Annotated in this window: 53 protein-coding genes (1 of these 53 running past the window's edge); 21 read left to right on the top strand and 32 right to left on the bottom strand. The window is 69.3% G+C overall.

Annotated elements, in window-relative coordinates; genetic code table 11:
* On the top strand, positions 1-886 hold an 886-nt coding region (locus tag F7Q96_RS19710), incomplete at its 5' end, for a TRAP transporter large permease subunit (protein WP_151023159.1).
* 15 nt (positions 887-901) lie between these two features.
* Here the strand turns inward: F7Q96_RS19710 and F7Q96_RS19715 are convergent.
* Genes F7Q96_RS19715 through F7Q96_RS19730 form a run of 4 tightly spaced genes read right to left on the bottom strand, consistent with a single transcriptional unit; the run spans position 902 to position 5,160 of the window.
* A complete protein-coding gene (locus F7Q96_RS19715) occupies positions 902-1,858 on the bottom strand; it encodes a CobW family GTP-binding protein (protein ID WP_053823659.1) in 957 nt (318 codons plus the stop codon).
* Entirely contained in the window at positions 1,855-3,510 is a 1,656-nt protein-coding gene (locus F7Q96_RS19720) for an amidohydrolase (protein WP_053823658.1), read from the bottom strand. The genes F7Q96_RS19715 and F7Q96_RS19720 overlap by 4 nt, the downstream gene beginning before the upstream one ends.
* A gap of 38 nt (positions 3,511-3,548) precedes the next feature.
* Positions 3,549-4,931, bottom strand: coding sequence for a sodium:solute symporter family protein (locus tag F7Q96_RS19725; protein ID WP_151023161.1), 1,383 nt, complete (start codon positions 4,929-4,931; stop codon positions 3,549-3,551).
* 10 nt (positions 4,932-4,941) lie between these two features.
* Positions 4,942-5,160 carry a DUF3311 domain-containing protein gene (locus F7Q96_RS19730; RefSeq protein ID WP_053823657.1) on the bottom strand — a complete coding sequence of 73 codons (219 nt, stop codon included), beginning with the start codon at positions 5,158-5,160 and terminating at the stop codon, positions 4,942-4,944.
* A gap of 144 nt (positions 5,161-5,304) precedes the next feature.
* Here F7Q96_RS19730 and F7Q96_RS19735 point away from each other — a divergent pair, with 144 nt between their 5' ends.
* Positions 5,305-6,234, top strand: a complete 930-nt coding sequence (locus tag F7Q96_RS19735; RefSeq protein WP_151023163.1) for a LysR family transcriptional regulator — start codon at positions 5,305-5,307, stop codon at positions 6,232-6,234.
* 150 nt (positions 6,235-6,384) lie between these two features.
* Positions 6,385-7,404 carry an aldo/keto reductase gene (locus F7Q96_RS19740; RefSeq protein ID WP_390885726.1) on the top strand — a complete coding sequence of 340 codons (1,020 nt, stop codon included), beginning with the start codon at positions 6,385-6,387 and terminating at the stop codon, positions 7,402-7,404.
* Between the two features lie 10 nt (positions 7,405-7,414).
* Here F7Q96_RS19740 and F7Q96_RS19745 read toward each other — a convergent pair whose 3' ends face one another.
* The 4 genes from F7Q96_RS19745 to F7Q96_RS19760 form a co-directional block, all read right to left on the bottom strand.
* Positions 7,415-8,029: a hypothetical protein gene (locus tag F7Q96_RS19745; protein ID WP_151023165.1), complete on the bottom strand. Its 615-nt coding sequence runs from the start codon at positions 8,027-8,029 to the stop codon at positions 7,415-7,417.
* Positions 8,030-8,211: 182 nt separating this feature from the next.
* A complete protein-coding gene (locus F7Q96_RS19750) occupies positions 8,212-8,874 on the bottom strand; it encodes a TetR/AcrR family transcriptional regulator (RefSeq protein ID WP_053823654.1) in 663 nt (220 codons plus the stop codon).
* Entirely contained in the window at positions 8,874-10,376 is a 1,503-nt protein-coding gene (locus tag F7Q96_RS19755; protein ID WP_053823653.1) for an MFS transporter, read from the bottom strand. The genes F7Q96_RS19750 and F7Q96_RS19755 overlap by 1 nt, the downstream gene beginning before the upstream one ends.
* Before the next feature lie 203 nt (positions 10,377-10,579).
* A complete protein-coding gene (locus tag F7Q96_RS19760; protein ID WP_082371707.1) occupies positions 10,580-11,575 on the bottom strand; it encodes a LysR family transcriptional regulator in 996 nt (331 codons plus the stop codon).
* Between the two features lie 296 nt (positions 11,576-11,871).
* On the opposite strand from F7Q96_RS19760, the gene F7Q96_RS19765 reads away from it, so the two are divergent.
* Positions 11,872-13,206, top strand: a complete 1,335-nt coding sequence (locus tag F7Q96_RS19765; RefSeq protein WP_082371706.1) for an MFS transporter — start codon at positions 11,872-11,874, stop codon at positions 13,204-13,206.
* Between the two features lie 97 nt (positions 13,207-13,303).
* Entirely contained in the window at positions 13,304-14,848 is a 1,545-nt protein-coding gene (locus tag F7Q96_RS19770; protein WP_053823651.1) for a M81 family metallopeptidase, read from the top strand.
* Positions 14,849-14,969: 121 nt separating this feature from the next.
* Here F7Q96_RS19770 and F7Q96_RS19775 read toward each other — a convergent pair whose 3' ends face one another.
* From F7Q96_RS19775 to F7Q96_RS19795, 5 genes are all read right to left on the bottom strand, one after another.
* Entirely contained in the window at positions 14,970-18,497 is a 3,528-nt protein-coding gene (locus F7Q96_RS19775; protein WP_053824570.1) for an error-prone DNA polymerase, read from the bottom strand.
* Between the two features lie 190 nt (positions 18,498-18,687).
* A complete protein-coding gene (locus F7Q96_RS19780; RefSeq protein ID WP_082371705.1) occupies positions 18,688-19,338 on the bottom strand; it encodes a DUF3800 domain-containing protein in 651 nt (216 codons plus the stop codon).
* A gap of 193 nt (positions 19,339-19,531) precedes the next feature.
* Positions 19,532-21,136: a Y-family DNA polymerase gene (locus tag F7Q96_RS19785; RefSeq protein WP_053823649.1), complete on the bottom strand. Its 1,605-nt coding sequence runs from the start codon at positions 21,134-21,136 to the stop codon at positions 19,532-19,534.
* Positions 21,069-22,037, bottom strand: a complete 969-nt coding sequence (locus tag F7Q96_RS19790) for a damage-inducible protein (RefSeq protein WP_151023167.1) — start codon at positions 22,035-22,037, stop codon at positions 21,069-21,071. The genes F7Q96_RS19785 and F7Q96_RS19790 overlap by 68 nt, the downstream gene beginning before the upstream one ends.
* Before the next feature lie 164 nt (positions 22,038-22,201).
* Positions 22,202-23,116: a LysR substrate-binding domain-containing protein gene (locus tag F7Q96_RS19795; protein WP_053823648.1), complete on the bottom strand. Its 915-nt coding sequence runs from the start codon at positions 23,114-23,116 to the stop codon at positions 22,202-22,204.
* Positions 23,117-23,248: 132 nt separating this feature from the next.
* Between F7Q96_RS19795 and F7Q96_RS19800 the strand changes: the two genes are divergently transcribed.
* From F7Q96_RS19800 to serA, 3 genes are all read left to right on the top strand, one after another.
* Entirely contained in the window at positions 23,249-24,562 is a 1,314-nt protein-coding gene (locus F7Q96_RS19800; protein ID WP_053823647.1) for an MFS transporter, read from the top strand.
* A 121-nt stretch (positions 24,563-24,683) separates the two neighbouring features.
* A complete protein-coding gene (locus tag F7Q96_RS19805; protein WP_053823646.1) occupies positions 24,684-25,364 on the top strand; it encodes a hypothetical protein in 681 nt (226 codons plus the stop codon).
* A gap of 61 nt (positions 25,365-25,425) precedes the next feature.
* Positions 25,426-26,658 (top strand): phosphoglycerate dehydrogenase, encoded by a 1,233-nt coding sequence (gene serA / locus F7Q96_RS19810; protein ID WP_053823645.1) that lies wholly within the window; start codon positions 25,426-25,428, stop codon positions 26,656-26,658.
* Between the two features lie 23 nt (positions 26,659-26,681).
* Here serA and F7Q96_RS19815 read toward each other — a convergent pair whose 3' ends face one another.
* The gene (locus tag F7Q96_RS19815) at positions 26,682-26,993 is read right to left on the bottom strand and encodes a hypothetical protein (protein WP_053823644.1); all 312 of its coding nucleotides are present in this window, start codon (positions 26,991-26,993) and stop codon (positions 26,682-26,684) included.
* Positions 26,994-27,156: 163 nt separating this feature from the next.
* A complete protein-coding gene (locus F7Q96_RS27240) occupies positions 27,157-28,623 on the bottom strand; it encodes a BON domain-containing protein (RefSeq protein WP_249041693.1) in 1,467 nt (488 codons plus the stop codon).
* Here F7Q96_RS27240 and F7Q96_RS19825 point away from each other — a divergent pair.
* From F7Q96_RS19825 to F7Q96_RS19840, 4 genes are all read left to right on the top strand, one after another.
* Positions 28,607-29,296: a CBS domain-containing protein gene (locus F7Q96_RS19825; RefSeq protein WP_226995040.1), complete on the top strand. Its 690-nt coding sequence runs from the start codon at positions 28,607-28,609 to the stop codon at positions 29,294-29,296. The two genes, F7Q96_RS27240 and F7Q96_RS19825, sit on opposite strands and share 17 nt — an antisense overlap.
* A gap of 123 nt (positions 29,297-29,419) precedes the next feature.
* Positions 29,420-29,608 (top strand): DUF3008 family protein, encoded by a 189-nt coding sequence (locus F7Q96_RS19830; protein ID WP_006576892.1) that lies wholly within the window; start codon positions 29,420-29,422, stop codon positions 29,606-29,608.
* Positions 29,609-29,661: 53 nt separating this feature from the next.
* Complete coding sequence (locus F7Q96_RS19835; RefSeq protein ID WP_144425931.1) at positions 29,662-30,279, top strand: DUF4142 domain-containing protein; 618 nt, start codon at positions 29,662-29,664, stop codon at positions 30,277-30,279.
* 92 nt (positions 30,280-30,371) lie between these two features.
* Complete coding sequence (locus F7Q96_RS19840; protein WP_053823639.1) at positions 30,372-30,770, top strand: BON domain-containing protein; 399 nt, start codon at positions 30,372-30,374, stop codon at positions 30,768-30,770.
* A 177-nt stretch (positions 30,771-30,947) separates the two neighbouring features.
* Here the strand turns inward: F7Q96_RS19840 and F7Q96_RS19845 are convergent, their stop codons facing one another.
* The gene (locus tag F7Q96_RS19845; RefSeq protein ID WP_053823638.1) at positions 30,948-31,415 is read right to left on the bottom strand and encodes a hemerythrin domain-containing protein; all 468 of its coding nucleotides are present in this window, start codon (positions 31,413-31,415) and stop codon (positions 30,948-30,950) included.
* A 69-nt stretch (positions 31,416-31,484) separates the two neighbouring features.
* Positions 31,485-31,922 (bottom strand): BON domain-containing protein, encoded by a 438-nt coding sequence (locus F7Q96_RS19850; RefSeq protein WP_053823637.1) that lies wholly within the window; start codon positions 31,920-31,922, stop codon positions 31,485-31,487.
* Positions 31,923-32,233: 311 nt separating this feature from the next.
* Here F7Q96_RS19850 and F7Q96_RS19855 point away from each other — a divergent pair, with 311 nt between their 5' ends.
* Entirely contained in the window at positions 32,234-32,743 is a 510-nt protein-coding gene (locus tag F7Q96_RS19855) for a CinA family protein (RefSeq protein ID WP_053824569.1), read from the top strand.
* A gap of 165 nt (positions 32,744-32,908) precedes the next feature.
* On the opposite strand, the gene F7Q96_RS19860 is transcribed toward F7Q96_RS19855, so the two are convergent.
* Together F7Q96_RS19860 and F7Q96_RS19865 are read right to left on the bottom strand one after the other, a co-directional pair.
* Complete coding sequence (locus tag F7Q96_RS19860; protein WP_170265897.1) at positions 32,909-33,724, bottom strand: ATP-binding protein; 816 nt, start codon at positions 33,722-33,724, stop codon at positions 32,909-32,911.
* Position 33,725: 1 nt separating this feature from the next.
* Positions 33,726-34,922: a PDC sensor domain-containing protein gene (locus F7Q96_RS19865; RefSeq protein WP_151023171.1), complete on the bottom strand. Its 1,197-nt coding sequence runs from the start codon at positions 34,920-34,922 to the stop codon at positions 33,726-33,728.
* A gap of 329 nt (positions 34,923-35,251) precedes the next feature.
* Here F7Q96_RS19865 and F7Q96_RS19870 point away from each other — a divergent pair, with 329 nt between their 5' ends.
* The 3 genes from F7Q96_RS19870 to F7Q96_RS19880 all read left to right on the top strand — a co-directional run bounded on the left by F7Q96_RS19870 (position 35,252) and on the right by F7Q96_RS19880 (position 36,617).
* Complete coding sequence (locus F7Q96_RS19870) at positions 35,252-35,605, top strand: hypothetical protein (protein WP_053823635.1); 354 nt, start codon at positions 35,252-35,254, stop codon at positions 35,603-35,605.
* A 229-nt stretch (positions 35,606-35,834) separates the two neighbouring features.
* Positions 35,835-36,278 (top strand): hypothetical protein, encoded by a 444-nt coding sequence (locus F7Q96_RS19875; protein ID WP_053823634.1) that lies wholly within the window; start codon positions 35,835-35,837, stop codon positions 36,276-36,278.
* An 18-nt stretch (positions 36,279-36,296) separates the two neighbouring features.
* On the top strand, positions 36,297-36,617 hold the full coding sequence (locus F7Q96_RS19880; protein WP_053823633.1) for a hypothetical protein: 321 nt from the start codon (positions 36,297-36,299) through the stop codon (positions 36,615-36,617).
* 31 nt (positions 36,618-36,648) lie between these two features.
* Here F7Q96_RS19880 and F7Q96_RS19885 read toward each other — a convergent pair whose 3' ends face one another.
* The gene (locus tag F7Q96_RS19885) at positions 36,649-37,239 is read right to left on the bottom strand and encodes a diguanylate cyclase (protein WP_151023173.1); all 591 of its coding nucleotides are present in this window, start codon (positions 37,237-37,239) and stop codon (positions 36,649-36,651) included.
* A gap of 9 nt (positions 37,240-37,248) precedes the next feature.
* Positions 37,249-38,262 carry an SDR family oxidoreductase gene (locus tag F7Q96_RS19890; RefSeq protein WP_053823632.1) on the bottom strand — a complete coding sequence of 338 codons (1,014 nt, stop codon included), beginning with the start codon at positions 38,260-38,262 and terminating at the stop codon, positions 37,249-37,251.
* A 418-nt stretch (positions 38,263-38,680) separates the two neighbouring features.
* Here F7Q96_RS19890 and F7Q96_RS19895 point away from each other — a divergent pair, with 418 nt between their 5' ends.
* From F7Q96_RS19895 to F7Q96_RS19915, 5 genes are read left to right on the top strand one after another with little or no spacing between them, the layout of a single operon-like run.
* Positions 38,681-39,952 (top strand): glycosyltransferase family 4 protein, encoded by a 1,272-nt coding sequence (locus F7Q96_RS19895; protein WP_053823631.1) that lies wholly within the window; start codon positions 38,681-38,683, stop codon positions 39,950-39,952.
* Between the two features lie 13 nt (positions 39,953-39,965).
* Positions 39,966-41,072, top strand: a complete 1,107-nt coding sequence (locus F7Q96_RS19900; RefSeq protein ID WP_053823630.1) for a UDP-glucuronic acid decarboxylase family protein — start codon at positions 39,966-39,968, stop codon at positions 41,070-41,072.
* Positions 41,069-41,272, top strand: coding sequence for a hypothetical protein (locus F7Q96_RS19905; protein WP_053823629.1), 204 nt, complete (start codon positions 41,069-41,071; stop codon positions 41,270-41,272). Before F7Q96_RS19900 ends, F7Q96_RS19905 begins: the two co-directional genes overlap by 4 nt.
* 3 nt (positions 41,273-41,275) lie before the next feature.
* Positions 41,276-42,010: a PIG-L deacetylase family protein gene (locus tag F7Q96_RS19910; RefSeq protein WP_053823628.1), complete on the top strand. Its 735-nt coding sequence runs from the start codon at positions 41,276-41,278 to the stop codon at positions 42,008-42,010.
* 14 nt (positions 42,011-42,024) lie between these two features.
* Positions 42,025-42,942, top strand: coding sequence for a glycosyltransferase family 2 protein (locus F7Q96_RS19915; protein ID WP_053823627.1), 918 nt, complete (start codon positions 42,025-42,027; stop codon positions 42,940-42,942).
* A 141-nt stretch (positions 42,943-43,083) separates the two neighbouring features.
* On the opposite strand, the gene F7Q96_RS19920 is transcribed toward F7Q96_RS19915, so the two are convergent.
* The 11 genes from F7Q96_RS19920 to F7Q96_RS19970 form a co-directional block, all read right to left on the bottom strand.
* Positions 43,084-44,031, bottom strand: coding sequence for a glycosyltransferase (locus F7Q96_RS19920; protein ID WP_053823626.1), 948 nt, complete (start codon positions 44,029-44,031; stop codon positions 43,084-43,086).
* Positions 44,024-45,151, bottom strand: coding sequence for a glycosyltransferase family 9 protein (locus F7Q96_RS19925; protein WP_053823625.1), 1,128 nt, complete (start codon positions 45,149-45,151; stop codon positions 44,024-44,026). The genes F7Q96_RS19920 and F7Q96_RS19925 overlap by 8 nt, the downstream gene beginning before the upstream one ends.
* The gene (locus tag F7Q96_RS19930; RefSeq protein WP_053823624.1) at positions 45,148-46,179 is read right to left on the bottom strand and encodes a glycosyltransferase family 2 protein; all 1,032 of its coding nucleotides are present in this window, start codon (positions 46,177-46,179) and stop codon (positions 45,148-45,150) included. The genes F7Q96_RS19925 and F7Q96_RS19930 overlap by 4 nt, the downstream gene beginning before the upstream one ends.
* A complete protein-coding gene (locus tag F7Q96_RS19935) occupies positions 46,166-47,932 on the bottom strand; it encodes a carbamoyltransferase family protein (protein WP_151023175.1) in 1,767 nt (588 codons plus the stop codon). Before F7Q96_RS19935 ends, F7Q96_RS19930 begins: the two co-directional genes overlap by 14 nt.
* Positions 47,933-47,965: 33 nt before the next feature.
* Positions 47,966-49,153: a glycosyltransferase family 9 protein gene (locus tag F7Q96_RS19940; RefSeq protein ID WP_170265898.1), complete on the bottom strand. Its 1,188-nt coding sequence runs from the start codon at positions 49,151-49,153 to the stop codon at positions 47,966-47,968.
* A 2-nt stretch (positions 49,154-49,155) separates the two neighbouring features.
* Positions 49,156-49,806, bottom strand: a complete 651-nt coding sequence (locus F7Q96_RS19945) for a D-glycero-alpha-D-manno-heptose-1,7-bisphosphate 7-phosphatase (protein ID WP_053824568.1) — start codon at positions 49,804-49,806, stop codon at positions 49,156-49,158.
* Positions 49,807-49,829: 23 nt separating this feature from the next.
* Entirely contained in the window at positions 49,830-50,570 is a 741-nt protein-coding gene (locus F7Q96_RS19950) for an SDR family oxidoreductase (protein ID WP_053823623.1), read from the bottom strand.
* A 306-nt stretch (positions 50,571-50,876) separates the two neighbouring features.
* Positions 50,877-51,344: a heme-degrading domain-containing protein gene (locus tag F7Q96_RS19955; RefSeq protein WP_053824567.1), complete on the bottom strand. Its 468-nt coding sequence runs from the start codon at positions 51,342-51,344 to the stop codon at positions 50,877-50,879.
* A gap of 170 nt (positions 51,345-51,514) precedes the next feature.
* Positions 51,515-54,229: an ABC transporter transmembrane domain-containing protein gene (locus tag F7Q96_RS19960; RefSeq protein WP_053823622.1), complete on the bottom strand. Its 2,715-nt coding sequence runs from the start codon at positions 54,227-54,229 to the stop codon at positions 51,515-51,517.
* Positions 54,230-54,273: 44 nt separating this feature from the next.
* Positions 54,274-55,230, bottom strand: a complete 957-nt coding sequence (locus F7Q96_RS27050) for a hypothetical protein (RefSeq protein ID WP_053823621.1) — start codon at positions 55,228-55,230, stop codon at positions 54,274-54,276.
* Between the two features lie 138 nt (positions 55,231-55,368).
* A protein-coding gene (locus tag F7Q96_RS19970) for a low affinity iron permease family protein (protein WP_170265900.1) crosses the window boundary here: on the bottom strand, positions 55,369-55,907 show its 3' portion. The gene runs 7 nt beyond the window's last position; 539 of the gene's 546 nt are visible here — the last part of the coding sequence; the start codon falls outside the window, past its right edge; its stop codon occupies positions 55,369-55,371.

The raw sequence follows: 55,907 nt of genomic DNA on the forward strand, positions 1-55,907 counted from the left end.
AGCCCCGGGCGATCCTGCCACCCCCGCCACCCCCGCCGCGCCATCGCCGCAGGCCGATGCCGCGCCCGCGCCGGCCGCCGCCGCGCCCAGCCCGCCCGGTGCCGACACCGCCAATCCGCCGGCCACCGCGCCGCAGGCGCCCAACTGGTTCTGGATCACGCTGGCCGTGGTCTGCGTGGCGATGCTGTACTTCTACTGGCGCTTCGACTTCGCGCGGATGGAGATCTTCAAGCAGCTGCTGTCGTCGTTCTTCCCGCTGGCGGTGCTGATCCTCGCCGTGCTCGGCTCGATCGTGTTCGGCCTGGCCACGCCGACGGAGGCCGCGGCGGTCGGCGCGCTCGGCGGCGCGCTGCTGGCGGCGGCCTACGGCCAGCTCAACTATGGCGTGGTCAAGGAGTCGGTGTTCCTGACCGCCAAGACCAGCGCGATGGTCTGCTGGCTGTTCGTCGGCTCGTCGATCTTCTCGGCCGCGTTCGCGCTGCTCGGGGGCCAGGCGCTGGTCGAGCAGTGGGTGATGTCGCTGGACCTGACGCCGCTGCAGTTCATGATCCTGGCCCAGGTGATCATCTTCCTGCTTGGCTGGCCGCTGGAATGGACCGAGATCATCATCATCTTCATGCCGATCTTCGTGCCGCTGCTGGACAACTTCGGCATCGATCCGCTGTTCTTCGGCCTGCTGGTCGCACTGAACCTGCAGACCGCCTTCCTGTCGCCGCCGGTCGCGATGGCCGCCTTCTATCTGAAGGGCGTGGCGCCCCCGCATGTCACGCTGAACCAGATCTTCGGCGGCATGCTGCCGTTCATGGCGATCCAGGTGGTGGCGCTGGTGCTGCTGTACGCGTTCCCTGACATCGGGCTGTGGCTGCCGCGCGTGTTGTATCAGTAAGCCGGCGCGGCGCGCTCAGGCCAGCGCCGCGTCGAGGCAGGCGCGCACCGTGGTCTCGTCGTCCGCGGCGAAGGGGCCGATGAAGATCAGCGCCGATTCGTCTGGCGCTTGCCCGCATGCATGCGGGATGGCCTCGACCCGCATCCGCCCCGCGACGACATGCACGGCATGCGAACGCGCATCGCCATCGAACGCGACCAGGCCCTTGGCCCGCAGCAGGCGCACCGGCAACGTCTTCAGCGCCTGCCGCAAGCGCGCCTTGTCGAAGGCCCGGCCCGTGCGGTAGGCGAAGGTGACGATGCCCCGATGCAGCGCGTCAGGGCGGCTCCAGCGCTGGCTTCCACGCGCCAGCAGCGGACCCTGCTCCACCGGCGGCGCGACATCCAGATAGACCGGCAGCGGCAGTGCGCCATGCCGTGCCGTCAGCACGGCGGCCCGCGGCGCCATGCCGGCCACCGACGCCGCGACGGTCTCGGCCGTCGCCGCGTCGGCCAGATCGGCCTTGGTCAGCGCCAGCACCGATGCGCCGGCAATCTGCCGCCGCACCATGTCGCCGACCAGCGGATCGCGCAACGCTTCGAAAACGCCGGCAACGTCGATCGCGACGATCACCGCATGGAGCCGGAACGCGGGATCGAGCAGGCCGATCTGCGCGATCCGCTGCGGATCCGACACGCCGCTGGCCTCGATCACCAGCAACTCGGGGCGCTCGGGACGCGCGGCGATGGCAAGCAGCGCATCGGCCAGGCGGCCACCGATCGAGCAGCAGATGCAGCCGTTCTCGAGCTGGATCACGTCGTCGCTGCGGCGACGGATCAGCGCCGCGTCGATATTGATCTCGCCGAAGTCGTTGACCAGCACGGCGATTCGCCGTCCCTGCGCCCCGGCCAGCAACCGGTTCAGCATCGTGGTCTTGCCCGCGCCCAGATAGCCGCCGACCACCACCAACGGAATGGGCGGCCGCGCGTTCATCGTGCCGGCGCCGCAAAGACGCGCCCGCCGAGCACCGTGCCCCAGACCCGGACGTCCTTCAGCGCGTGCGGCGCCACCGCGGTGGGGTCCTGCTCGAGCACCGCGAAATCGGCCAGCTTGCCCGGCTCGATGCTGCCGATCAGATGGTCCAGGCGCAAGGTATGCGCGGCGCCCAGCGTGATCGCGTGCAAGGCCTCGCCGACGGTCAGCCGCTCGCCCTCGCCCAGCACGCGGCCCGCCGCGCTCTCGCGTTGCACCGCGCACCATGCCGTGAACAGCGGGTTCAGCGGGGTGATCGGCGCATCGGAGTGGATCGCGACCGGAATGCCCAGCCGCAGCGCCGAGCGTGCCGGATTCATCCGCGCGGCCCATTGCGCGCCGACGGTCTGGTCGGCGTGCGCCTCGCCCCAGTAGTACAGATGGTTCGAGAAGAAGTTGATGCACACCCCGAGCCGCGCGGCGCGCGCCAGTTGCGCCGCATCGGCAAGCTGGCAGTGCTGCAGCGTGTGCCGGTGGTCGGCGCGCGGATGACGGGCCAGCATGGCCTCGAGCGCGTCGAGCACGACCTCGGTCGCCTCGTCGCCGTTGGTATGGATATGCAGCTGCAGGCCGGCCAGGTGAAACGGCGTGAAGCATGCCAGCAGCTGCGCCGGCGGAATCAGCCACAGCCCGTTGGGCTGGCCGCCCGCGTAGCCGGGCGCGCGCAGGCGCGCGGTAAAGCCCTGGATCGAACCGTCGACGATGAACTTGACCGGACCGAAATGCAGCTTGTCGGTGCCGGTCCGCGCGGCGGCGTGGACGCGTTCGGGACCGCCTTCCGGATTGCGCTGCGGGGAGAACGCGGGAACGATGCGCAGCGGAAAGTCGTCGGCGGCGGTGACCGCGCGCAGCGTGTCGAGGCCGGCCGGCGACAGGTCGCTGACCAGGTCGGTCGCGGTGGTGACGCCGGCCAGTTGCGCGACCCGGCCGAAGCGGCGCACCGCCTGCGGGTCCTCCGCCGCCGCCAGCGACAGGCCCTTGCCGATCACGCGGTGGACCGGGAACATCGCCGCGAACTCCTGCAGCTCCCCGGTGGGCCTGCCGTGCCCGTCCTTGTGCACGCCCTCGATATCGGTGTCCCCGTCGATGCCGGCCAGCGCCAGCATCGCCGAATTGACGTTCATCAGATGGACGCTGGCGTGCATCACGACGATAGGCCGTGTGGCTGACACCTGGTCCAGTTGCTGGACGCCGAGGCGGCCGGTGCCGAAGTAGATCGGGTCGAAGCCCCAGGCCAGCAGCGGCGTGTCGGCTTTGGTTAGCCGGCTGGCGGCGCTGGCGAGCCGGTCGATGACCTGATCGAGCGTACGCAGGCCACGCCACAGCCGGCCGTCCGGATCGCGGCGGTCGAAGTAGCCGACATAGACGGCCTCCCACATCGCGCCCTCCATCAGGTGGCAGTGCGCCTCGACCAGCCCGGGCATCAGCACCTTGTCGCGGAAGGTGTCGTCGACCCTGGCATCCGCCCAGGGCGCCATGTCCCCCTGCGCGCCGACCGCGACGATCCTGCCGTCGCGGACCGCCACGTGCGTTGCTTGCGGCTGGGCCGGGTTCATCGTCAGGATCTTGCGCGCGTGGAATATCCGCGTGCGCGCCGCTTCATCGTGAGTCATCGTGGCTTTCAGAAGATTGGGAGATTCCGCGCGGGACGTCATGCCGCTTGCACGCGCGCCGGCCGCGGGACCAGGTTCACCAGCACCGTCACCAGCAGGTTCACCGCGAGGCTGACCAGGCCGACGTTGATGCCGCCGAAATCGGCCTGCTGCAGGTAGAGCGCGATGGCCAGGCCCTGTCCGCTCAGGATGCCAAGCGCGATCGCCAGGGGCCGCACCTTCCACGAGAACAGGATAGCCATCACGCCCGGGAAAAACTGCGTCACCCCGTAGTAGGTGGTATTGATCAGCGTCAGCATCAGGTTCGGCGTGACCAGCGTCATCACGATCGACAGCACCAGATAGATCGCGATCACCACCTTGGCGCCCTGCTTCTGCCGCGGCTCGGGCAGGCCGGGCATCAGGTTGCGCGTGACGATCGGGCCGATCGCCAGGCAGATGCCGGCCAGCACCAGCAGGCCCGACAGCGCCGCGCCGGCCGTCACCAGTCCCAGCAGCCAGTCCGGCAGCAGGCGCACCGCGGCGGCGAAGAACGCCTCGTTCGGCGAGGCCAGCTGCAGGTTCTGGCTGATCGCGTAGTAGGACGCCAGCACCAGGAACGGATACATCAGCATGTACAGCGGCATGGCGACCTGCGTGCGCCGGATCGTGTTGGCGCTCTTCGCGGTGAAGAAGTTCTGCACCGCGAACGGCATCATGTAGAAGCCCATCGCCTGGAACAGCATGGTGCTCATCGAGAAGCGCAGCTGCGTCTCGCTCATCTGGTTGCTGACCTGCATGCTGGCCGCGTGGAAGACGTCGGCGACGCCGGCCTTCCAGCCCACCGCCACGCCGGTGGCGACGATCGCCACGACCATCAGCACGTCCTTCAGGATCGCGATATAGGCGGAGGCCCGCACACCGGAGATTGCGATGTAGGTGAAAGCCAGCCCGGCCGAGATCAGCACCAGGTGCAGCGGATCGACATGCCAGCCCAGCCCCTTGAGCGCGGCCACCAGACCGGTGAACTGCAACTGGCCCCACGGCAGCAGGAACAGGATCGACGAGGCCGCGACGATCAGCTCCAGCGCGCGGCTGCCATAGTGGCCCTTGAACAGGTCCGGCAGCGTGATCGCGTTGTAGCGCGCGCCGGCGCGCCAGATGCGCGGACCGAGGAAATAGCCGAGCGGGTACGCCAGCAGGATATAGCCGAGAAACCAGATGCCGTAGGTCGGTCCCTTGGCATAGATGCCGCCGGGAAATCCCACCATCGTGCCGATGCTGTAGATCTCCCCGGCCGCCAGGAAGAAGACCAGATAGGCGCCGAACTGGCGCGACGCGACAAAGAAGTCGTGCACGCTCTGCGCGCCGCGCCCCTGGCGGGAGCGGATGGCGAGGTAGAGGGACAGCGCGATGAAGCCGAGAAATACCGCGGTGGTCATGGCGGCTCCTTCAAGGGCGATGCGATGCGTCGACGGCATCGTCGGACGCGTGGCGGTCGAACAGCAGCCAGCACAGCAGCATGCAGCCGGAGGTCAGCACGAACCAGGCGAAGATCCAGGCGTAGATGAAGGGAACGCCGAGCACGAACCGCTCGACCGACGCCACCCAGGGCAGGAGTCCGATCACCCCGAGATACGGGATGCCGAGACCGATGAACAGCTTGAGCATGCTTTTGTCTCCTTGGTCCGATGGCCGGTGTGCGGTGCGCCGGAAGGCGACGAGGCAGCGCCCGCTGTTGTTGTGGGGCCATCATAGGGAGCCGCGATGTATGATTCAAATGCAAATATCTAACGACTTCCATAACGGATTGGCATGGATACGCAGAAGCTGCTGCACCTGCTCGCGGTGATCGAGCATGGGACCTTCTCAGAAGCGGCGCGGGCCGTGCACCTGACGCAGCCGGCATTGAGCCGCAGCATCCGCGCGCTCGAGGACGAACTGAAGGCGCCGCTGTTCGACCGCGGTGCGCGGCGCGCGCGGCTGACGGTGTTCGGCGAACTGGTGGCCGAGCGCGCCCGGCGCATCCGGCTGGAAGAGCGGCAGTTGCGGCGCGACCTGGACCTGCTGCGCGGCGGCGAGGAAGGGTCGCTGGCGATCGGCATGGCGCCCGCACCGGCCGCGCTGCTGCTGACGCCGTTCCTCGCGCATATGGCGCAGGCCCATCCGCGCATCCGGGTGCGCACCGAAACCGGCGCCACCAGCGCGCTGCTCGAGCAGCTGCGCAGCGAGGCGATCGACGCGATCGTCGGCGATGCCTATGTGCTGCGCGCCGCCGACGACATCGACCTGGAGACGCTGGGCGAGCTGCGCGCCGGACTGGTCTGCCGGGCTGGCCATCCGATCCTGCGCAAGCGCCGGCTCGATATCGACACGATCCGCGCCTATCCGGTTGCCTCGACCACGCTGAGCGCCATCATCGGCCGCCAGCTGATCGAACTGTGGGGGCCCGAGGCCGCGCCCGAGCGGCTGATCACGCTGCATTGCGACAACCTGGACGTGCTGCGCAGCGTGGCGCTGAACACCGATACGCTGCTGTTCGGCGTGCTGTCGATCACGCGGCAGCAGCGCGCCGAGGGCTCGATGGCGGAGGTGCCGATGCCGCCGGATCCGCGCCGCCGCGGCCGCTATGGCATCGCGCGGATGGCGGCGCGCTCGCTGTCGCCCGCGCTGCAATCGCTGTACGCATTCACGCGAGCGCAGTGGCAGGCGTTGTCGGCCGAGCCGGCGGGGCCGCGCCGGTGACCACCGTGAGCCGGTGACCGTCCTGCGGCGCGAGCGCACCCCGTTGTATCCTTGCTTTTTTTGCCTTCGTCCGTTCCGCCCTCTTCGCTTCCGTCCTTCCCTTACCTTCCCCTACGAGGAATCCCCATGTCCGCAACGTCCGAATTCAAGATGGAATACCGCCGCCTGGGCCGCAGCAATCTGAAGGTGTCCGCGCTGTGCCTGGGCACGATGATGTTCGCCGACCAGACCGACGAGGCCGAGGCCGGGCGCATCGTCGCGAGCGCGCGCGACCATGGCGTCAACTTCATCGACACCGCGGACGTCTACAGCAAGGGCGGCTCCGAGCAGATGGTGGGCCGGCTGATCGAGGCCGATCGGCAGCAGTGGATTCTCGCCACCAAGCTGGGCAACGCGATGGGTTCCGCGCCGAACCAGGGCCACTACTCGCGGGTCTGGGTGCTGCGCGAGGTCGAGGACAGCCTGCGGCGGCTGGCGACCGACTACATCGACATCCTGTATCTGCATCGCGACTACGCCGACGAGAATCTCGAGGAAGCCGTACGCGCGATGGGCGATCTGGTGCGCGACGGCAAGATCCGCTACTGGGCGGTGTCGAACTTCCGCGGCTGGCGCATCGCCGAGATCGCGCGGCTGTGCGATCAGCTGGGCGTGCCGCGGCCGGTCGCCTGTCAGCCCTACTACAACCTGCTGAACCGGATGCCCGAGGTCGAGATCCTGCCGGCCTGCGAATACTATGGGCTCGGCGTGGTGCCCTACAGCCCGGTCGCGCGCGGCGTGCTGACCGGCAAGTACCTGCCGGGACAAGCGCCGGAGGCCGGCACGCGCGCCGGACGCGCCGATCGCCGCATGATGCAGACCGAGTTCCGCGAGGAATCGCTGGTCATCGCGCAGCAGCTGAAGGCCCACGCCGAGGGCCGCGGCCTGACGGCCGGCCAGTTCGCCACCGCATGGGTCCTGGCCAATCCGCTGATCACCTCGGTGATCGCGGGTCCGCGCACGCTGGCGCAGTTCGAGGACTATTTCGGGGCGATCGGCGCGACGCTGTCGCCCGAAGAAGAAGCGATGGTCGATGCGCTGGTGGCGCCCGGACATCCGTCGACGCCGGGCTATACCGATCCGAACTATCCGTTCACGGGGCGGCCGGTCAAGGTGGCGGCGGCGGACTGATCGGCCGGCCTCACCAGCCGCGCCCCATGTCGTAGATCGAGCGCGACAGCCCGGGCGAGTCGATCCCGGCCAGCGTCGCGATGCCGATGCCGATGCCGTCCCGGCCGCTGCCGGGATCGTCCTGGCCCAGTTCGGTCAGGCACCGCGATATATGGACAATCTGGGTCGGCAAGCACGGTTCCGAACCGCCGCCGAGCCGCAGCGGGCGCGCTCGCGTGCCGGCCGGGCGTGGCCGGCCCCGCTGCCGCATCGGCGCATTCCTGCGGCCGTGGTATCGCAGCGCTTCGCGGCCATCGTGCGGTGCCGCCGGAACCCGCGCTTCGCCGCGGCGCGGTGCCGGCTGAATGCCGGCATCCCGGCGTGGATTGCTCCCGCCATCGACGTGCAAGGCCAGCGCTTCGCGCAGGTATTCCGCGCGGCTCTGCCTGCAGCGGTAGATCTCGACGAGGGCCGGCGCCGACCCTCGCTCCGCGGTGGGCGGCGCGTTGACATCGGCGTGGATGAACGCGATCGATACCTCATCGTTCTGCCGATCGGCCAACGTCATGCGGCCGGTGGCCGGCGCGGCGGACAGATACAGCGGCTGCGGCGTGCCGGAGAGCCACGACTTCAATACGGTGAACATGCTTGTCCTCGTCGAGTGGAAGCGAGGCGCCATCTTTGCCGGCATCCCGGACGCGGGCTACTGAAAACATGTGAGGAATGTACGCATAGCGATGTATTGCCGCATCGGCATGCGAGTGTGAAACGGCGCATTGGCCGCGTTGGGGGCGCGCGGCCAACGCCAGCCCTGCCGTTCGCAGCGCGCTACAGCCCCTTCTCGACCATCGCCAGCACACGCTCGCCCAGCGCAATGCGCAGCGCTTCGTCGGCATGGCGCAGCGGGCCGTCGATGATCAGCAGCGCCAGCCCGTGCACCGCCGACCAGGCCAGGTACTCGGCTCCGGGGCGCCGCTCGGCGGGCAGCACGCCGGCCGCGACCAGCCGGTCCAGCGCGGCGCCTAGCAATTGGAAGGGATTGAGGCCGCCGGGGCCGGCCTTGGCGGGATCGGGGTCGTCCTCCACCATGCTCGGCGTGGCGAAGGCCGTGCGGAACAGACCCGTCTGCGTCTGCGCGAACTTCAGATAGCCGGCGCCGATCGCGCGCAGGTCGGCGCGCGCCCTGGCGGCCGGGTCATTGCGGTCGACCTGCTCGGCCGCGGCGGCCAATTCGGTTTCCATCGCCACCGCCAGCGCGGACAGCGCCGCCGCGCGTACCGCCTCGAACAGCGCCTGCCGATTGGCGAAGTGCCGGTAGGCGGCATTGGGCACTACGCCGGCGCGGCGCGTCGCCTCGCGCAGCACCACCGCGTCGGGGCCGCCGTCGCTTGCCAGCGCGATGCCGGCGTCAATCAGCGCGCGACGCAGATCGCCGTGGCGATAGGTCGTGCGCGGCGGCGGCGCGGCGGCCAGCTTCAGTGCGGTGACCATCAGGCTGCATGGCCGCCATGGGGCGCGGCCATGCCCGTTTCCGTCGCACCGCCTTCGGCGGCGGCCTCGGCGCCTTCCGGCGTCACCGACACCGGCGCGGTACGCGTGCGCAACAGCATGCCGCCCAGCACCGCGGCCACCAGCGCGAACACCGCGCCGACCAGGAACGCGAGGTGATAGCCCGCGTTCAGCGCGTCGGCCGGCGCGCCGCCGGCCGCGGCCACGCCCGCGGTGCGGCCCGCCGCCAGGCTGGCGAGTACCGCCAGGCCAAGCGCGCCGCCCATCATGAACGAGGTGTTGACCACGCCCGAGGCCAGGCCGGAATCGCTCGGCTTGACGTCGCTCATCGCCGCCAGCAGCACCGGATTGAACGCGATGCCCGCGCCCAGCCCCAGCAGCAGCATGCCGGGCAGCACGTCGACGACGAAGCTGCCGCCGACCGGCGCACGCGCGAACAGCAGCAGCCCCAGCGCCGCCAGCAGCAGCCCGGCGGCCAGCGGCGCGCGCACGCCGTAGCGCATCACCAGGCGCGCCGACAGGCCCAGCGAGAACGCCGCCATGATCAGGTTGGCCGGCAAGAATGCCAGGCCGACCTGCATCGGCGTGTAGCCCAGCACCAGTTGCAGATACAGCGCCGAGATGAAGAACCAGGCGAACATCGCGGCGGCCCACAGTACGCCGACCACATTGGAGACCGCGACATTGCGCAGCCGGAACAGCCCCAGCGGCATCAGCGGATGCGCGACGCGCGACTCGATCAGCAGGAACACCAGCAGCAGCGCCACCGCGATGCCGAGCATCGACACGGTCTGCGTGGCCAGCCAGCCGACCTCGTTGCCGTTGACCACCGCGTAGACCGCCAGCATCAGCGAAACCGTGATCGTCACCGCACCGCCGACGTCGAGGCGCTGACCGTTGGCCGAGCCCGGCAGGTTCGGGATCAACGCCAGGCACAGCGCGTAGACCGCGACGCCGAGCGGCAGGTTGACCAGGAAGATCCAGTGCCAGCTCAAGGCGCTGGTCAGCAGGCCGCCGAGCAGCACGCCGATGCTGCCGCCGCCCGCGCAGACGAAGCCATAGACGCCCATCGCCTTGGCGCGGTCGGACGGCGTCGAGAACAGGTCCATGATCAGCGACAGCGCCACCGCCGACACGACCGCGCCGCCGATACCCTGCACCGCGCGCGCGGCCACCAGCACGCCCTGCGATTGCGCCACGCCGCAGGCCAGCGAAGCTAGCGTGAACAGCGTGATGCCGAGCAGGAACAGGCGGCGGTGGCCGAACAGGTCGCCGAGCCGGCCGCCGAGCAGCAGGAAGCCGCCGAAGGTCAGCATATAGGCGTTGACGACCCAGACCAGCGCGGTCTCGGTGAAGCCGAGTTCGTTGCGGATCGACGGCAGGGCGACGTTCACGATGGTCGTGTCCAGCACGATCATCAGCTCGCCCAGGCACAGGACCATCAGCGCGAGCCAGCGCTTGCGGTCATCGAGTGTGTGCTGCATGGGGTGTCCTTTTTCGGTTCTTGGTTTTTTTTTGTTTGTGCTTGTGACTTCAGGAGCGTTGACGCGCTGGCGTTTTGCACTGTTGTGTACAGTGTTCACAACCATAGCACACAAATGGACGATGTCCACTTCTGTGTTGTGATGTTGGCTTTACGACATATTTGACGCCGCCAGAGGCGCCGGCCGCCGCGGCTGCGTGGCGCTCAAGCCGTGCGGCGGTTGCGCACCTTGCGCGCCCGCCCGCCCCCCTCCCCGTCTGCACGCAGCACCGTCATCTCCGCCAGATAGTCGAGCAGGCGCTTGACCGCCGCCGAGCGCGGCCGCTTGTCGCGCACGATCAGCTGCGCGTCGGCGGCTTCCAGCACCGCGTTGCGCACCGGCAGAGCGACCAGCTGGTGGCCCAGCTCGCGCGCGACCGCCAGGGCCGGCAGGAAGGTCACGCCCAGGCCGGTGCTGGCGTAGTGCTTCAGCGCCGCGATCGAGTTGGTGGTCAGCGCGGCCGTGAAGCGGACCTTCTCGGTCAGCTCGACCAGCTGGATCACCTGGCGCAGTCCGAAGCCCGGCGTCATCAGGCCGACCGGATACGGCAGGATGTCGGCGATGGTCAGCGCCTTGCCGCGCCGCGCCAGCGGATGGTCGGGCCGCGCGATCACGCAGACCGGCTGGCGCCGCGCGGCCAGCACGCGCAGCGTCGGCTCCGGCGGCGGCGCATAGGCCAGACCCACATGCGCGCGATCTTCCGCCACCGCGCGCACCACCTCGTTGACGTTCATCAGCTCCAGCGTGACGTTGATCTTCGGATAGCGCTGGCAGAACTCGTTGAGCACCGCGTGGATCAGCTCGTCGATGAAACCCTCGCCGGCGACGATCTGGATCTGCCCGCGCTGCAGCCCATTCAGTTCCTGCAGCCGCGCCAGCAGCGTCTCTTCGCCGGCGAGCCGCTCGCGGTAGTGGTCGAGCACCAGCTGGGCCGCTTCGGTCGGCATCACGCCGCGGCCGCGGCGCTCCAGCAGCGTCGCGCCGAGCTCGCCTTCGAGCTGCTGGATCTGCCGGCTGATCACCGACGGTTCGACATCGAGCTTGTCGGCGGCGGCGCGGATCGAGCCGGCGACAACGGCGGCGTAGAAGTAGCGCAGCCGGCGTTCGCTGAGTCCGGCCGGCAAGGCGCCGTCGCGGTTCGGATCGGGGGACAGGGGCACGGCGTTTCCTCGAAGGTGGTGACGAAGGTGGTGGCGACGGTGGCCGCGAAGGTGGTTGGGCGGCGGCGGTCCTGGCCCACCCCGCGTTGACCAAAAAGCAACGGAATCGTACAGCGATGGCTATTGTTCCTCAACGGCCGCGTTGGCAACAATGCGCGAAGGCCGGCCGCGCCCGCGCGGATGCCGGCCTACGGGACAACGACAGCACAACGACAGCACAACGACAGCAGCAGCCCGATCAGAACAAGCGCCCGTCCTGCCAACCCCCACCGTGCCTGCGGCACCCGGAGACATCGATGCAACAGACCACCACCTCGTGGAATCCATCCGACGCGATGGCGGCCACGCCCGACGCGCTGGCGCCGATCTATCGCAAGATCAGCCTGCGCGTGCTGCCCTTCCTGCTGCTGTGCTATGTGTTCGCCTACCTGGACCGGGTCAACATCGGCTTTGCCAAGCTGCAGATGCAGCAGGACGTCGGCATCAGCGACGCGGTCTACGGGCTGGGCGCCGGCATCTTCTTCCTCGGCTACGTGATGTTCGAGGTGCCGAGCAACCTGCTGCTGGCGCGCATCGGCGCGCGCAAGACCATCAGCCGGATCATGGTGCTGTGGGGCGCGACCTCGGCGTGCATGCTGTTCGTGCGCGATGCGCACAGCTTCTACGCGCTGCGCTTCCTGCTCGGCGTGTTCGAGGCCGGTTTCGCACCGGGCATGATCTTCTATCTGACCTACTGGTACGGCGGCGCGCGCATGGCCCGCGTGATGGCGATCGTGATGCTGGCCGGCCCGATCGGCGGCATGGCGGGCGGCCCGGTATCGACCTGGATCATGACCGCGCTGGCGGGCTCGCACGGGCTGGCCGGCTGGCAATGGATGTTCCTGATCGAGGGGCTGCCGTGCGTGCTGCTCGGCGTGATCGCCTACTTCTACCTCGACGACACGCCGGCGCAGGCGCGCTGGCTGTCCGACCGCGAGCGCCGGCTGCTGGCGCACGACATCGGCGCCGCGCGTGCCGGCGGCGGCCACCACAGCTTCGCCACCGTGCTGCGCGATCCGCGCATCTATGCGCTGGCCTTCGGCTACTTCTGCCTGATCAGCGGCATCTACGCGGTCAGCTTCTGGCTGCCGACGATCCTGAAGGGCGCGGGCGTGACCAGCACGATGGCGATCGGCATGTATTCGGCGCTGCCTTACGTCGCCGCCGCGGTCCTGATGTTCCTGGCGGCGCGCAGCTCCGACCGTCGCCAGGAACGGCGCTGGCACAGCGCGACGCTCGCCTTCGTCGGTGCCGCCACGCTGGCGATCGCGGCCTTCACCGCCGACAACCTGACGCTGTCGCTGATCAGCATCACCGTCGCCACCGCCGCGATGTGGGCCGCCTACACGGTGTTCTGGGCGATTCCGTCCGAATATCTGCAGGGCACCGCGGCCGCGGGCGGCATCGCGCTGATCAACAGCCTCGGCCTGCTGGGCGGCTTCGTCAGCCCGACGCTGATCGGCGCGGTCAAGGACCTGACCGGTTCGCTCGAAGGCGGGCTGCTGGCGATGGTGGCGCTGCTGGCCGCCGGCGGCCTGGCCATCCTGCTGAACCGGCTGCCGAAGGACCGCGCGCACGCCGCGGTGCGCTGAAGTGTGCCGGGGCACGCGGATGCGTGCCCTGGCCCCGCTTGCCCCGCTTGCCACCGACGCCCCGTTTCTCCAATCCGAATTGAACGACTACCGACCCATGCGCATCCTTCTCGCCGGTTTCCAGCACGAGACCAATACCTTCGCGCCGTCGAAGGCCCACTACGACAACTTCGTCCGCGGCGAGGGCTTTCCCGCGATGGTGCGCGGCGCCGACGTGCTGGCGCTGCGCGACGTCAATATTCCGGCGGGCGGCTTCATCCGCGCGATCGGCGAACTGACGCGCGGTGAGGCGCAACTGCTGCCGGTGATCTGGGCCGGCGCCAGCCCTTCGGCGCATGTGGCCACCGATGCGTTCGAGCGCATCGCCGGCGAGATCGTCGACGCCGCGCGCGCGCAGCGGCCCGACGCGATCTATGTGGACCTGCACGGCGCGATGGTGACCGATGAACACGACGATGGTGAAGGCGAGCTGCTGGCCCGGCTGCGCGCCGCAGTGGGCGTGGACGTGCCGATCGTCGCCAGCCTCGACCTGCATGCCAACGTGACACAGCGCATGCTGGAGAGCGCCGATGCCCTGGTCGCCTACCGCACCTATCCGCACGTCGACATGGCGGACACCGGCGCGCGCGCGGCGCAGCTGCTGCAGCGCCTGCTCGGCAAAGGCAACGGCGACGGCAGCCATGGCAGCCGCCCGCTGCATCGCGCGGCGCGCCGCCTGCCCTTCCTGATCCCGATCAACGGCCAGTGCACGTTCCTGGAACCGGCGCGCGGCATCTATGCGCTGCTCGACGAGCTCGAGCGCGAGCTGGACGGCGTGGTGTCGCTGTCGTTCACGCCGGGCTTTCCGGCAGCGGACTTCGCCGAATGCGGCGGCGTGGTCTGGGGCTATGGCGACGACGCCGCGCGTATCGAGCAGGCGGTGGCCGCGCTGACCGACGCGGTCGTCGCGCGCGAGGCCGACTGGGCGGTGCCGTTCCTGACGCCGGACGAGGCGGTACGGGAAGCGATGCGGCTGTCGCAGGCGGCGAGCCGGCCGGTGGTGATCGCCGACACGCAGGACAACCCCGGCGCCGGCGGCGACTCGAACACGACCGGCATGCTGCGCGCGCTGGTACGCGCCGGCGCCACCGATGCCGCGATCGGGCTGATCGTCGATCCGGAAGCGGTGCGCGCCGCGCATGCCGCCGGCGTCGGCAGCGATATCACGATCGCGCTGGGCGGCCAGTCCGGCGTGCCGGGCGACGCGCCGTTCGAGGCGACCTTCCGCGTCGCGCAGCTGTCCGATGGCCGCTGCCGTTTCGACGGTCCGATGATGAACGGCATGGACGTCGATGTCGGGCCGGCGGCGCGGCTGACGATCGGCGGCGTGCACGTGGTCGTCAGCGCCGGCAAGGCCCAGATGCTGGACCGCAATCTGTACCGGATGGCCGGCGTCGAGCCGGAGCGGATGAAGATCCTGGTCAACAAGAGTTCGGTGCATTTCCGCGCCGACTTCCAGCCGATCGCCGAGGCCGTGCTGGTGGCCAAGGCGCCGGGCCCGCTGCTGGCCGATCCGGCCGATCTGCCGTGGAAGAAACTGCCGGCCGGATTGCGGCTGCGGCCGCTGGGGCCGGCGTTCGAAGGGCCTGTGGCGCAGCGTTGAGAGTCACCGGGTCCCCGCGTTCGCGGGGACGACGTGGTAGCAAGCGACATCGCATGGATTCGTCGCCCCCGCGAAGGCGGGGGCCCAGCGGCTGTCGCAACGAAGCCGCCCTGCAACAACGTCAATGAAAATCCCGGCTGCCCGCCACCAGCCGGCCCAGCAGCGGACTGAGGTCGACCAGTTCCTTGGCGATCAGATGCCGGACTTCGCCCTGCCGCTGCCAGGTGCCGACCACGCCGAGCAAGGCCGCGCCCAGCACCTCCTTGCGCTGGCGCTCGACCAGGTCGGGCCACAGGATCACGTTGACCGAACCGGTCTCGTCCTCGATCGACGAGAAGATCGTGCCGCTGGCGGTGCCGGGCCGCTGGCGCACGGTGACGATGCCGCAGGCCCGCACCCGCCGCCCATTGGGTAGCCGGGCCAGGTCGCGCGCGGTGGCATAGCCCATTCCCGCCAGGCGCCGGCGCAGCAGCGTCAGCGGATGGGCCTTCAGCGACAGGCCCAGGCTGGCGTAGTCATCCACCAGCTCCTGCCCCAGCTTCGGCGCCGGCAGCGCCAGCGCGCCCTCGGCCGGCGGCGCGCTGTGCAGCAGGTCGCGATGCGCGGCCTGCACCGCCGCGGCGCGGGCCTGCCAGCGGGCCTGGCGGCGATGGCCTGCCAGCGAGCGCAGCGCATCGGCCGCGGCCAGCACGTCGATATCGTGCCGATCGAGTCCGGCGCGCAGCACCAGATCCTCGACGCTGGCGAAGGGCCGCTCGAGCCGGGCCCGTTCGATCCGCAGCGCGGCGGCCTCGCGCATGCCCTTGACCCGGTTCAGGCCCAGCCGCACCGCGTCGTTCTCCAGCACGCTTTCCCAGCCGCTGACCGTCACGTCGGGCGGCAGCGACCTGACGCGATGGCGGCGCGCGTCCTGCACCAGCTGCGACGGCGAATAGAAGCCCATCGGCTGGCTGTTCAGCAAGGCGCAAAGAAAGGCCGCGGGATGATGGCACTTGATCCACGCGCTGACATAGACCAGCTTGGCGAAGCTGGCGGCATGGCTTTCGGGGAAGCCGTATTCGCCGAAGCCCTCGATCTGCTTGCAGATCGCCTGCGCGAACGCCTCCGGATAGCCGTTGCGGGTCAGCGCCTTGATCAGCGCGTCCTGGTGGCGCTTCAGATCGCCCTTGCGCCGCCACGCGGCCATCGAACGGCGCAACTGGTCGGCCTGTCCCGGCGTGAAGCCGGCCGCGTCGATGGCCAGCTGCATCACCTGTTCCTGGAAGATCGGCACGCCCAGCGTGCGGCCCAGCACGCGGCGGATCACCTCGTTGTGATAGGTCGGCAGCTTGCCGGTGCGGCGGACCATCTCGCGCCGCTTCAGATAGGGATGGATCATGCCGCCCTGGATCGGCCCCGGCCGCACGATCGCGACCTCGACCACCAGGTCGTAGTAGCGGCGCGGCTGCAGCCGCGGCAGCATCGACTGCTGCGCGCGCGACTCGACCTGGAACACACCGACGGTGTCCGCCTTGCACAGCATGTCGTAGGTGTCCTCGTCGTCCTGCGGGATGTCCTCCATGCGGCAAGGCAGCTGCGGATGCGCGGGATTCGGATTCGGGATCATCGCCAGCGCGCGGCGGATCGCGGTCAGCATGCCGAGCGCCAGCACATCGACCTTCAGCAGGCCCAGCGATTCGAGATCGTCCTTGTCCCACTGGATCACGCTGCGCTTCTCCATCGCCGCGTTCTCGATCGGCACCAGCCGCGACAGCTTGTCGCGCGCGATCACGAAGCCGCCGACATGCTGCGACAGGTGGCGCGGGAAACCGCGCAGCTGCGCCACCAGGCTGGCCCACTGGCGCACCGCCGGCGAATCGGGGTCGAGCCCGTAGCGGGCAATGCGTTCGACGAAGGTGTGGCCGCTCTCCCACCACGCCTGGCCCTTGACCACCTGCTCGACCACGCCGGGGTCGATGCCGAGCGCGCGGCCCACGTCGCGCAGCGCGCTGCGGGCACGATAGGTGATCAGCGTCGCGGCCAGCGCGGCGCGATGGCGGCCGTACTGTTCGTAGATGTACTGGATCACCTCCTCGCGCCGCTGGTGCTCGAAGTCGACGTCGATGTCGGGCGGCTCGTCGCGCTCGCGCGAGATGAAGCGGCCGAACAGCAGATTGGTCTGCTCGGGGCTGACCTCGGTGATGTACAGGCAGTAGCAGACCACCGAGTTGGCGGCCGAGCCGCGGCCCTGGCACAGGATGCCCTTGCCGCGTGCAAAGCGGACGATGTCGTAGACGGTCAGGAAGAAATGCTCGTAGCCCTTTTCCTCGATCAGCGCGAACTCGTCCTCGAGCCGTTGCCGCACCGATTGCGGAATGCCGTCGGGATAGCGCAGTGCCGCGCCGGCCAGCGTCTCCTGGCGCAGGTAGGAACTCGGCGTATGGCCCTTCGGCACCAGCTCCTCGGGATATTCGTAGCGCAGCGCATCGAGCGAGAAGTCGCAGGCCTGGGCGATCTTCACCGTCTGCGCCAGCGCCTCGCGCGGATAGAGCCGCGACAGCCGCTGCCGCATCCGCAGATGGCGCTCGGCATTGGGCGCCAGCGCGGTGCCGCAGGCGCCCAGCGGCTGCCCCAGCCGGATCGCCGTCAGCACATCGGCCAGCGGCTTGCGCGAGCGCACATGCATCTGCACCGCGCCGGCGGCCACCAGCGGCACGCCGGTGTCGGCGGCCACCGCCTCGAGCCGCTCGCGATGCAGCGCGTCGGCATGTTCCTGCAGCAGTTCCAGCGCGATCCAGACGCGCTCGCCGAAGACCGCGCGGCACCATTGCGCCTGCGCACGCAGCGTGTCGGGGTCGGCGCAGTAGTCCGGCAGCAGCAGCGCCAGGCAATGCGGCATGCCGCGCAGATGCGCTTCTTCGGCAGCGGGATCACTGATGTCGTGCTGGTACAGCTGGTAGCTGCCCTTGTCGGCGCGCCGGCGTCCGAGCGTGATCAGCTCGCACAGATTGCCGAACCCTTCGCGGTCCTGCGCCAGCAGGATCAGCCGGATACCGGATGGGACTTCGGATGGGACTTCGGACGGGGCTTCGGGCGGGACTTCGGACGAGACTTTCCGTTGCCGCAAATCAAGCTCGCCTGTGGCTTCGCCCTTGCCCTTGCCTTCGCCCGCTTGCAGCGTCATGCGGCTGCCGATCAGCAGCCGGAAGGCTTCGGCCGCCTCGGCACGGGCCAGCAGGCGCGCATGCCGGCGCAGGAACTCCGGCTGGACCGCCCCGCCTGCCGGCGAATCGGCCATGGCAGCGGCTGCCCCCGGGCCTGACGATGGCGCCGCGAGCCACATTTCGTTGTCGTCATCGTCGTATTCGTCATCGTCGTCCGCGTCGTCGGGTGAGGCGCCGGCGGCCATCCTCGCCAGCCGCGCCGCACTGCGCTCCACCGCCTCGCAGGTGCGCTCGCGCAGCGTCTTCAGCGCGTGATGCGCCCGCGCCGTCCCGGCCACCGAGGCCTCATCGGTCAGCGCCAGCCCGCGATAGCCCAGCGCCAGCGCGCGCTCGATCAGCTCCTCGGGATGAGAAGCACCGGTCAGGAAGGTGAAGTTGGAAATGCAGTGCAGCTCCGCATAGTCCGGCAGGCTGCCAAGCAGCAGCGACGCCAGCGATGGCGGCAGCGACGACGTGGAAAAGGGGAGCTGGGGTGGAGCTTGGGACACAGCACTGCGAGGGGAACGCCCTGGATCGATACTGTATATTTATACAGTATTATGGCCGCCGAAGGCAAGGCGGATTGTGCAGTGCGAGCTTGGCCCTCTAATCGACGTTGCTCTGCGAGAGATGGGTCACAACACCTTTGCAGTTCACCTAGAAAAACAGCCTCTTCTGAAGGATCGCGGAAGTCCCGATGCGATGCGCTTGGCAATTACGGAACTCATGATGTGCCCAGACGATGCCCGCCAAGATGTCGACAAACTGGAGTGCCAAGCTATCCTTGCTTTCCCAAGGGGTGGTCTGTAACTGCGTAGTGGCGCCCCTTATGGCCAACTCGGTACGAAGGTAGTCATGCAACACATGCTTCAATTCGGTCTTGAGTGAGCGGGCATCCGGGATGAAGCACACAGAATCGCTTTCAGCCATCACGTCCAGCAGCAACAATTTGGCCATGTAGTTGTACAGGCCATTTGGGTGATTGCGGAACGCAGCGCTTACATTTTCTTTGCGCACGGTGATGGCAACGAAGTGGACACCCGCATGAGCGCTGCGGATCTTTACCAACTCGTGTGCAAAGCCGACGCGCTCCCCTGATGAAAGCTCCACCGACTTCAACTCGCGGCAAAGCGGACGCTTGCGTCGAGTGTATAGGCCCCTGACAGGACGGGTCAGAATCGATTCGCGACCATCAGGGATGATTGCGGCGGCAAGAGTGAAATGCCGGCTTGATCCTCCACGTTGATATGGAGCATCCAATTTCCAGCCTAAACAACCGCTTTCGTCCAAATAGATGGTGATGGCCATATGAAAATAGCCTCCCGAAAGGGAGGCTATCGAAAGGTGCGGTACCCAGACCTGACGTACTCAAAGTACGCTTACGATTACGACGCAGTTTGTCGCAGGTGGCTCTGGGCCAAGCGTTGTCGTTTAAACCGCCACGCCGCTACATCCGCGATTATGGGGACATGCCTCGCTGATTTCAACCGCCCGGGTGACGTTATCCAAACAACCCATGCAAAAACCACCGGTACTCCCCCTCCTCCTCTCCTTCTCGCCCGGGGCGTTCGCGGTAGATCCAGCAGCGCAGGCCGTCGCCGCGTTCGGCGATGAAGTAGTCGCGCGTGGCGAGGGCGCCGTCCCACCAGCCTGATTCGATGCGTTCGGGCCGGGACAGCAGCGTCAGCGGGCTGCCGTGACAGGGGCTGTGCCGGCGCACCGGCAGGCGCAGCGGCGGTTCCAGCAGCCATAGCGGGCGATCGGGCAAGACAGCCGCATCGGCCGACCCGGCGGCCGCGCGTGGCGATCCGTTGGCGCGGCCCGTGCCGGCTTCGTCGACCGGCCGCCAGCGGTTGGCGCATTCGGGCCGATGGTCCGCCAGCGGATGCGGCTGCAACACGTTCTCGCGGCCCAGCCGCGCCACCAGCGTATCGAGCACGCGGCCGAGTTCGGCCTGCCCGCCGCCCGGCTCCGGAAACAGCGTGTCGCTCTGCGGCAGGCATTCGGCCACGGTCTCGACCTTCAGCATCAGGCCGACCACCGGCGCATCGAACTGCAGCCGGTCGAGCTTTTCCTGCAGCAGCCGCGACAGATGCCCGGGATCGCGGCTGGGCTGGGCCAGGCTGACCGTCACCGGCGTGGCGGCGATGGCGGCGTCGCGCCGCTGGCGTTCGTGCTCGAGGCGCAGCACGAAGCGCGTGACGCCGGCCTGATGCGCGGTCAGCCAGCCGGCCACCGCCTGCAGCAGACGCTGGGCGCCGGCCAGCACGCCGGCGGCCGATTCGGTCCGCCCCGGCAGTTCCATCCGTTCGGCGAAGGTCGGCGGCGCGGCGAACCAGCCCAGGCGCGCCGGCGTCTCGCCATAAGCCTGGTCCAGCCGCGTCAGCAGGTCGGTGCCGAGCCGGCGCTGCAGTCCCGCGCGCGGCAGCCAGCGGACCTCGCCGACGGTGCGGCAACCGATGCCGTCGAGCCAGCGCGGATCGGCCAGGCTTGCCAGCATCTCGACCGGCAGCCGGTCCAGCAGCCGCGCCATCCGCTCGGCCCGCACCGCCCGCCGCGCGGGCCGCAGCACCTGGCCGCGGCGCCCCAGCCGCAGCGGCATCGCGGCCAGCCAGGCGGCGCCATGGGCGGTGGTGCCGCAGCCGATCTGCGCGAAGGTGCCGAGGCTGCGCACGCAGGCACGCACCGCGCGGCACAGCGCGCGATGGCCGCCGAACAGGCGCAGGCTGGCGGTCACGTCGAGCGCGACGGTGGCGGGGCCGAGTTCCTCGTCCAGCGTGACCTGCGGCGTGAAGCGCAGCAGCGCCAGCGCGGCCGCGGTCAGCAGTTGCGCTTCGGCGGCCGGGTCGCGCTCCAGATGCACGATCTCCGCCGACAGCGCCTGCACGCCGCCGCGCCGCATGCCGGCGGACACGCCCAGCGCCATCGCCGGCCGGTTGGCCAGCACCACCCGCTCCTGCTCCAGCACGACCGTCGGCACCGCATGGTTGAGCGTGCCGATGTTGCCGCCGGTGTTGCTGCCGGCGGTGCCCGCGGCCTCAGGCCAGCTGGGGTGCAGCGCGTCCAGCGGCAGGCGCGGCAGATGCACCGCGATCCAGAACGGCATGATCGGACTCGTGGAGGGATTCGTTGGCGCTTCCGGCGCTTCCGGCGCTTCCGGTCACCGGGGACACCGATTCCGGCATCGATTCGGACATCGGCTCGGCCACCGCCGAGCGCCCGGCCGGCACCGCCGGCATCGCGCCGAGCGGCAGGATCAGCGGGGTGTCGCGCACCGGTCCGCGCCGCTTGTGGAAGACGATCGACAACGCATTGCCGGGCAGCGGCGCCAGCAGCAGCCGCAGCACCGCCGGCGACGATTCGCGCAGCGCCGCGGCCGGACGGCAGACCCAGACCACCGCGTCGCTGGCCTGGGCCAGCACCTGCAGCCGCCGCACCGCCTCGGGACGGGCCGAGGGCAGCCACACCAGCACGCCGCCGAAGGCCTGGCTGCGCAGCACCTGCTCGGCGGCCCACAGCAGATCGGCCTGCCGGGCAGCCTGCATGGCCTGAGCGGTCTGGCGGGCCGGCCGCCTGCCCTTGGCGGCGGCCTGGCGGGCCGCGCCCTCCTCTTCGTTGGCCCTGACCCAATACACCTGCCGGGCCGGCAAACCCCAGGCCGCCAGCGCCGGCGCATTGACGGCATGCGGCGCGCCGATCCATACCAGCCGGCGCCCGGCCGCGGTCAGCGATTGCAAGGCCGGCCGCAACAGGCGCACTTCGCCGACGCCGTGGTCCGGGACCAGCAGCTCGGTCACCGCGCCGACCGGCCAGCCGCCGCCGGGCAGCTGTGCCGACAGCGCGTCGTAGCCGGTCGGCCATACCGGCAGCGAGGCGGCGCGGCCGAGCTGGCCGGCCCGCCACAGGTCGGGATGGCGCCGTTCCAGTTCGGCCAGAGCGCGCTGGCGCTCCAGCGGGGATTGCGGCACGGAAGGCGGTGACGTGACGGCAGGCGATGACACAATCATGGTGATCTCTAGGTCTCTCCGTGCACCATCTGTGCGTTGGTGTGCGCGCTCTTGTGCGCTGTTGTGCGCTTCACAGCGCCGGAAAGACTCGGCTTTCGGATACTGTATGTTTATACAGTATTTTGACCGGACTCAACAGAGACCCACCGCCGGACTCGGGAAAGTCAACTTCCGATCCGATGCCCCGCCGCCTCCTGGCGGATCCATGCCACCACCTTCAGCACATCGGCACGCGGACGCTCGTCCGCCTGGATCAGCCAGTAGCCGAAGCTGTCGCCCGAAGCCGGCGGCGGCGCGGCGACCACGCCGAGCTGCCTGTCGTCGAGCAGGTCGCGGATCAGTTCCAGCCGCCCCAGCGCGACGCCCTGTCCCGCCAGCGCGGCATGGATGACCTGGTCGTATTGGTTGAACTGCGTCATCGCGCGCGGCTTCGCTCCCTGCCAGCCGCGCTCTTCGAGCCAGTGGCGCCAGCGCAACCGCGGATTGGTGTCGTCGTCGAGCTCGAGCAGATTCAGGCCCTGCAGCGCCCGCACGCTGTCGATCGCCGCGACGCCCAGCGCGCGATGGGCGACCGGCACGATGGTCTCGCCGAACAGCGCGATCGCGCCCGGCGGCGCATGGTCGGCGGCGCAGTAGCGGATCGCCAGATCGATCTGCTCGGCGCGCAGGTCCGCCACCTGGTTGCTGGCCGACAGCCGCAGTTCCAGCTCCGGATGCGCCTGCTGCAGGCGCCCCAGCCGCCGCAGCAGCCACAGCCCGGTGACGCCGACGCTCGCGGTCAGCGTGACGGGCCGCTGCGCGACCTGCACGCGCAACTCGCCGACCACGTCCTGGATCTGCTGGACCGCGGCATTGGCGCTGCGGAACAGCCGCTCGCCGGCACTGGTCAGCGCGATCGCGCGATGCCGGCGCACCAGCAGCGGCACGCCGAGCTGCGCCTCCAGTGCGCTGATCTGCCGGCTGACCGCGGACTGGGTCAGGCACAGGTCTTCGGCGGCGAGCGTGATGCTCATGCGCCGGCCGACGGCGACAAAGCCCTTGAGCAGATCGAGCGAGGGCAGGCTGACGAGGTTTTGCATGGCGGCCTTTCACATTCCTGTAGCGCATGCGAGCGGACAAAGAAATCAATTGAGCTGCCCCCATGCAGCCGGCTTAATGGAAGCCGGTGATCTCACCGCATGCTAACCGCTCATCCGAAGGCCGTCACGACCATGTCCCGCTCCTCCTCCCCGCCCGGCTCCCCCGCTCCCCGGCCGTCCGCCACCGATCCGCTGGTGCTGGTCGTGGCCGGCGGCCTGATCCTCGGCCTCGCGCTCGGCATGCGCCATGTGCAGGGGCTGTTTCTGCTGCCGATCACGATGGAGCGCGGCTGGACGCGCGAGGCGTTCGGCTTCGCGATGGCGGTGCAGAACCTCGTCTGGGGGCTGGCGCAGCCGTTCGCCGGCATGATCGCCGACCGCTTCGGCTCGGCCCGCGTGATGCTGGCCGGTCTGCTGCTGTATGCGCTGGGGCTCTACACGATGACGCAGGCGACCACCCACGCCGCCTTCGTCTGGAGCGCCGGCATCTGCCTCGGCCTGGCGCTGTCGGGCACGACCTTCGGCGTGGTGTTCGCCGCGCTGAGCCGGCTGGTCAGCGCGCAGCGACGCGGCTGGGCGCTGGGCGTGGCCGGTTCGTTCGGCGGACTCGGCCAGTTCCTGCTGGTGCCGGCGGTGCAGGCGGGCGTCGAGCGGATCGGCTGGAGCGCCGCGCTGTGGTCGATGGCCGTCTGCGCGCTGCTGGCGCTGCCGCTGGTATGGCCGCTGCGCGAACGCGGCGCCCGGGCAGCCGAGGCATCGACCCCGGCATCGACCCTGGCATCGAGCGAGGCATCGGCCGCGGCGCAGGCGGGCACGGATGGCAACCGGCAATCGATGCGCGCCGCGATCCGCCAGGCCTGCGGGCATCGCGGCTTCTGGCTGCTGAACATCGGCTTCCTGGCCTGCGGCTTCCAGCTCGCCTTCATCGCCTCGCATCTGCCCGCCTATCTGCTCGACCGCGGACTGTCCGCGCGCGACGCGGTGATCGCGCTGGCGATCATCGCGCTGGCCAATATCGCCGGCACCTATCTGTGCGGGCTGCTCGGCAACCATGTGCGGCGCCATCGCGCGCTGGCCGGCATCTATCTGCTGCGCACCGCGGCGATCGCGCTGTTCCTGCTGGTGCCGCTCTCCAGCGTCAGCGTCTTCGTGTTCGCCGCGGTGATGGGCTTCGTCTGGCTGGGCACCGTGCCGCTGACCAGCGGCCTGGTCTCGCAGGTGTTCGGCACCCGTTATGTGGCGACGCTGTTCGGCTTCGTCTTTCTCGGCCATCAGCTCGGCTCCTTCCTCGGCGTCTGGCTCGGCGGCTATCTGTTCGACCGGACCGGCTCCTACGATCTGGTGTGGATCGGCGCGATCGTGGTCGGGCTCGGCGCGGTCGTGCTGCACTGGCCAATCGACGACCGGCCGGTCGGTCATCGCGAGGCGGCGATGGCGGCGGCTTGAAAGCTGCGGCGCAGCCGTCATATCGAAGGGAAACGTTGTCCTCGATTTCCCTTAGTTGCCCTCGAACTGCCATGGTTTTCGTGTACGTTACGCCGTTCAAAAACATGACAGGGAGACATGGATGACGCTGCACCGCAGTGATGCAGGAGAGCCGACGATCGTGGCCCTGGTCGAGGCGATGAAGGCCTGGCAGCGCGCGCTCGATACGACGCTGTCGACCTCCGGCCTGACCTACGTCAAATGGATCCTGCTGCGTGCCATCGCGCGCGGCGACTATGTCCGCCACCGCCCTTACCTCGGCGCGATCCTGATCGACGTCGAGATGGCCGAGCATCTGCTGGCCGAACTGCATCGCGATCGCTGGATCGGTTTCGTCGACGGCGCCGGCATGGCGTGCGGCCCCGCGCTGCCCGAAGGACAGCCGGTCGTTCCCGAGGCCGAGCGCGCGCGCGTGCAGCGCATCGCGCAGTCGCTGAAGGCCCTGCATTCGGTGTCGGTCAGCCCGTTCACCAGCGACGAACGCGCGATGCTGTCGACGATGCTGCAGCGGATGCAGGCCAACCTGAACGAATTCAGCGACCGGCGCGATGCGCAGCACGCGGAAGCGGCGAACGACGAGACCCCGCTGATCCGTGCCCACGCAATGCTCGGCGCTTCGGCCAGGACATCGACGTCCGCGCACTCCGGCTCGCACTCGGGCGCCCACTCCACGTCTCACGCCAAGAGCGCCGAACGCGGCCCGCTGCCAGCCCGGCCGGCGCGCCGCAAATCGTCGCCTACCTCACTTCCCTGCCGAAGTTGAGGCAAGATAGAGCGCTGCACCGACACCGTCGGGCCCACCACGATCGCCATGCGAGGCCGCGATGACCAAGGTAATGCTGCTCGAAAACATTCATGAAAGCGCCAGTGAACGGCTGGCCGAGGCCGGACTGCAGGTCGACCGCCGCGCCGGTGCGCTGGCCGGCGGCGAGCTGCACGAAGTGCTGGCCGCCAACGAGCTGATCGGCATCCGATCGGCGACCCATCTGCATGCCGAGGACATTCGCCACGCGGGAAATCTGCTGTCGATCGGCTGCTTCTGCATCGGCACCTCGCAGGTCGATCTCGCCGCCGCGACCGCGGCCGGCATTCCGGTATTCAACGCGCCGTTCTCGAATACGCGATCGGTGGCCGAACTGGTCGTCAGCGAAGCGGTGATGCTGCTGCGCCGGATCCCCGAGAAGAACACGCTGGCGCATGCCGGCAAATGGGCCAAGGGCGCGGCCGGCGCCTTCGAGGCGCGCGGCAAGACGCTCGCCATCGTCGGCTACGGCAATATCGGCTCGCAGGTCGGCGTGCTGGCCGAGGCGATGGGCATGCGGGTGGTCTACTACGACGTGCAGCCGCGGCTGTCGCTGGGCTCGGCCAAGGCGGCCGGCTCGCTGGCCGACGCCGTCGCGCATGCCGACGTGGTGACGCTGCACGTTCCGGCGACGCCGCGCACGCGCAACATGATCGACGCGACCGTGCTGGCCGCCTTCAAGCGCGGCGCGATGCTGATCAACGCCTCGCGCGGCAGCGTGGTCGATATTCCCGCGCTGGCCGAAGCCTTGCGCCAGGGACGGCTCGGCGGCGCCGCCATCGACGTTTTCCCCAGCGAACCGAAGAACAACAAGGACGCCTTCGTCAGCGAACTGCAGAACCTGCCCAACGTGCTGCTGACCCCGCATATTGGCGGCAGCACCGAGGAGGCGCAGCAGAACATCGGCGTCGAGGTCGCGGCCAAGCTGGTCAATTACCTGACCACCGGCGCCACCATCGGCGCGGTCAATTTCCCCGAGGTCGATCCGGGCCCGGTCGATTGTCCGGCGCGGCTATTGAACGTCCACGGCAATGCGCCGGGCGCGCTGGCGGCATTGAACACGCTGCTCGCGCGCGAGGGCATCAATATCGCCGGCCAGCATCTGGAGACGCGCGGCACCACCGGCTATGTCGTCACCGATCTGGACAAGGCGCCCTCGGCCGAGCTGGAGCAGGCGCTGGCAGCGCTGCCGGGCGTGCTGCGGCTGCGCGTGCTCAGGCGCGAGGAGGCCGGCGTGGCGGGCGCGGCCTCGTAGCCGTTGATGATGGAATTCGCGAGTCAGGCGGCTGGCGGCTGGCGCCGGCTGCCCCACAGCAGGATCGCGCTGATGACCCAGCCGCAGAAGAACAGCGCGTCGCCAAGCTGATTGAGCACCAGCGGCATCGAATCGCCGCGGAACATATGGGCCAGCATGTCTTCCGGCAGGCGCGACGCGATCCACAGAAATACGGCCGGCGCGCTGCAGTAGACGCCCGGCTGCCACCATGGCGCGCGCGTTTTTCCGGTGTCGGCCTGGTCCGATGCCGGGGCGCCGGCATCGCGCGGTGCCGCCGTGCGGTTGGCGGCGATCAAACCCTCATTGGCGGTCATGGCGCCCTCCCTGTTGTGGGCGCAATATTGCCCAAGCAGGCGGCGCGGCGCCATCGGCGGCTGTCTGACACGCGTGCGGTGGCGCACGCAAGCGCAGGCAGGCGCAGGCAACGGGCAGGCGGCGGGCGGGCGCCGGACAGACCCGCCCGCCTCGCCGTCGCGATCAGTCCGGCGTCCAGCCCTTCAGATCGTCCATCTTCGCCGGCGATTCCCCGCTGTCGCGGCGGACGCGAATATCGTTCTCCACGTCGGTCACGCCGAACACATTGTCGACCAGATCCTCGATGTCGTACTTCTCGTTGCGGTCGCGGACGGTACCGCCGAGCTTGACGATGCCGCCGTTGACGTCGACCGTCACCTCGCTGACATCGAGCCCCTCGGCATAGGCCAGCCGTTCGCACACCGCCTCGCGGATCCGCTCGTCGCTGCGGCGATAGCCCTTCGGGCCGACCCGGCGCTGCGGCCGGTCGTCGGTGCCGAAGAATTCGCTGACCGCCTCGCCGATGCGCCGGCCGATGTTGTACAGCGGCCCGTGTCCATCGCGATCGTCGTCGCGATCGCGACGCTCGTCGCGGCCATATTCGCCGCGATATTCGCCGCCGTAGCCGCCGCCATAGCTCAGCTCCCCGGCCGACAGCCGGCCGGCGTCGCGGCCCGACCGTTCCTCGCGATAGTCACCGCCGTAGCGGTGTTCCGGCACCGCGTAGTTGCGGCCGGGCCAGTCGTCGTCGAAGCGGTCCCAGCCGTAGTTCGACGTACCGGCGTTGCTGTAGCCGCTGCTGCGTTCGGCCTCGCGCAGCCAGTCCTGGTCGCGGTTGCGCATCCCTTGCCGCTGGCCGCCGCGCCACGTGGTGGTGCCGGCCGTTCCTCCGTAGCGCTCGTCCTCGTCGCTCCATTCGTCGCCGCGCGTGCCGGTGGCGTACGAGGGTCCGGTGCCCGTCTCCAGTGCCGCGGCGCCGGAATAGCCCGACTGCCACGGGTCGGTGCGGTACTCGTTGCGGCGGGTCGACGATTCGCCGCGGCCGTATCCGCTGCTGCCGTATCCGCTGCCGCCATATTGACCGCCGTACTGACCGCCGTATTCGCTGCCCGATGGGCCGCCGTATTCACGCCCATATCGGCCGCCGTAATCTGAACCATATTGGGCGCCATAACCGGACTCGCCACCGTATCGGCCACCGCCCTGGCGGCGCCCACCATCGCCGCGCCCGTACTGGCCGCGCCCATACTGGCCGCCACCGCCGCCTTGCCCGCCGCCTTGCGCGCGGCCGTATTGACTGCGGCCTGACTGACCGCTGGTGTATTGCTCGCCGCTGTAGCGGCCCTCGCCATAGCCCCCGTTGCCGCCGCCGCGGTATGGCTGGCCCTGCCGGCCGGCTTCGCGGCCATAGCCGGTGCCATAGGTATCGTCGTCATCGAACGCGCCGCGCGGCGGGCCGCCCTCGCTGAGCTGGTAGGGCGTCATCTGCGCGCGGCGCCAGCGCGACTCCCACTCGTTGCCTTCCGATTCCGCCTGCCAGTCGTCCTGGGCCCAGCGTTCGGAGCGGTTGTCGCTCCAGCCATCGTCACGTTGGTCGTAGCCAGGCCAGGATTGGTCCGGCCGATTGCGTCGCATGGATTCGTTTCGCATATCGCTCTCCTGCACGTGGTCCGGCGCGATGCGCGCCCGTATCGATGCAGCCGCGCAAGAACCGTACCGTCGCGGCGATCGGCCGCGCCCGGCGTGTCACGGCGGCGTCATCCCGGCAGGCGCTCTGGAACGCATCTTGCGAAACCGTCGATGCGTGCCAAGCGCACGCAGTGCCAACCATCCGCAAGGAGAAACGACGATGGCAACCCAGATGCAAGGAGGCGGCGCCCAACGGTCAGGCGGCGTTCTACGCGATGTGATGACCGCACAGCCGGCCTTTCTGACCCAGGACGACACGATCAAGCGCGCGGCCGAACTGATGGCCCAGCTCGACGTCGGCGCGCTGCCCGTTTGCGACGGGCGCCGGCTGACCGGCATGGTCACCGACCGCGACATTACCGTGCGATGCACCGCCGCGGGAGCCGACCCGGCCAACACCAAGGTCACGCAGGCAATGACGCAGGACGTGCAGTGGTGCAGCGACGACGAGTCGGTCGATACCGCGCGGGAGAAGATGGCAGCGCATCAGATCCGCCGTCTGGCGGTGATCGACAAGGATCATCAATTGGTCGGCATGGTGTCGCTGGGCGACCTGGCGGTGAAGACCGGCGATACCGGCGGCGCGGGCGAGGCCCTGGAAGGCGTTTCGCAACCGGCGCAGCCGTCCCGCTGACGCCCCGCCGACGTCGAATGCCGCTTGCCTGCGGGCTGCGGCAGCGACCGGGATTTACAAGGCTTGCAAGATTGCAACCCTCACCCACCATCCGACCCTGACTGTCAATGAATGGAGGACCCGATGCCAGCCAAATCGAAATCGCAGCAAATGGCCGCCGGCGCGGCGCTGTCGGCCAAGCGTGGCGACAGGAAGGTCGGCGAGCTCAAGGGCGCGTCGAAGTCGATGTACAAGTCGATGAGCGAGAAGGAGCTGCACGACATGGCATCGACGCCGCAGAAGGGCAAGCCGGACCACAAGTCCGAGAGCTGATGCACGCCACCGGCGTTGGCGCGCCGGCGGCGTTGCGTCGATGGAGATCCGCGATGACGATCGCATCCACCCCCCGCATGGCGGCCCAGTTGCTGCTGGCCGCCGTGGCCGTGGCCACCGCGCTTGCTGCCGGCGCGGTGTCGGCGCAGCCGTCCGCCACCTCGCCGCTGGCGACGCCGCCCACCGGGGCGTCCAAGCCGCCCGCGACGTCGCTGTCCACCGACGACCTGCGCTTTATCGACGAAGCGATCCTGACCGCCGCGATGGGCGTCGAGACCGCGAGCATGGCGCTCGAGGTCTCCGCCGATCCGACGCTGCTGGCCTACGCCCGCAGCGCCGCGCGCGACTACCGCGCGCTCGCGGCGGAACTGGCGCGCATCGCGCAGAGCAAGGGCGTGCAGCCCGAACAGCGGCTGCCCGAAGCGCCCGAGGTCACCAAGCTGCGTTCGCTGAAGGGCGCCGAGTTCGACCGGATGTTCGTGCAGATCGTCGCGGTCGACGCCAACCGGCAGGCGCTGGCGCTGTTCCAGCGGCAGGCCGAAATCGGCAAGGACCCGGCGCTGCGCGCGTTCGCCAAGCGGGCATTGCCGATGCTCGAAGAGCGCTTGTCGCAGGGCAAGTCGATGTCGACGCGGACCGTGACCTGGCGCAGCGGTATCGCGCAGCGCTGATGGCGCGGCGCTGCTGTCTCATTGGCCGGGCGCGCGAGAACCACCACGGCGCGCCCCCTTTCCTTTCCTGGCTGACCCCGACGAGCATGCCCATGACAAACGCCAATCCTTCGCAGCCTTCCCCGCCGACCGGCACGGACACCGCCGCACAGGACGACGACCTGCTGCGGCAGGCACGCGACCATATCGCCGAGGAATTCGGCGGCGCCATGCCGCAGGGCATCGAGGTGGGAATCGAGGACAAGCGCATCCGGCTGCGCGGACGCGTGGCCGATCGGCCGACGGCGGAACGCATCGCCAAGGCGGCGGCGATCGGGCCGGGCATCCTCGGCGTCTACAACGAACTGCAGGCTGCCGACGACAGCGAACCGGCCAGCCCGATCGTGGGAGCCGAAGCGGCCGACGCGATCGACACGCCCGAGCCTGGCGAACGCGGGGAGCGCGGCGCACCGTTGCCGCCGGTGCCCGGGCCGATTCATCACAAGGTGTGAGAGGCGCGGCGGCAAGCGCGCCGCCGAGGTGGGATGGAAATATCGTTCCCGCGCAGGCGGGAATCCAGCGGCTTATCTTTATCTGAGTCGCAAACCCGGAGCCGCAAGCCCGGAGCCGCAAACCCGTAGCCACAAAGCCGCTGGGCCCCCGCCTGCGCGGGGGCGACGGTGCCCAACCTAGGCCATGGCTCCCATCAGCTCTTCCTTGCGGGCGGTCATCTGCTCCGCCATGTCGCCCAGCTCGACGTTCTTGCTGATCACCATCTTGAACAGTTCGTTCTCCTCTTCCTGCACGTGGTGGTTGACGTATTCGGACAGCACCTTGTAGTTGGCCTCCAGCATCTCGCCGCCCAGATCGCCTTCGATGGCCGCGATCAGGTCCTTGGCGACCTGGTGTTCGACCTTCGCTTCATCGAGCATCTCGTCGAGCTTCTCGTGGACTCCGCGCAAGCCGGGATAGAAGATCTCCTCCTCGATCTGCGCGTGCACGGTCAACTCGTGGCAGGTCTGCTGCGCGATCTGTTCCTTCTCGGAACGCTCCTTCGCGCTCTCGAACGACTTGAACAGCTTCTTGACGTTGCGGTGGTCGTCGAGCAGCAGGCTCAGCGCGGCGCGTTGCGCGCTCGGAATCTTGGACTTGTCCATTCGAAACTCCTTTTATCGTGGTGGGGAATTGCTGTGCAGGTACTGCCTGGGCTGCCCTCGTTCGACGGCTCACCCTCGAGACTCGCTGCGGTCCGGCGCCACCCGGATCCGGTTCTCGATATCGGAGACGCCCTGGCAGGCGTCGACACACTCTTCGATCTGCCGGCGTGCCGTGCGGCTGCCGACCTGGCCTTCGAGCGTCACGTGGCCGCCTTCGACGCGGACCGATACCTCGCTGACATCAAGTCCCGCGCGCCATAGACGCTCGCAGACCCGATCCAGAATGCGATCGTCCGAATAGCTGATGCGGTTGCCCGCACCGCGGCCGGCATCGCCTTGCCGCTGATAGCTGGGGTTCTCGTTCTTGAAGCCGCCGTAGCTGCTTTGGCCGGGATCGGCACTGCGGCTGCGCACCTCGTCGCCAGACCGGTCGGTGCGGGTCCCCGGCGCGGCAAACGGTGCCCCGGTGACACTGCGTTCTCGCGGATTGCTGGTGGATTGCTGCATGCGTCGGCTCCTTGTGCTCCGGTTGCATCGGATCGCCGCGGACCGGCGCTTCAGCACTGCGCAATCCGCGGCTTCGAGCCCAGACGCAATATCCATACCGCCGCCGCCGCGGTTGCGAAACGCACGCTGCCACCGTCGCCCGATGCCGCTGCCTGCGTGCTTACGGCGTTCGGAATTTCATGCGGGGGCCGCTTTTTACACGCTTTCCGAATGTCCGGCGCGGTCCACCCGGCAAAGCGTGCAGATTTGACCAGGGCCGCCGATGGCATGGAATCTGCACACGCGCAGTCGTGAACTGGGAGGAAAACGAGATGAATGCCCATGAGGAGGCCGCACGCTTTCTGCTGCGGCATGGCCTGCAACTGGCTACCGCGGAATCGTGCACGGCAGGCCTGATCGCCGCGCGCATTGCCGATGTGCCCGGCTGCGGCGACGCGCTGCGCTGCGCGGTGGTCGCCTATGCGCCCGCGATCAAGCATCGCGTGCTCGGCGTCTCGCCGGAAACGATCCGGCGCTACGGCCTGACCAGCGAAGAGGTATCGCTGGCGATGGCGCGCGGCGTGCTCGCGCTGACCGATGCCAATCTGGCCATCGCCAATACCGGCATTGCCGACGGCAAGGGCGACGACGGCACACCACCCGGTACGCAGTGTTTCGCCTGGATCTTCAGGCAGACCGGCCGCGGCAATGGCCGTACCGTCGAGTTCTCGGAGACCGTGCGCTTGCGCGGCAGCCGCAACGAGGTCCGCGAGGCCGCCGCCGAATTCGCGCTCGCGCAGATCGGCCGCTATTACGCGCTGGCGCAGCAGCGGGAACGCTGACCGAACCGCGGCGCCAATGGACGCGCCGCTGCCCTCTCTCCAGCCCTCTCTCCAGCCCTCTCTCCAGCCCTCTCTCCAGCCCTCTCCCCAGCCCTCTCCTGCAAGCGGGAGAGGGGCCGGGGGAGAGGGCATCGGGCGCTGGCAGGCCGCAGCGCCTGCGCCAGCTCAGGCGCGCCGCGGCAACTGGCAGGCCGGCAGGAACAACGTCACCGTGGTCCCCTTTCCAGGGGCCGAACGCACCGTCACCGCGCCGCCGGCCTCGCGACAGAAATCCGCGACCTGGCTCAGGCCCAGACCCGTGCCGACCCCGTCCGGCTTGGTGGTGAACAGCGGCTCCAGCGCCCGGTCGGCGACATGAGCCGGCATGCCGATGCCGCTGTCGCTGACCCAGAGCCGCACGTAGACGCCGCGCATCGGCGTCGCGGTATCGGTGCGGGGATCGTCGGCCGGGTTGCCGGCCGGGTCGCCGGCTGGCTCGTCGGCTGGCTCGTCGGTCCGCTCGACGGGCCGGTGACGATCGGCCCCATCGGCGGAATCCTCCGGCCCGCGGCGCGCATCCAGTTCCGGCGGCAGCGTCGCCGCGCCGCCGCAAGCCGCGCCCAGATTGGCGGCGCCGATCTCCAGCAGGCCGCCCTCGGGCATCGCATCGCGCGCGTTGGCCGCGAGGTTCAACAGCGCCAGGCCGAGTTCGCAGCGGTCGGCATGGACCGGCAGGCAATCGGGACTGACCGCATAGCGCAACGCGATACCGGGGCCGAGCGTCGCGCGGATCAACGGGTCGCATTGCTGCAGCTCCTCGGCCAGCGCGATCGCCTCGCGGCGATGCTCGCGCCGCCGCACCACGCCGAGCAGCCGGTCGGCCAGCAGCGCCCCGCTGGCCAGGCTCTTGCGGATGCCGGCCAGCGCGGTGCGGTGGGCACGGTCCGTCCTGTGAACGCAATCCGCTCGATCCCCGCGGTCCGCCCGGTCCGCCCGGTGCACGCTATCGCCCCCGCCGCGATGTCCGGCCCCGCCGGTCCGCAACATCAGCATCGGTATAGGCGGAGATCACCGCCAGCACATTGCGGAAGTCGTGCGCGACCGAGCCGATCAGCTGCCCCATCGCCTCGAACTTGCGCGACTGCCGGTAGCGCTTCTCCAGTTGCTCTCGACGCGCACGTTCCTCGCGCCACCGCCGCCGCACCGCCTCCTCCGCGCGGATGCGCCGCAGCGCGCTCCACAACGACAGAGACAGCACGGCCGAGACGATGGCGGCGGCCAGCGAGGCGGGCGCCATGCGCCGCCACCAGGCGCGGTAGACGACGCGATACGGCACGCTGACCATCGCACTGGCTACCCCGTCGCCGACCGGATGGACCGCGAGCAGCCAGGCATGGCCGTCGGCGCGCCCGGTCCGCTCCGGCCCATCGCTCTGGCTCAGGTGCCGTACCTGGCCGGCGAACCGCGCCGCGTCCGGATCGGGCCATGGATAGGCCGCCAGCACCGCCCCGTCGCCGCGCACCAGCGCCGCGCGGTAGCCGTCGGTGTTCTCGAGCAATTGCCGGTAGAAGTCGGCGAAATAGGAAGGCCGCAGCGAGATCGACACGATGCCGGCAAGCCGTTGGCCGTGCATGCGCGGCATGCTGGCCTTGAACACCGGCTCGGGAATCACGCCGCCGATCAGCACCGCGGACAGGTGCGAGGACTCGTGCTCGACCATGATGGCGCGATAGTCTTCCCGTCCCGCGATATTGAGCGGCGGCGCCGGATACAGCAGGCTGCTGGCCAGCAACGTGCCATCGTCGCCGAAGATCCCCAGCGCGAAGGCCTGCGGCAGATCGCGGCCCATCCGTGCCATGCGGCGATGCAGCTCGAGCTCATGGTGCCGGATGTCGGCGTTGCTCCAGTGCGCGGTCAGATCGCGCAGGCGCTGGTCGGCGAGGCGGTTGCTTTCCATCACCTTGCTGGCGTGTTCCTGCACCACCCGCGCGAGCAGCACGCATTGCCGCTCGGCATCGGCAAACGCGTCGCGCAGCGCGAGCCAGCCCCAGCCGGCGAGCAGGCACAGCGGCAACAGAACGGTGCCGGCCAGCAGCAGTGCGGCGACGCGGCGCCGCAGCGGGTAGTCGGCCTGGAGCGCGGCTTCGGGCTCGGTCTGCGACCGAGTGTGCAAGGTCCTGGCTGGATTGGAGGTGTCCATGGCGAGAGCCGGGCGCGGCATCATGTCGCCGTTCGGCCGGGTGCGGGCCAGCTTAGTGAGCGCTGCCGATGCCGCAAGACCGGCCGCGCCAGAAGCTATAGTTGCCGCCCGCCGGGCGCCGCCCGAGGACGATGCGCCGGGACGACCGGGTCGCCAGGAGGCGTCGCGCCGCTTGACCGACGAATTACAACGTCCATGTAAAACCGGCCGAAAAACCGGCGCAATCGGCGTCGGGCGGCCCCGCATGGGCCATGTGCAGCAGCCTTCGCGACTGGCATGGTTAGTGCTCGATCGCGGGAAGTGCAACTTGCCTTCCGCGGAGTGGACGCATGGCAACAGAATCACGGCCCGGGACCGAATCCCCCCATGGCGGCGACCCCGTCGGCCAACGCAACGATCAGGGCGGCAGCAAGAGCGCGGGCCCGACCCCGGCGCAGGGCGCGCCCGATGCCGGCGGCCGCAACGAGCGGCGCGACGGCCAGCGCGACGGCCAGGGCAATGGCCAGGCAAATGACCAACGCAATGGCCGACACGATGTCGAACGCGACGGCGGCGGCGGGTCCGCGCGCGAGTCCGACCCGGCCGGCGGGCGCGACCTTCCGGATGAAAACGGCGAGCCGCCATCGGTCAAGCGCCCCGGCGGCAACCCCGAAGAAAGTGAGCCACCGGTGGAAAACATCTGAATCGGTCGCAAAAACGTCCTAAAACATTAGAGCCATTGGAACCACCAGAGCACGCCGCCATCAGCACGCAGCCACCCCCGGCATGCGGTCGCGCGCCCCGGATCCCACCGGATCCGTTCGACCTCCGCCTCCTTGCCACGCCGAGATCGCCGTGTTTGCCCAAGCCCGTTCGCCAAACCGCCCGCACATCGTGAAATCCACCCTCCCCTCCCCAGAGGATCCGACCGCCATGCTCGCGGCCCTGGGCGACCTGGCCGCGCTCTGCGGGCAGGCGCTCGAAGCCGCCTCGGTGAGCGCCGCCGATCCGCAATTGCGCGCGCTGCTGATCCATCGCGCCAACCTGCAGCGGCGCGCGGCCGCCGATCTGTCGCAACGCGCGGCCGGTGCGCCGGGTGCCGCGCCGCAGGGAGATGGCGCCGCGCATCGCGAGCGCCCCGGCGATACGCCGCTGCAACTGGCCTGCCGCCGCGCGGGCCGTTCGGTCGCGGCGTGCGGTGCGCTGCTGCGCGGCGAGCTGGACGATCCGATGCTGCGTCCCTGGCTGATCCGCTATTACCACGAAGCGGCCGACCTGCTGCGCGTGCTCGAGCAACTGACGCGCGAGCAGTATCCGGCCACCACGCGCCGCTCGCCGTCGCGGCCGACCGTCAACCGGCCGCTGCCTCACCGCTAGTCCGCCAGGTTCACGCCGATGCCAACGAATCCGCCGAATTCCCCCAATCCGCAGCATCCCCATGCCGATCTGCGCCGCACGCCCGCCGATGCAGGGCCGGCGGCAATGCCGCCCGTGGCCCGGCCTGCCTGGACGCGCCTGCTCGACGCGCTGGCGATGACGCTGCTGGTGATCGCCGGCGTGCACGAGGCGATCATCTGGCTCGGTGGCGAAGGCTGGCTGGCGCGCTTGCCTAGCGCGGGGGGCAGCGACAACGCGGTGGTGGTCGGCGTGATCTTCGCGCTGGCCGCTGCCTATGGCGCCTACCTCGTCGTGCGCAGCTGGCGGCGGGTAGGCTGAGCAGCCAGGCGCTCGTCTCACTGATCCCGCATCACCCTTCGGTCGCCACCGCCGCGCCCTGCTCGCGCTCGACGCCATGCCGGCGCCGCCAGCGCCAACAACGGTAAAACTCCTCGACGAAGGGCAACACGCCGCATAGCGCCGTCGCGGCCAGCACCGCCGCGACATACCAGCCGGGCAACGGCGGCTGTTTCGGCGTCAGCGAGAAGTCCGGGGCCCGATCGCCGAGCCCGAACAGCGCCAGCGCCTGCGGCCAGTGGGCGACGGCCACCAGCGCCAGCGCGGACAACGGCAACACCTCGAGCAGACCGTGCATATGCTGCTCGGTCGGACCGATGATCCGGCGCCCGTAGGTGTAGTGGACATCCCACCAGGCAGTGGCCGCATGCACGACCACCGCGACCATCATGATCGCCAGCACCAGCGCGTTGATTTCGAGGAACAGCGCGAGCAGCACCGGCACGCCGACCTCCGCAAGCATCAGCAGATGCAGCGCCGATTCGTAGGTGCCGGCATTGCGCTCGATCCGCTCGCGGCGATGGCAGGCCCAGTCGCCCAGTCCCGCCAGCAGCCACAGCGGGACCAGGCCATACATCAGGATCAGCGTGGCCGCCTCAGCCATCGTCCCCGCTCATCGCATGCGCGTGCGTCGCATGCCGAGCGCCGCGGCGAGCGCCAGCGAAGCGCCGACCACCATCGCGCCGGTCATCACCGGATGGCGGGTGCTGGCCGTATAGGGGCAGGTGCGGACCACGTGCCGGCGCCCCTCGCGCTCGACCAGGTCGTTGGTGGCCTGGAACAACGCGTTGTTCTCGCGCGGGCCGGCGGGCCGGGCCGTGCACTGCGCACGCCCCAGGAAGCGCCGCATCACGCGGTCGTACAGGCCCGGCATGTGGTAGGCGGCGGACGACATCGCCTTGGACGCCGCGCCGACGAACATGTCGCGGCGCGGATGCTCCGCGGCGAACAGGATCGCCTCGGCGGCCATCTCGGGATCGTAGACCGGCGGCGCCAGTTCCGGCTCGACGTCGAGATAGTTCTTGGCGTGACTGGCGAACGGCGTGTCGAGCGCGGCCGGCTTGATCAACGTGACGGAAACGGGCGCACGCTCCTGTTCGAGCTCCAGCCGCAGCGAATCGGTGAAGCCCTTGATCGCATGCTTGGACGCCGCGTAGGCGCTCTGCAGCGGCAGCGGCACGTCGGAGGCCTCGCTGCCCATATTGATGATCGCGCCCCCGCGCTCGCGCAGATGCGCGGCCGCGACCAGCGAACCGTGGACGACGCCCCAGTAGTTGGTATCGAACAGCTTGCGCTGGTCCTCCACCGGGACCTCGTTGTAGCGGCCGTAGATCGTCACGCCAGCGTTGTTGACCCAGGTATCGAAGCCGCCGAAGCGCTCGATCGCAGCCTGCGCGAGCGCCTTGACCGCCTGCAGATCGCCGACGTCGGTGGGCACGGTGATCACTTCGGAGCCGGTCTCGCGCAGCTGCTCGGCGAGCTGGTGCAGCGCCTCCTCGCCGCGGGCGGCGAGGACCAGCTTGGCGCCGCGCGACGCGGCCTTGCGCGCGGCGAGCAGGCCCACACCGCTGGTGGCGCCGGTGATCACGATGACCTGCGATCCGATTTTCTTCAGCGTCATTCTCATCTGCTTGCTACTCCAGCGGCCCGGGGTGTCCATCGACGGCGTCGCGGCGTCGCACGACACGCGTGGCGGCCGGCACGGGCCTTGCCGCCGGCAGCTCTGTTCGTCTCGCAAGGAGCGTTCCCGGCGCCGCACGGGAAATGCCGTGCCCTCTGGCGCAATGCCATCGTGCATCGCTAGCGCGTATTACAAAATGCTGCAATTTCGCCATGGGGCCGCGCATGGCTTTACCGGGGCGCGCGCAGATCTTGACGTGCGGCATGGGAACCGGACGAGAAGCGATATAACGCTTCTCCTGATCTTCGCGACATCAACAGCCTGAGAAGTCGCACGCTGGCATGCAAGCTGCAAACACGGTGGCTTTACTAGCGAGCGGATCGCGGCTGTGACGGCTGGCAGCTCGCTCCCCTGGGAGCCAACCATGCAAAGGATCGCGTTGATCAGCGAGCACGCTTCCCCTCTGGCCGGGCCGGGCAGCGTGGACAGTGGAGGACAGAACATCTACGTGGCGCAGCTGGCGCGCCATCTCGGCAAACGCGGCTATCCGGTCGACGTGTTCACGCGGCGCGACAAGGGCCTGTTGCCGGAGGTCGTCGCGTTCGCGCCCAACGTCCGCGTGATTCATGTCCCCGCCGGCCCCGCGGTGCACGTGCCGAAGGAACAGCTATTGCCTTATATGGACGAGTTCGGCGCCTACATGGCCGAATTCATGGCGCGCGATCGCGTCGGCTATATGGTGATGCACGCAAACTTCTTCATGTCGGGGCTCGCGGCGCTGCACGTCAAGCAAAAGCTTGATATTCCGCTGGTCATGACCTTCCATGCCCTCGGCAAGGTCCGGCGCCAGCACCAGGGCAGCGCCGACGGCTTCCCGGACTGCCGCTTCGAGATCGAGGAGCGGCTGGTGCGCGAATCGGACTGCGTGATCGCCGAGTGCCCGCAGGACCGGCACGATCTGATCCGGCTTTACGGGGCCGACCCCGGCACGATCGAAACGGTGCCCTGCGGCTTCGATGGCGACGAATTCTCGCCGGTGCCGCGCACCGAGGCGCGCCGCGCGCTTGGCTGGCCTTCGCATGAATTCTCGGTGCTGCAGCTCGGCCGCATGGTGCCGCGCAAGGGCATCGACAACGTCGTGCGGGCAATGGGTGAACTGCGCCGTGCGTTCGGCCTGCGCGCGCGGCTGTACGTGGTCGGCGGCAATTCCGACCAGCCGAGCCCGGCCGCCACGCCCGAAATCGGCCGCCTGCAGAAGATTGCCGCCGAGGAAGGCGTGGCCGATGCGGTCACCTTCGTCGGCCGGCGCGGCCGCGACCAGCTGCGGCTGTTCTACAGCGCGGCCGATGTGTTCGTCACCACGCCATGGTACGAGCCGTTCGGCATCACGCCGGTCGAGGCGATGGCCTGCGGCGTGCCGGTGATCGGCGCCGCGGTCGGCGGCATCCGCAGCACCGTGCTGAACGGCCGCACCGGCTACCTGGTGCCGCCCAACGATCCGGCGGCGCTGGCGGCGCGGCTCGCGCGGCTGGCCTGCGATCCGACGCTGGCTGAACGGATGGGCGCATCGGGCCGCCGCCGTGCGCACGCGCATTTCACCTGGGCCGGCGTCGCCGCGCGCATGGAAGGCGTGTATGCGCGGCTGGCCGGCGTCACCATCGACGAAACGGCGCAAACGCCGCAAGCCGCGGCTTGAACGGAGCGACCTCATGAAAGAAGCCAACCGACGCCGCGTGCTGGTCACCGGAGGCGCGGGCTTTCTCGGCTCGCACCTGTGCGACCGGCTGGTCCAGGCCGGCCACGATGTGCTGTGCGTGGACAACTTCTATACCGGCAGCAAGGACAACATCGCGCACCTGCTGCGCGAGCCGAATTTCGAGCTGATGCGTCACGACGTGACCTTTCCGCTCTATGTCGAGGTCGATCAGATCTACAACCTGGCCTGCCCGGCCTCGCCGGTCCACTACCAGAGCGATCCGGTGCAGACCACCAAGACCAGCGTGCATGGCGCGATCAACATGCTGGGGCTCGCCAAGCGCGTGAAGGCGCGCATCCTGCAGGCGTCGACCAGCGAGGTCTACGGCGACCCCGACTGCCATCCGCAGCAGGAGTCGTACTGGGGCCATGTCAACCCGATCGGGCCACGCTCCTGCTACGACGAGGGCAAGCGCTGCGCCGAGACGCTGTTCATGGACTACCACCGCCAGCATGGCGTCGACGTTCGCATCGCGCGGATCTTCAACACCTACGGGCCGCGCATGCATCCAGCGGACGGCCGCGTGGTGTCGAACTTCATCACGCAGGCGCTGTCGGGCCAGCCGCTGACCGTCTATGGCGACGGCTCGCAGACGCGCTCGTTCTGCTATGTCGATGACCTGATCGAAGGGCTGATCCGGCTGATGGAAGCGCCGGGCGACCACAGCACGCCGATCAACCTGGGCAACCCCTGCGAGCTGTCGATGCTGGAGATCGCACGCAAGGTGCTGGCGGCGACCGGCTCGTCGGCACCGATCGTGATGCGGCCCTTGCCCGAAGACGACCCGCGCCAGCGCTGCCCCGATATCACGCAGGCCGGCCAGCAGCTGCAATGGGTGCCGCGCATCGACCTGGACGAGGGGCTGCGCCGCACCGTGGCCTATTTCGCCGAGCGGCTGGCGCGCGGAGCCGGCATGCCGGCTCCGGCGGTCAACGACACCGTGGCGCAGCAGGCCGATGGCATTGCCGCGGCGGGACAGGTCGCGCAAGCCGCCGCAGGCATGGCGACGCTCGCGCCGCGGCGCGGCGCCGCTGCAACGCCGAGGGGAGCGACGCGATGAATGGCAACATCACCTTCCTGGTCTACCGGCTCGAATGGCATCGCCGCCGTGCCGAAGCACTGCACGCGGCGCGCAACGGCCGCCTGCGCGACCTCGCCGATCTGCCCGCGTGCAAGGTCTACTGGGCCGCCGATGCCTTTGCACACCGCAGTCCCGCCGCGCCGCCGCGGATCGCGGACCTGCAAACCGAACCGGAATGAACCATGTCGCTGTCGGTCTCCATTCCCCTGGTCGTGATCTCGCCGCACCTGGACGATGCCGTGTTCAGTTGCGGCAACCTGCTGGCGGCATGCCCCGGCTCCGTGGTCGTCACCGTGTTCGCCGGCGTGCCGCCGGTCGACATGCCGGCGCCGGACTGGGATCGGCGCGCCGGCTTTTCCAGCGCGGCGCAAGCGGTGCTGGCGCGGCGCGAGGAAGACCGCGCCGGCCTTGCCATCCTCGACGCGCAACCGGTCTGGCTCGATTTTCTCGACAGCCAGTACAACCGGCGCCACACCGCCGGGGAGATCGCCGCGCAGCTGTCGAAGGTGATCTCGCTGCATAACGCCTGCGCCGTGGTGGCGCCATGCGGTCTGTACCATTCCGACCATACGCTGGTGCACGAAGCGTGCGCGCGCCTGTGGCGCGAGCGCGATCACGGCGGACCGCCGTGGCTCTATTACGAAGAGGCGATCTACCGGCGCAAACCCGGCATGCTGCACAAGCTGCTGGCGCGCTGGCACGCGGCCGGCACCGTATCGACCCCGGTGGACCTGGCCATCGGCGAGCACACCGCCACCAAGGCCCGCGCCTGCAACGCCTACGCCAGCCAGCTGGCGATGTTCGATTCGAATACGATCAGCGATCTGAGCGCGCCCGAGCGCTATTGGCAATGGGAGGCCAGCGCCGGCGATTCGACCGAGGCCCAGGCCGCCTGCACCAGCGAGGGCAGCGCGTGAACGCAGCGGATGGCATGACGGCGCCCGCGCCGGGCGGCGGCCGTCGTATGCAGGCGCAGGGGGATACGCGCGTCAGCGTGGTGGTGTTGACGTACAACCGCCGCGAATGGCTGCGCGCCACGCTGTCGCGCCTGTGCGCGTTGCCGGAGCATCCCGCCATCGCCGTGGTCGACAACGGCTCGAGCGACGGCACCGCAGACATGGTGCGCAGCGACTTTCCGCAGGCCGCGCTGCTGCGGCTGCCGGCCAACCTGGGCGCGGCGGCGCGCAATGTCGGCGTGGACTGGGCCCGCACGCCCTATGTCGCATTCTGCGACGACGATACCTGGTGGCATCCCGGCGCGCTGAAGCTGGCCGCCGACACGCTGGACCGTCATCCCGACGTCGCCGCGCTGACCGCGCATCTGATGGTGGTGCGGGAAGACAGCGCGCCGCAGAGCGACCCGATCAGCCGCATCATGGCCGACAGTCCGTTGCCTTCGTCCGGGCTGCCCGGCAAGGCGATCCTCGGCCTGCTGGCCGGCGCGACGGTGTTTCGTGCCGAGGCCTACCGCCGCGCCGGCGGCTACCATCCGCGGCTCTTCATTGGCGGCGAGGAAACGCTGCTGGCACTCGATCTGGCGGCACTGGGCTGGCATCTGGTCTATTGCCCCGAGCTGCTCGCCTACCACCAGCCATGCCCGATCCGCGCGCACCGGATGCGCCGCCGGCTGCTGGCGCGCAATGCGATCTGGTCGGCGTGGTTGAGGCTGCCCGCCGGCGCGGCGCTGCGCGAAAGCCTGCGCATGGTGCCGGCGCTGCTGCGCGAAGGGGGGCTGGTCGGATGCGTCGATACCGCGCGGGGGCTGCCGTGGGTATTGCGCGAGCGTGCGGTGATTCCGCCGACGGTGCAGCGGTTGCGGCGCTATCTGGGATCTGCGCAGATGCGGTGAGGGGCGGCGCGAACGGCGTGGGTCAGTGAGCGCTGCTTGCCCTGTCCCCAGCCCTCTCCCCAACCCGCTCCCGCAAGCGGGAGCGGGAGCAAGCAAAGGGCTGCGGGTCTGCTCTCCTTGCTGCTCCCCTTGCTGCTCCCCTTACTGCGCCACCTGCCTCAACACCCCACACCAATCCTGGACAAACCGCCCGATCCCGAAGCGCTCCATCGCGCTCGCCCGCGCCTGTTCGCCCCATTCCCTGGCGAGCCCCGGATCGTCGATCAGCCGCCGCATCACCTCGACCAGCCGCTCCAGCCGCGTATCGACATAGCCGCTGTGTCCATTGCGGATCGCCGTCGACATCTCGGTGGTCGCCAGCCCGACCACCGGCATGCCGATCATCATTGCCTCGACCACGGCGAGCCCTAGGCTCGTATAGCGGATCGGATTGAAGAAAAAGCGGTAGCGCGCGACAAAGGCCGCCAGCTCGGGATTGGGCACTTCGCCCAGCCCGCCTGCCTCCTCCGCCGCCATGCCCACCAGATCGAGCGGTACCTGTTCGCGCGCCTGCGCGAAGATGTCGGCGCCAAGCCGGCGCCCGCGCCTGTTCAGGTTGTTGACCACGCTGATGCCGCGCGGCGCCTCGCCGCTGTAGCGCACTGCGTGATCGACCAGCACACCGTGTTCGATCACGCAGTGCGGCGTGACCCCGCTGTCCCACATCAGCGCATTGAACGGCGTCACATGGACCAGCATCACGTTCGGGTCCTGCACCGGATGCACGGTCCCCGTCGGATGCTGCTGCGGCGGGTCGTGTTCGAGAAAGATCGTCGGCAATCGCCGCTGCGCCTCGGTCAGCAGCGTCTCCCGATCGCTGTCCCAGTGCCGCTGGTGCTGGTACAGCACGCAATCGAACTCGCGCTTCGGCACATCGTCGTAGGCGACCTCGTGCACGTTGCCGCCCCACGGCAGCGCGCCGACCGCGCCGGCATAGCCTGGCGGCGAGCCCGGCTTGGTCACCAGATACAGGTCATGCGGAATCTGCGACAGGTAGTACAGATAGTTGCCGTGAACATGCCAGGTCAGGATGCGCAGCCGCTCAGGCATGGCTGACCTCCTGCGTCTCGCGCGACTGCCCGATCATCGCCATCGCGGCGGCCACCACGTCGTCGACCTCGAGGCCCTCGGCGCACAGGTGCCCGACCGGGCAATCCTGATGCATGCACGGGCGGCATGACGGATAGTCCGCCAGCACGCGATGGCGCGAGCTGTCCAGCGGCGCCCAGCGCGCGCTGTCGCTGCCGCACGAGACCACGACGCTGGGCGTACGCATTGCCGCGGCAATATGCGAAGCGCCGGTGTCGTTGCACAACAGCAGCCGCGCGTGCTTGACGACCGCCGCCATCGCGCCCAGATCGGTCTTGCCGCACAGATTGATCACCGGCGAGCCGAGCGCATCGCACAGCCGTCCGGCCAGCTCGGCCTCGTCCGGCGTGCCCGTCACCACGATCTTCCAGTGCTGGCGCAGCACGTCCGCCACCGCGGCAAAGCGCTCGACCGGCCAGCGGCGAGAGTGCATGCGCGCGCCGGGATGCACGCAGATGAAGTTACCCGGCATCAGGTCGTGCATCAGCGCCAGCCGTTGCCACGCCGCGCTGTCGGCCGGCCGCAGCGGAAATTCGAGCTCGGTGCCGTCGGGCAGATAGCCGAGCCGGCTGGTCAGTGCCAGCAGCCGCTCGATCTCGTTGCCGCCGGGCCAGTCGATCAGCAGCTCGTTGACCGGACGCGCACCGTACGACAACACGCCGGGCTGCCATTTGCGTTCGGCGCGGCCCGCGCTGGGCGCCGCCGGCACCGGCCGAAAACCGGCCATCTGGCGCGCCCCAAGCTGCCGCACGATCGCGTTGGTCACCAGTCCGCTGCCGTGCAGCTGGATCGCCAGATCGAACCGGCGCGCGCGGGCCTGCGTATAGAAGGCCTGCGCCTCGTCCTCGCGGATCGGCTGCTCGGGCATGCCCGGGGCCCCGGGGAACACCATCAGCTCGTCGACCAGATGCGAGAAGCGTTCGACGAACGAGGCCGCCCAAGGCAGGCCGATCAGCGTGATGGTCGCATCGGGCTCGGCCTTGCGCAGCGCGCGCAGCGCCGGCACCGCGCACAGCATGTCACCCAGTTGCAGCGCTCGGAACACGGCGATCCGGCGCGGACGCTCCGCGAATCTGATCATAGGAAACCAACCTTGAAGGCAAGGGCGCCGCGCAGGCGCCAGTACAGGGAAAGCGGCGGAATCAGGATCGAAGTCGCGATCATCTCGGCGACATGCGAAGGAGTCAGCGCTGCGCCACGCAGGCGGCGGCAGCAGAACCACGCGGTCAGCGCGAACCACAGGCCGAAGCCGCCCCATGCCAGCGAGGCATGGCCGGCCGGCGCGGCAATCAGCGCCACCAGCAAGCCGAGCACTGACACGTAGTAGTGCCACGGCGGGATTGGACGGATGCGCTCGCGGTACCAGCGCGGATGCTTCTTGTACAGCAGCGCGTCGAAGAACACCTTCGACTGCGCCGCAAGGCTGCTGCCCCACGGCGCCGGCCGCACCGGATGCACGACCATCGCGCCCGGCGCGTGGCCGATCGGCCCGACCTGCTGCAGCAGGCGGAACTGCAGGTCGGAATCCTCGCGCCACGCGCGCTTGAAGCGTTCGTCGAAGCCGCCGACCTTGACCAGCGCCTCCTTGCGGACGAAGCAGTTGGCGGTGACGAACTCGGCCGTGGCCAGGCCGCCGGTATCGCGTTGATGGTCGGTGGGCCGTGCCGGCAGCGGCACCACCACCTTGCCGGTCATCGCGCAGCATTGCGGCGAGGTCGACAGCGCCCGGCAGCCTTCGCGCAACCACCCCGGATCGGGAATGGTGTCGTCATCGGTGAACGCGATCACCGACGCGCGCGCGATGCGCCAGCCGGCGTTGCGCGCGCCCGCGGGGCCCTGCGTATCCGGCACCGCCAGATAGCGCAGCGTGCAGCGAGGCCACGCGCCGTTCAGTTCCTGGACCAGACGCTCGACCGCCGGCTCGCAACCGTCATCGGCGACGATCACCTCGAACGTGCCGGCGCCGAACTGCTGCACGCCAATCGCCCGCAGGCAGCGATGCAGCAGGTCCGGGCGCCGGTAGGTCGGGATCACGACCGAGACCAGCGGCTCGGTGTCCGCGCGCTCGACGTTGCCGATCCTTCGATCCGCGGGCTCATGCACCGGCATGGGCGCCCTCCCGCGCAGGCTTTTCCAGCAGGAACGGACCGATCACCAGCGCATCGAGCGGCGACGTCCAGAAGCACTCGACCGCATCGCGCGGCGTGCAGACGATCGGCTCGCCCCGCGTGTTGAACGAGGTATTGACCAGGATCGGCACGCCAGTGCGCTGCTCGAAGGCCGCCAGCACGTCGTAGTAGGCGGGATTCTGCTCGCGCCGCACGGTCTGCACGCGGGCCGTGCCATCGACGTGGCAAACGGCCGGAATGCGGTCCTCTCTTCCGGGCTTGACGTTGAACACGAACAGCATGAAGGGCGCACGCCAGTTCCCCGGATGGGCGGCGGTGAACCACTCGGCCGCGCGCTCCTCCATCACCACCGGCGCGACCGGGCGGAAGTCCTCCCTGTCCTTGATCTGGTTCAGCTTCTGCTGCATGGACGGATCGATCGGCGAGGCCAGGATCGAGCGGCCGCCCAGCGCACGCGGGCCGAACTCCATGCGGCCCTGGAACCAGCCGATGATCTTGTTCTGCGCGAGCAGCTCGGCGGTCTCGCCGGCCACGTCGTCGAGCCGGCGGTACGGCAGCTTGGCCTGGTCCAGGAAGGCGGCGATCTCCTGCTCGTCGAAGGCCGGGCCGTAATAGGCGTGCTCCATCGCCCAGCGCCGCGCCGGCTTGCCGCGCTGCTGCCAGTCGATCCACAGCGCCGCGCCCAGCGCGGTGCCGGCATCGCCGGCGGCCGGCTGCACCCAGACCTCGTCGAACGCGCCCTGGTCGCGCACGCGCGCGTTCATCACGCAGTTCAGCGCGACCCCGCCCGCCATCGCCAGCTTGCGCTCGCCGGTCTCCGCGGCGAGCCACGCCGTCATGCCGAGCACCGTCTCCTCGAGCACCAGCTGCAGCGAGCGCGCGATATTGAAGTGTTCGCGCGTGAATTCGCTGCCCCGCACGCGCGGCGGCCCCAGTACCGCTTCGAGATCGGCCTGGTCGATGCGGTAGCCCCCCTCCCGATCGCCATGGACCATGGCGCGGAACACGTCGGCGCGGGTCGGCTCGCCGTACGAGGCCAGCGCCATCACCTTGTACTCGTCGGAGGAATGCAGGAAGCCCAGATGCCGCGTCACGCGCTCATACAGCAGGCCGAGCGAATCGGGCAGGTCGATCTGCTTGATGCGGCGGTAGTCGCGCCCATCGAACACGCCATAGCTGGTGGTCGCGCTCTCGCCGCGGCCATCCATCGTCAGCACCGCGCAGCGATCGAACGGCGCCGCCAGGAAGGCGCTGGCTTCGTGCGCCATATGGTGCTCGACGTAGTGCCAGCGGTACGGCGCCTCCGCGCTGCTGCGCACGGTGGCGAAGCGCTTCTGCAGGTGATGCGGCACGCCCGACACCAGTTGCCGCGGCGCGTTGACGACATAGGACAGGAACAGCGGGTCCCACGGGGAATCGGCCACGCCTGGCGTGGCGTGCTTCGACGGTTCGAGCGGCAGCGTCACCGTTTCGTCGTTGCGCCGCTCGCCGAGCATGATCGCGGGGTCGAACGAGTAGGCGATATGGTCGATGTCGGCCAGCGTGATGCCGGCCTCCTTCAGGCAGTAGTCGATCGCATGGTAGGGCAGCTCCCAGGCCGTAAACGGCACCGGGCGCTTGCCGTGCTTGATGTGCGTGAACCGTTCGTCTTCCGCCGCGGCGATGACCTCGCCGTCGCGCACCAGGCAGGCGGAGGTGTCGTGATAGGCGGCGTTGATTCCAAGCGTGTACATGGCGGCTCCTCTGCGCGATTCCTTGTGTCCGATTCAGGTGGCCAGCACCGCGCCACTGGCGCGTACCGGCGGCAACGGGGGCATGACAGGGGCGGGCACCGCCAGCGGCGGCAGCGCATCCGTGGCGGCCGGTGCGCCGGCCAGCAGCTCGCGCGCCGCGGCCACAACGTCGGGGACGCCGACATCGTTGAGGCAACGGTGGTGCTGCTGCGGGCAGACGCTCTTGTAGCAATAGCGGCACGGCACGTCGGCATACAGCGTGCGGTGCGGCACCTGCCACGGCGTGTGCTGCGGATTGGTCAGTGCATAGAGATCGACCACCGGCGTGCCGAGCGCGGCCGACAGATGCACCGGGCCGCTGTTGTTCGAGATCAACAGATCGGCATGCTCGATCAGTGCGCCCATCTGGCCGAGCGTCAGTTCGCCGGCGATGCCGGTCACGCGCGGGTGGCCGGCGGCCCGGCATACGGTGTCCACCAGCGGCTGCTCGCTGACGCCGCCGGTCAGCAGCACCAGCGCGCCGTCCTGCTCGGCCAGCGTGCGCGCGACCTCGGCAAAGCGCGGTGCCGGCCAGCGGCGCGACTCGGCGGTGGCGCCGGGATGCATCACGACGCAGCGGCGGGACACGGCGCCCTCTGGCTCGCCGTCGCCCTGCCAGCGTTGCAGCAGCCGCTGCACCGCGCGCCGGTCATGCGGCTGCACGCGGAAGCGCAGCCTCGTGTCGGCCGGCACTGCGCCGACCGTCGCCACCAGATCGAGCTGGCGTTGCGTCTCGTGGCGAACCTGCGTCTGGGGCTCGGTCTCCGGCACCCAGTCGCTCAGCAGTTCGTAGGGGTTCTCGCGGCAATGCGCCAGCCGCAGCGGAATGCCGGCCATCGTGCAGAGCAGCGCGGCCGGCAGCGGGTTCTGGCTGTAGACGGTGAAGATCACCGCCGCATCGAAGCGGGCGGCCTGCAGCCGCTGCGCCCACGGCAGCACGCTGCTGGCCGTGCGGTTGCCGGTGCCGTTGCCCTTGACCCAGGGCGCATCCCAGGTCAGCAGCGTGTCGATCATCGGCAGGTGGCTGGCCAGCGCCGCGGCGCCGCTCGACGTCAGCAAGGTCAGATGACGGGACGGATCGCTGTCCTTCAGCGCCTGCATCGCGGGCGTGGTCATCAGCACGTCGCCCATATTGTCCAGCCGCACGCACAGGATGCGTTTGGCGTCGCGCCATGCCGTCATGGTCAGGAGGCCTCCGCCCGGCAACGTTCGGCGTGCCGCACCGTGCCGCCCAGATGGCGGACCACGATGCGCGCGGCCTGGTCCAGATCGGCGACGACATGCTCGGGCGTGCGGTACGGCCCGCGCACCCATTCGGTCTCGTTGCCGCAGTCGACCAGGATCGTGTGGCAGCCGGCGCGCTGGCCGGCCTCGATGTCGTCGAGGATGTCGCCGATCATCCAGGAGCGGCGCAGATCGAAATGCAGCAGCGTCGCGGCGTTGCGCAGCAGCCCCGGCAGCGGCTTGCGGCACAGGCAGGTGCGCGTGAAGCGCGGCACCACGCCTTCCGGATGGTGCGGACAGAAGAAGAAGCCCGACAGCTGCGCGCCGTGGGTCGCGAACAGCTCGCCCAGGCGCTGGCGCATCGGTGCCAGCGCCTCCGGCGTGAAGCGGCCGAGCGCGAGGCCCGGCTGGTTGGACACCACCACCAGCGGCACGCCGAGCTTGCCGAGCCGGCGCAGCGCGCGCGCGGCGCCGGGTGCGAGCCGCATCTTGTCGGGGTCGACGTTGTACGGCACGTCCTGCAGCACCGTGCCGTCCTTGTCCAGCAGTACCGCGCCGGGGAGCCCGGGGTGCCCGCTGCCCGCTCGGGCCGGAACGGCGGCGCCCGCGATCTGGCCGGCGCCAGGGTCGTCGATCACGGCCACGACGTTTCCTTCATCGGCAGCACCATGACCTCCGGGATCACGGTCTCTTCGGGCTGCGTCAGCACGAAGCGCACCGCGCGCGCGACATTGGCCGGGTCCTGCAGGGTGGACTGGTCGATATCGGCGAAGCGGTCGAGCAGGAAGGGGGTGCGCATGCCGCCGGCAACGATGGCCGACACCTTGATGCCGTGCGGCCGCAGTTCCGCGTGCAGCGCGTGCGAGAAGCCCAGCAGCCCCCATTTGGTGGCGTGGTAGGCCGAGGCGTTGGGCCAGGCGCGCTTGGACGCCGTCGACGCGATATTGACGATATGGCCGCCGCCCTGCGCCTTGAGCATCGGCACCACCGCGTGCGACATCAGATAGGGGCCGTACAGGTTGACCATCAGCACGCGGTGCCAGCGTTCGGTCTCGACCTCGTCGACCGGCAGCGTGATATCGATGGCGGCGTTGTTGACGATGCCGTCGAGGCGGCCGCTGCGTTCGCGCACCTGCTCGAAGGCCGAGCGGACCGCGGCCGGTTCGGCCACGTCGAAGGAAAGCGAATAGGCCCGCTCGCCGCTGGCATCGAGCTTTTCGGCGCAGTTGCGCGCCAGGGTTTCATCGACATCGGCAACGACCAGGCTGGCGCCGGCGGCCGACAGGTTCTGGCAGATCGCGGCGCCGAGCCCGCGCCCTCCCCCGGTCACGAGAAAGGTCTTGCCTTGCAGGCTGGCGTCTGGCGCATCGGTCATTTCGACTCCTGAAGTTGGCTTGAAAGGCTTGACCGGATGCGGCGCGCGCTGGAATCGGCGCGTTGACGGACGGACGGAGAAGGGAAATGCACGGCACCGCTCCCCAATCCGGCTGCCCGCCGCACCGTGCGACGGCGGCGATCCGGTTCTCTGTGGGGATGCCTTCAGCGAATTGCATGCCAGACGCGTGATGGCGCCGTGGCTTGCCGTTTCGGGGGAAACGGTTCCCCCCATGTCAGGAGTTACATGGGGGGTGTTGGCGTTTATGCCTTGGCTGGTAAAAGTTGCAGGGGCCAGATGGGCGTTCTACTTCTCCGCTCTGCGCCGCTGCTGCGCCACCGCCCGCAACAGCGCCGCCACGCTCAGCGCGAAGGCCTCGTCGTACCAGGGGTTCGCCCCGCTGACCGCGACGACGATGCCGTCGAGCACCACCGCGCCGCCCAGCATCGACTCCTCGGCGCGCAGCAGGTGCGGCGCCCGTGCCTGGATCTGGTCGGTCGCCATGCCCGTGCGCCAGGCGACCTTGGCCTTCTCGCGGGCGTACCAGGCATAGTCAGCGTCCCAGCGTTCCCGTCCCGGCGTCGAATACTCGAACAGGATCGCCTGCTCGAACGGGCAGTCCGCCGGGCACTTGCCCGGGTCCATTACCACCAGATGCAGGAAGCCGCCCTCGCCGACCTCGCGGTCGCGCACCGCCGCTTCGAGCATCGGCACCGCCAGCGCGACGGCGCGCTCGGCGCTGGCCGCATCGGCGAAACGGCTGCCCAGCGCCATGCCGGGCGAGGCGGTGGCGCCGGGCACGTCGGCGGAGGATCGGGAAGGCGTGGAACTGGGCAGGTCGGGCCTGTCGTGAGGCTGCATGGTTTCTCCTCGATCGGGCAATGAGAAATGGAAAATCAAGCGAAATTCGACGAACCGCGGCCCCGGCCCGGCAGCCCCCCGCGCTAACCTCGCGGCCCCGGCACCGTGGCGTCGACATCGCGATGGCGCACCATCGAATGGATCGCGATCACCAGCTCGCCGATCTGCACCGGCTTGGACAGATGCACCTGGAAGCCGGCCATCATCGCGCGCATGCGGTCCTGCGCCTCGGCATGGCCGGACAGCGCGATCGCGCTGAGGCGGCAGGCCAGCGGCACGTTGCGCTCGGCCTCGAGCCGGCGCACGCGGCGCAGCACGGTGTACCCGTCCTCCTCGTCGAGTGCGATATCGCACAGCAGCACCTGCGGCCAGTGCTGCGGGTCGGCCCCGCCCAGCAAGTCCAGCAGATCGTCGCCGCGGCCGAAGGCCTGGGCGTCGGCGCCATAGTCCTCCAGCGTGCTGGTCAGCACCTCGCGCGTCGGTTCGTCGTCGTCGAGCACCAGGATGCGCAAACCCTTCAGCGCGTCGGCAGCGGGCAGCGTCGAGGTGACGTCAGGTGGGGCGACCGGCGGCGGTGCCGGCGTTTCGCGGATCGGACGCAGCGGCATCGCCATCCGGTAACCATGGCCATGCGGATCGACCGTCAGGCGGACCGCATGGTCCTCCAGCAAGCCCTCCAGCTCGCGCATATCGGGCAGCGGCGCCTGCCGGTCCGGCGCGGCGACGTACAGCGACGCCTCGCCGCCCTGCCGCTCGAGCCGCAGCTCGATGCGTCCGCCCGGTTCCATGTCGCCAATCAGCGCATGGCACAGCTCCCATACGGCCTTCTGCACCACGCCGGGATCGCCGGTAACCCGCAACTCCGCCTCGCCCAGCACGGTAAACAGATTGACCTGCCGCTCGGCGATCAGCTCGCGCAAGCCGTCGACCACCGCGGCGACGATGGCCTCGAGCCGGATCGGCTGCAGCGCCAGCTTCTGCTCGGTCCGCTCCAGTTCCCGCTGCTGCTGTTGCAGCCGCCACATCTGCGCATAGACGCCGCGCCGGGCCAGCAGCGCATCGTGGTTGCCCTCCTCCACCACGCGGCCATGCTCCATCACCAGGATATGGTCGGCATCGGCGATGGTCGACAGCCGGTGCGCGATGATCAGCGCGGTGCGGCCCTTCGCCACTTCGGCCAGCTCGCGCTGGATCGCGCGCTCCGAACGCGTATCGAGGGCCGAGGTGGCTTCGTCAAACACCACGATCGGCGGCTTCTTCAGCAGCGCGCGGGCGATCGCCACGCGCTGGCGCTCCCCGCCGGACAGGCGCACGCCGCGCTCGCCGACGCGCGTCTCGTAGGTGTCGGGCAGCCGGTCGATGAACGTGTCGAGCTGCGCGGCGCGGGCGGCCTCGACAATATCGGCACGGGTTGCGCCCTCGCGGCCGTAGCCGATGTTGTAGGCGATGGTGTCGTTGAACAGGATGGTGTCCTGCGGCACGATGCCGATCACCTCGCGCAGGCTCTGCTGCGTGACCAGCCGCAGGTCTTGCCCGTCGATGCTGATCTTGCCGCTGTCGGGCAGATAGAGCCGGAACAGCAGCCGCGCCAGCGTCGATTTGCCCGACCCGCTGCCGCCGACCACCGCCACGGTCTGCCCGGCGCCAATGCGGAAACTGACGTCCCACAGCGTCTGCCGGCTCGGGTCATAGCTGAAGTTGACGTTCTCGAACACGATCTCGCCGCGGGAAACGTGCAAGGGCCGCGCGCCCGGCGCGTCGTGATCCTCGCCCGGCGGCCCCTGTGCATCGAGCAGCGCGAACAGCCGCTCGACCTGCGTCATCGCGTCGTTCGACTCACGGAAGATGAAGCCCAGCGTATTGAGCGGCAGCACCACCTGGATGATGTAGGCGTTGATCAGCACCAGGTCGCCGACCGTCAGCGCACCGGTGACGACACGCTCCGTGGCCAGCAGCATCACCGCGGCGACACCCAGCGCGATGCAGCCGCTCTGACCGATATGCAGCGCCGACAACGCGTACTGGTTCTCCACGCTGGCGTCGACCCAGCCTTCGAGCAGCCCCGACAACCGCTTGGTCTCGAACTTCTCCCGCGCGAAGAACTTGACGGTGTCGTAGTTCAGCAAGCTGTCGACCACCTTGCTGTTGGTCTGGGCCTCGACTGCATTGACCTTGCGCTGCACCTTGGTCCGGCGCCGCGTCATCACGAAGGTGTATCCCGCATACAGCGCGAACGTGACGACGATGATCGCCGCAAAGGCGCCGCCATAGGCCGCGATCATGATGATCAGGACCGAGCCGATCTCCATCAGCGTCGGCACGATCGTGAAGACGGCGACACCGAGCAGGAAGCCGATCGCGGCCGTGCCCTTCTCCAGGTCGCGGATCACGCCGCCGGTTTCGCGGCGCGCATGAAAGCGCGCGCCCAACGCATGCAGATGCGAGAACGTGCGCTCCATGAAGGTCGCCACGGTACGCTGCGTGACCGGCGCGAACACGACATCGCGCAATTCGTTGAAGGCGTTGCCGAGCAGGCGCAACGCGGCGTAGGCCAGCACCAGGAAGACCGGCATCGTGATCGCCGCGCCGGCCATCGCGGCGGCACCGGTGGCGACCGGCGCCACGTCGTCGACCACCAGCTTCAGCACCAGCGGAACCGCCACCGAGGCGGCCTTGGCCAGCACCAGCAGCAACACCGCCACGCCGACGCGCGCACGAAAACGCCAGATCGTTGCCCACAATTCGGCGGCGATCCGGCGTTTGGAAGCGGGTGTGGGATGTCCGTTGGTCGTCGCCATCGTCTCTCTGGTTGGGGGCGGCGCGGAGCGGACCGCTCAGGCCGTCACGAACGGTTGTCGACCTTCGGGGCGTCCGGCGTGGTGCTGCCCGGGTCGCGCAGGTCGCCCTCGCCGACACCCGGCGGGAACTGCCCGCGGCGGATCTGGCGGAAGGTGTCGTTCGGCCCGCTGGGCTCCGGCGTGGTCGTCGCTCCGCGCACCAGTTCAGGCTCGTTGTCCTTCTCGCCCGGCTGGCGATGCGACTGCGCCGATTCCCAGGCTTCGCGCGGTTGCTGTTCGGCGGGGTAGCGGCCATGGCTTTCGTGCTGGCTTTGGCCCTGGCTTTGATCCTGGCCCTGGCCTTGGCCTTGGTCCTGGAATTGGCCTTGGCTCGCTCCCTGCCCCGCTCGCTGACCGGCCGGAGGCGTCTCGCCCGTGGCACCCTGCTGCCGCGGTTCGCCCGCCCTCTGGCCCTGCATCCGTGCCTCGTCGCCCTTGCTGACGCCCTCGTGGGTGGTAGTGTGCTGGCCCGGCGTCAGCAGCACGCCGAGGTCGCGCTCACCGTTCGCGCCTGCCCCGGTCCCTGCCTGACCGCCGTGACGATCCTCGTCCTGCCGCACCGACTGATCGATCTCGCTGCCCGGATCCTCGTTGCCGGTCGGGTTCAGCGCGCCTTCGCCCAGCTGGCCGGCACGCTCGTGCGGCGCGGTCTGCTGCAGCGGCGGTGGCGTGCCAAGCGGGTCGAAGTCCGTCCAGCGGCCGTTCTCCCACTGACCCTCCGCCTGTTCGAGTTCGCGCCCGCCTTCCAGGCGGATCAGCTCGGCCGCGGTCTGCAGCCGTTCAGGCTCGACGCGCGCGGCCAGCAGCACGCCGGGCGGACGCCCCAGCTGCTCGGCGGCCTGCGGCGTGCCGATCGTGAAGATCGACACGTCCCATACCGAAAATCCGTGTCCATAAAGCCCTCGCGCCGCGCGCTCGGCGTCGGCGAAGGATTCGAAACGCCCTGCCACGATGGTCGACATGATTGGCTCCTGGGTTCGGCAACGACATTCCCGATGTCGTGCAAGGAATGCGCCCGCGTGCGCCGGGGGGGACCTGGCGCGCGCCGGCGTCAGGGCGGCATCGGTTGCCCATGTCGAACTTGCAACACGCACACCGAACTACACGGCTTCATCCGATCCGCTTCCGCGCGAGCCCGCCGTGCCGCCGTCGCGGCTACCGTCGCCACGGCGCTCCTTCGATCCGAGCCCGGCCGCTACCTCTTCCTCCAGGTCGTGCCGCGCTTCCTTCTTGGCAACATGCGTCTGCAGCGCGTCGTCGAGCCCGTGGGTTTCCTCGATATCGCTCTCGCGCTCGGCCAGCTCGGACAGTTGCCGGTAGAACGCTGCCAGCTTCTTCAGGTCCTCTTCGTCCAGATCCTCGATCGACACCAGCCGGCTGCTGGCGTGGCGATGCGAGGCCAGCAATTCGTTCAGCTTCAGATGCACCGCCAGCGAATCCTTGTTCTGCGTCTGCTGAATCAGGAACACCATCACGAAGGTGATGATCGTGGTGGCGGTATTGATCACGAGCTGCCAGGTCTCCGAGTAATCGAACATCGGGCCGGTCACCGCCCACAGCAGCACCACGCCTACGGCGAGCGCAAACGCGATCGGTGAGCCGGCGCCCCGGGTGGCATGACCGGCAAACCATTCGAAGG

This window comes from Cupriavidus gilardii (genome assembly GCF_008801915.1).
GTDB classification, from domain to species: domain Bacteria; phylum Pseudomonadota; class Gammaproteobacteria; order Burkholderiales; family Burkholderiaceae; genus Cupriavidus; species Cupriavidus gilardii.

Bases quoted from the DNA above. Each gene is read 5' to 3' on its own strand.
- F7Q96_RS19715 (WP_053823659.1), bottom strand. From the start codon at position 1,858: ATGAACGCGCGGCCGCCCATTCCGTTGGTGGTGGTCGGCGGCTATCTG.
- F7Q96_RS19720 (WP_053823658.1), bottom strand. From the start codon at position 3,510: ATGACTCACGATGAAGCGGCGCGCACGCGGATATTCCACGCGCGCAAG.
- F7Q96_RS19725 (WP_151023161.1), bottom strand. From the start codon at position 4,931: ATGACCACCGCGGTATTTCTCGGCTTCATCGCGCTGTCCCTCTACCTC.
- F7Q96_RS19730 (WP_053823657.1), bottom strand. From the start codon at position 5,160: ATGCTCAAGCTGTTCATCGGTCTCGGCATCCCGTATCTCGGGGTGATC.
- F7Q96_RS19735 (WP_151023163.1), top strand. From the start codon at position 5,305: ATGGATACGCAGAAGCTGCTGCACCTGCTCGCGGTGATCGAGCATGGG.
- F7Q96_RS19740 (WP_390885726.1), top strand. From the start codon at position 6,385: ATGGAATACCGCCGCCTGGGCCGCAGCAATCTGAAGGTGTCCGCGCTG.
- F7Q96_RS19745 (WP_151023165.1), bottom strand. From the start codon at position 8,029: ATGTTCACCGTATTGAAGTCGTGGCTCTCCGGCACGCCGCAGCCGCTG.
- F7Q96_RS19750 (WP_053823654.1), bottom strand. From the start codon at position 8,874: ATGGTCACCGCACTGAAGCTGGCCGCCGCGCCGCCGCCGCGCACGACC.
- F7Q96_RS19755 (WP_053823653.1), bottom strand. From the start codon at position 10,376: ATGCAGCACACACTCGATGACCGCAAGCGCTGGCTCGCGCTGATGGTC.
- F7Q96_RS19765 (WP_082371706.1), top strand. From the start codon at position 11,872: ATGCAACAGACCACCACCTCGTGGAATCCATCCGACGCGATGGCGGCC.
- F7Q96_RS19770 (WP_053823651.1), top strand. From the start codon at position 13,304: ATGCGCATCCTTCTCGCCGGTTTCCAGCACGAGACCAATACCTTCGCG.
- F7Q96_RS19780 (WP_082371705.1), bottom strand. From the start codon at position 19,338: ATGGCCATCACCATCTATTTGGACGAAAGCGGTTGTTTAGGCTGGAAA.
- F7Q96_RS19785 (WP_053823649.1), bottom strand. From the start codon at position 21,136: ATGCCGTTCTGGATCGCGGTGCATCTGCCGCGCCTGCCGCTGGACGCG.
- F7Q96_RS19790 (WP_151023167.1), bottom strand. From the start codon at position 22,037: ATGATTGTGTCATCGCCTGCCGTCACGTCACCGCCTTCCGTGCCGCAA.
- F7Q96_RS19795 (WP_053823648.1), bottom strand. From the start codon at position 23,116: ATGCAAAACCTCGTCAGCCTGCCCTCGCTCGATCTGCTCAAGGGCTTT.
- F7Q96_RS19800 (WP_053823647.1), top strand. From the start codon at position 23,249: ATGTCCCGCTCCTCCTCCCCGCCCGGCTCCCCCGCTCCCCGGCCGTCC.
- F7Q96_RS19805 (WP_053823646.1), top strand. From the start codon at position 24,684: ATGACGCTGCACCGCAGTGATGCAGGAGAGCCGACGATCGTGGCCCTG.
- serA (WP_053823645.1), top strand. From the start codon at position 25,426: ATGACCAAGGTAATGCTGCTCGAAAACATTCATGAAAGCGCCAGTGAA.
- F7Q96_RS19815 (WP_053823644.1), bottom strand. From the start codon at position 26,993: ATGACCGCCAATGAGGGTTTGATCGCCGCCAACCGCACGGCGGCACCG.
- F7Q96_RS19825 (WP_226995040.1), top strand. From the start codon at position 28,607: ATGGATTCGTTTCGCATATCGCTCTCCTGCACGTGGTCCGGCGCGATG.
- F7Q96_RS27240 (WP_249041693.1), bottom strand. From the start codon at position 28,623: ATGCGAAACGAATCCATGCGACGCAATCGGCCGGACCAATCCTGGCCT.
- F7Q96_RS19830 (WP_006576892.1), top strand. From the start codon at position 29,420: ATGCCAGCCAAATCGAAATCGCAGCAAATGGCCGCCGGCGCGGCGCTG.
- F7Q96_RS19835 (WP_144425931.1), top strand. From the start codon at position 29,662: ATGACGATCGCATCCACCCCCCGCATGGCGGCCCAGTTGCTGCTGGCC.
- F7Q96_RS19840 (WP_053823639.1), top strand. From the start codon at position 30,372: ATGACAAACGCCAATCCTTCGCAGCCTTCCCCGCCGACCGGCACGGAC.
- F7Q96_RS19845 (WP_053823638.1), bottom strand. From the start codon at position 31,415: ATGGACAAGTCCAAGATTCCGAGCGCGCAACGCGCCGCGCTGAGCCTG.
- F7Q96_RS19850 (WP_053823637.1), bottom strand. From the start codon at position 31,922: ATGCAGCAATCCACCAGCAATCCGCGAGAACGCAGTGTCACCGGGGCA.
- F7Q96_RS19855 (WP_053824569.1), top strand. From the start codon at position 32,234: ATGAATGCCCATGAGGAGGCCGCACGCTTTCTGCTGCGGCATGGCCTG.
- F7Q96_RS19865 (WP_151023171.1), bottom strand. From the start codon at position 34,922: ATGGACACCTCCAATCCAGCCAGGACCTTGCACACTCGGTCGCAGACC.
- F7Q96_RS19870 (WP_053823635.1), top strand. From the start codon at position 35,252: ATGGCAACAGAATCACGGCCCGGGACCGAATCCCCCCATGGCGGCGAC.
- F7Q96_RS19875 (WP_053823634.1), top strand. From the start codon at position 35,835: ATGCTCGCGGCCCTGGGCGACCTGGCCGCGCTCTGCGGGCAGGCGCTC.
- F7Q96_RS19880 (WP_053823633.1), top strand. From the start codon at position 36,297: ATGCCAACGAATCCGCCGAATTCCCCCAATCCGCAGCATCCCCATGCC.
- F7Q96_RS19885 (WP_151023173.1), bottom strand. From the start codon at position 37,239: ATGGCTGAGGCGGCCACGCTGATCCTGATGTATGGCCTGGTCCCGCTG.
- F7Q96_RS19890 (WP_053823632.1), bottom strand. From the start codon at position 38,262: ATGAGAATGACGCTGAAGAAAATCGGATCGCAGGTCATCGTGATCACC.
- F7Q96_RS19895 (WP_053823631.1), top strand. From the start codon at position 38,681: ATGCAAAGGATCGCGTTGATCAGCGAGCACGCTTCCCCTCTGGCCGGG.
- F7Q96_RS19900 (WP_053823630.1), top strand. From the start codon at position 39,966: ATGAAAGAAGCCAACCGACGCCGCGTGCTGGTCACCGGAGGCGCGGGC.
- F7Q96_RS19905 (WP_053823629.1), top strand. From the start codon at position 41,069: ATGAATGGCAACATCACCTTCCTGGTCTACCGGCTCGAATGGCATCGC.
- F7Q96_RS19910 (WP_053823628.1), top strand. From the start codon at position 41,276: ATGTCGCTGTCGGTCTCCATTCCCCTGGTCGTGATCTCGCCGCACCTG.
- F7Q96_RS19915 (WP_053823627.1), top strand. From the start codon at position 42,025: ATGACGGCGCCCGCGCCGGGCGGCGGCCGTCGTATGCAGGCGCAGGGG.
- F7Q96_RS19920 (WP_053823626.1), bottom strand. From the start codon at position 44,031: ATGCCTGAGCGGCTGCGCATCCTGACCTGGCATGTTCACGGCAACTAT.
- F7Q96_RS19925 (WP_053823625.1), bottom strand. From the start codon at position 45,151: ATGATCAGATTCGCGGAGCGTCCGCGCCGGATCGCCGTGTTCCGAGCG.
- F7Q96_RS19930 (WP_053823624.1), bottom strand. From the start codon at position 46,179: ATGCCGGTGCATGAGCCCGCGGATCGAAGGATCGGCAACGTCGAGCGC.
- F7Q96_RS19935 (WP_151023175.1), bottom strand. From the start codon at position 47,932: ATGTACACGCTTGGAATCAACGCCGCCTATCACGACACCTCCGCCTGC.
- F7Q96_RS19940 (WP_170265898.1), bottom strand. From the start codon at position 49,153: ATGACGGCATGGCGCGACGCCAAACGCATCCTGTGCGTGCGGCTGGAC.
- F7Q96_RS19950 (WP_053823623.1), bottom strand. From the start codon at position 50,570: ATGACCGATGCGCCAGACGCCAGCCTGCAAGGCAAGACCTTTCTCGTG.
- F7Q96_RS19955 (WP_053824567.1), bottom strand. From the start codon at position 51,344: ATGGCGCTGGGCAGCCGTTTCGCCGATGCGGCCAGCGCCGAGCGCGCC.
- F7Q96_RS19960 (WP_053823622.1), bottom strand. From the start codon at position 54,229: ATGGCGACGACCAACGGACATCCCACACCCGCTTCCAAACGCCGGATC.
- F7Q96_RS27050 (WP_053823621.1), bottom strand. From the start codon at position 55,230: ATGTCGACCATCGTGGCAGGGCGTTTCGAATCCTTCGCCGACGCCGAG.